Here is a 42,251-nt window from a genome sequence, read left to right as displayed (position 1 = left end):
TTCAGCCCGAACCAAGTTTTGGATATGGTGATGATCGCGTCCCGATTTTGATCGGGAAGGTCGTAGGTTCGAATCCTGCCACCCCGACGAAAGCCACTGATCAGTTTCAGTGGCTTTTCTGTTTTCAACCCAAACCAAGTTTTGGATATGGTGATGATCGCGTCCCGATTTTGATCGGGAAGGTCGTAGGTTCGAATCCTGCCACCCCGACGAAACCTGTTTCAAGGGAAATCAAAAGCCTGTAAATCTACTGATTTATAGGCTTTTCTGTTTTTTAGCCTTTAGTTCATATCAATGAATATCAAAAAAAATGTGCGTTATTCGGTGACCTAATTTAATGCTTAAATTTCACGCACAGAAAGTAACTTATACTTCTGTAAATCAGATTTTTGTATTAAAGTAATTAAACCAAATTAGACGCGATTTGATGCGATTTCGTTGTGCGTTATTCGGTGACCTTTTTAAAGTGATGTAAAAACCTTTAAAACAGTTCATTTATTATGAAAACAACTAACACGTTTGGAATCAGGTTTTTCTTAAAAAACAACTCTACAGACGATTTAGAGATCCCTCTTTACGTAAGGATCACTGTAGACGGAACCCGGGTGGACATCTCATTAAAGAGAAAAATAAATGTCTACGATTGGAACCCTGTCCTAGGATCGGCTAAAGGATCCAAAGAATCCTCTAAATCCTTAAACCATTATTTGAAAGAATTAGAAGCCCGGATTATCCAGATTTATCAGGAGTTTCAACTCAAAAAAGTAACTATTACCGCAGATGCTATCAAGCATGAGCTTTTGGGGACCCAAACAAAAGAACATACCGTTTCCATGCTCTTTGAATACCACAATGAGAAGTACAGAAATGTTTTAGCATGGGGGACGCTCAAAAACTACTTCACAACCCAAAAGTATGTAATGGCCTTTTCAAAGGCTCAGTATGGCATAGAAGATTATTTCCTGCAGGACATCAATTACCGCTTTTTAAATGAGTTCGAATTATATCTGGTGAACTATGAGCCTCAGGACCATCATAAGCCGCTTGGAAATAACGGCATCATGAAGCACCTGGAAAGGTTTAGAAAAGTAATCAACTTAGCCTTGCGCATGGAATGGATGGTAAAGGATCCCTTTGCAAAATTCAGTTTCCGATACCAAAAAGTAGAAAGAACCTGCCTCAATCCTACTGAACTCAGTAGAATAGATGAAAAGCAATTTGATATCCAGCGGTTACAATACATCAGGGATCTGTTTGTTTTCAGCTGTTACACTGGGCTGAGCTATATAGATACCATGAAGCTGATGCATGATGATATAGTATTAGGCATGGATGGAGAATATTGGATATCCATAAGCAGACAAAAATCACAACAAAAGTCCAAGGTCCCTCTATTGCCTCAGGCCTTGGATATCATCAGACTTTACCAGGACAGGGAAAGACCCTATTCCAAAGGGAAAATTTTCCCGTTGATATCAAACCAAAAGGTGAATGCCTATCTCAAGGAAATCGCAATCATCTGTAAAGTCAAAAAAAACCTGACGTTCCATTTGGCCAGGCACACCTTTGCCACTACTGTTACTCTTTTAAACGGTGTCCCGATTGAAACTGTAAGTAAAATGCTAGGGCATGCGAGTATCAAAACTACACAGATCTATGCTAAAGTAGTTGAGAAAAAAGTCAGTGATGATATGAAAAAACTTAGAAGGAAGCTCGGCAAATCTAAATGATCCATTCACCACCTTCGGGTGGTGATGTGACTTTATGTAGGGTATTAGCACGATTTTGTGACTTATTCACCAAAATCAAAGGTAAATGGCAGCAGAAATCATCACATTAAATGACTTGGAGAGGTTCGGTACTGAATTGAAAGCAGATATAAAAAAAATGCTTTCAAGCCTGAACGGGCAACCGACCAAGAAATGGCTTAAATCCCATGAAGTGAGAAAATTATTGGATATTTCACCTGGAACGCTTCAGCACCTTAGGGTAAACGGCACTATGCCATTCACCAAGATTGGAGGAGTGATCTACTACGACCATGAGGATATAGTCAGACTATTTGAAAAAAATAAGCGAGTGAACAGCTTTCCAGATGATGGAATATAAGAGAAATGATCTAAACCAGAAGCCAAACTTGGGATTTGGAATTGATGTCCCTCCTCTCCTCGTTCATGTTAAAATTATTTTTGACCAACAAGATCTTCAAGAGAGTGATGCCATTGAGTTCTTTAATCTTTTTCAAACGAGAGGCTGGAAAACCAAGACTGGTGCTCCTGTTAAAAACTGGAAACATGTGTTGGATCAGTGGATTTGGGAACTTAAAAAAGGTATTTAATAAAATTAGCTCCACTTAAACCACAAAAATAGAAATATGAAAATCGGAAAAGCATATGGATTTTAGGGTAGTCAACCTTCAAATTATCACATCGAAGACCAAAGTCGGAACTATATTAGGTCGAGTAAATAAGGGAGCTCCCTTTTAAAAGCCCCCTTCATTTGCAAAGGAATAGTATCAGTCTTCAGTTAAGATCAAATGGTCTAAAACTAGTAAATCCATAGCCCTACCTATTTTAACTAGTTTAGCTGTCAATCGTTTATCTTGCCTAGAGGGCATAAGGTTTCCTCACAGATGGCGGGAGGCTTCCTTTAGCGTTGTAGCAAAAACCAGTTTGGCATTGACCATTGTACCGGTAGTTCGAATCTCTTATTTCACTTGAAATGAGACAATTATAAATTAAACTTACGAAAACGCTATATAAAATTACTGTGAGTTCTAAATCAATAAACCCGGCAATCACGCCGGGTTTATATAAATAATTCAATGTAAATTTCTTGGTCAAACCTTAGCTCCTCTTGATTTGCTTTTAACCTGCTCTTTCTTTTTTACTTCCATTTTCACCTCCCTTTGAGCTACACTTAAATCACCAAGCTTCACACGTTTCCCCTGCTCATTATAAACATTCAGCGTCTTATATTTTGGATTTGCCTCCAGCTGAAACTTTCCCTCATTCCCCTCAATTTCTACCTGATGCCTGTTGCCCTTCTTTAGGCTATAATACAAAAGGTCAAGCTGTTCTGTTGCCTCAACACCCTTAACCTGTAGCTTATCAACAGATTTCTCCAAATCAAAACCATATTGCTGATGGTACTGGTTTAATTTATGTTGACCTTTCTCATCCATGAATGACATATCAAGTTGCATCCAGGCATTGTATCGCTCCCCTTCTTTGTTGAAAAGGCTTTTATATACCGCTCTCCCTTCCAGTAAATTTAAAGCTTCCTTAGCCGTGATCCCTTGATTTTGGAAAAACCGCTGGGACAGCTCTTTACCATCCGATGTACTAAGTCTTGCATCAAAACCATTGTAATAGTACTTACCTTCGTCTGACTTTCTGAAGTGAAGCCCATATTCCAGTTTTTTATCGCCCAAATCCTTTAGCAGGTTAATTTCAATATCTGTTTTACCAGCTTTCATCTGTTTTTCGAGCTCCGAATTCCCGGATTCCCCAAATCCTGAATACTTCATCCTATCCTGTAATTCCTGTATATTATCTTTTAATGTCATGGTATTATTGGTTTAAGTGAAAATCATCAAGAGTTCCTGCTTTCAGCAAATTTCTGCCTGAGACAGAAAATACAGGGTTCCTGTCTCCGTTCTGTTCAAAAACCCTTATTGTAAATTCTTTCGTATCCGATATTGTAAATCTTGGAAAAGCAGCTACTGCATAGGAAATGGAATTTCCAGCAACATTCTTAAATCCGGAGAAAGCAACAGGCTTCATTACTATTTCTCTTTTTGCAGTCCTTTTTGCAGTATTTTTATCTTGTACGGTGTACTCCAATTTAGCAGGCTGATAATTTATCCCACTTCTGTTCTCTACTGCAAACTGTAAAAACAACAGCCCTTCTTTCTCTACTATAGCACCCAACCCAATGCGTATTTTACCTTGTTTAGTGCCCCATCTTTCTACAGAAACACTGGATGAGAGCAGGCTTTCCAATAGTGAATGCATTGCAGATGGCATCATTTCAATGCCATCCAGTCGAACTTCAGCATAGTTTATATTTTCCTGTTTACCTATATCGATTGGTCGTACATCGGGATATTCAGTATAGCTGACAGAAAACGGATATAATTTTCCCCGCTTGGTAATCACGTACATGCTTGTAGTCATAAAGTTTCTTTGGCCTGCCTTCAGTTTAAGCACATTGGGTGAGGATTTGTCTTTTTGTGCCAATACCGCCGGACTCCCAAAATCAGCGCTGCTCACTTCATCGGGGAAAACAAGAACTGTGGTCATATCCCATCCAATGTGAAGTGGGTACGTTTCCACATTTGTCTCACTGACATGTTGGGCATAGCAGAAATTCGAAAACGCGAACGCCATCAAGAGAATATATATTTTCATGGTTTATATGGTTATTAAGTAATTAATGATTGGTTCTGTCGGCCAAAAGGAGCGGGTGCCCCGCCTTAACCTTTACTTTGATAAGCTTAGCCTTCTTGGAGAATATTCCTTTTACAGCTTCCATACCTGCCATGGAAGCCTGAGCTTCCCAAGAATTTGACATGTTCATCATATTCATTGACTGGATTCCATTACCTGCACCCTTCTTGACAGCTTCCCGTGTGATCGCATTGGGTATTCTGATACCAGGAAGTGCATCCAGATCGATTGCCTCCAGATTAACAGGAATAATAAGATTTCCTTTACGGATAGACTTAACCTGGATGTTGAGCCGTTCACCATCTAAAGAGCAGATTCCTGTAAGCGCAGTTCCTATTGGAAGCTGCTGTCCTTTAATATAGATTGGCTGGGCTAGCTCCAAGTCAATGGAAGCCCCATCTACAACCTCCTGATCAATGGTGATTTTGGCGGAAATTGCAGGCATGATTTCCGAAAAAGCCGTAGTCCTGTCTTCTTCGAGTGTATAAAACCCATTGTTTACCCTATGTAAGGAACCAGGGGATCCAGTGGTCTTGCCCCCATTTTCCAGCTCAAAGGGAACTGTACTAACCTCAAAAATTCTGGGATCTCGAACCGCCCTTATTTCATTCATTCGTTCCTGAACACGCTGCGGATGCTGTACATCAAGCAACTTTTCCAGCATTGCATCAATCTGTTTCAATTCTGGATCTTCCATTTCAGGATTTATAACTGAAGCCATCATAGCCTCTAACCTTTCCAAATCAGGATCATCAGTTGGATCAGTGGCCACCGGATCAATCGCCTGTGCTTTATTAGTAGGAAAATAGTGAGCAGGTTCGGAATCGGTAATGAGTTTTTCCAGATCAGAGAGTTTATCTCTCACTGAATTCTCTGCTTCTTCCAAAGAACTATTCTCAACCTTAACTGTAGATAAAAACAAGTCTTCAGAACCAGATTTTTCACTAGTCTGAAATTCGGCAAAAGGATCCATTCTACGCTGTTCCTTTAGCTTTAACGCTTTTCTTTCCGCCTGCTCGTAAGATTCCAGCTTATCCAATTCAACAGCTTCTATCCTTGCTTCCGGTAGGGATAGGTTCAGTCCTTTTTGCAATCCATATTCTATAGGTGAAGAACCCTTTCCTCCTCCCAAAGCCCAAAATGCCAAACATAGAAATGGTAGGGTGAGTAATGGAAGCACCAGTAGAAATTTGCGTTCTCTTTTTTGTTTTTCATTCAAAGGATTCATCAAGTAGTTCATTTAGTGGTATATAATTTATTGAATCATAATAAATTAAAGGAAACTCTAAATCAGGGGGTATACTAGAAAATGATACAACACTATTGGTTTCCCAATGCAGCAAACCACAGTAAATCATAGTGGAAAGAAGCACAAAGAGCACTACCACTTGCTTCTTGTCCTTTACAGGTAGGCGGTTAAACTTTACCGAGAAGCTGTCCATCCAAGAGGACGCCTTCTGCCAAACAGGAGTGCGGAAATGAATATGAACACCCATTATCCTCATCTTTTGGCAACTTCGATATCCTTGTTTGATATCGTTTCCCAATTCTCAATCAAAAACCCATGTGGGTTTTGGTCTGTACGGTCTATGTGCCTGAGTCTGCCGTTCGTAATAAGTTGTCTGGTCACTACTGAGGTAGGACGTATTATCTTCTGGGTTCCGTAGTATTGGAAGGTAAAGGGGTAGGTATCCAGAAAAACCTGAATACTGTCCATCATCAAGGTCTGGTTGATATTTGCGGAAACCAATTCGTTGTAATACCCTTTTTCACGTAGATTATCATAGACTTTTTTCGCAGAGGCATCAGCTAGATACAGACTCTTTGCAACCTGTTCCCTGATAAAGTGTTCATCTGGACTCAGCGTAAAGAAATAGTGATGGAACATCTTTACATGATCCCGGGTCTCCACGGGTATATTTTCCTTTTTTGTTTCCGAAAAAGCCTCCAAGACTTTGCCTTCAGCGAGTATATATATTCTTTCCTGTGCCTCCTGTGTAATATGAAAGGCTTTAATTCCGAAAAAAGCCGCAAAGCTCAATGATCCCAATACGGCGGCAAAGGAGAGGTATTTCACATGGTGAAAAGCGGTATCAATATTTTTTAGATTCTCGAACATCAGATTTTATTTTATCAGGTATTTAACTGCATGAGCTCCTGCAGCCCCGCCTGAAATGGCTGCACTGCTGGTTTTATTCAAAAGGCTGTCCCTCCCGCCCGGCTGTACTATAAATGAGGCTACATTAGGCACTGTGAGATAACCGATAATGGCAATCACCATAAAAACCAGGTATCCTATAGAGGAGACAAAATCCCCATCCAGCACAAGCATGTTAAGCTGGATTTTAGCGATGATAGCACCAAAGATATTTGCTACCGGAAGCCACATAGAAACATTGATATATCTCGCAAACCAGGCGGCCAGCGTATGCTGAAATCCATCAAAGACAGACAGACCAAAAACAAGCGGGCCTAAGATTGAAAGCACAACCAACTGAAATGTCCGGATGGTATTGATACAAAGCGCCGCCGCAAAAAATAAAACCTGAAGAAGCAATGAGATCATTTTATTCATTACCGCTTTGAGGTTGGACACAAAAAGCTCGTTGGTCATCCTCTCCCAGATACCCACCTCTTTAATGTTTTCCGGATGGTGTTGGGCCCCACTTTCATTCAGGTAATTCAGGTAAGGTTCCGGTTCCTCCGTTTCCATTTCTTCAAGGTGTCTGGAAATGGCGATATTGCTTCCCTCCACCATTTCAGAGGTTGCCCTGACTATAGGGGACATGGCTCCGTTGATCACGGCCAACACCTGGGGAAACAACATGATGGCAATGCCTATTGCAAAAGGGCGGAGCAGAGGATACATATCGATGGGTTCCGCTCTGGCTATATGCCCCCAAACCCTGTATCCAATGTACCAGATGGCCGCAAACCCGGCCAAGGCACGTGCTACCGTGATTAGATTGCTTGCCAATGGAATCATTTCATCATATAGTCTGGCCAACACCTGGTGCAAGCCATCAACACTTCCTGAAACCGTCTGGGCTTGAACTGAAGTCAAATCCAACAACAACAAACTGATAACCATAATAAATACTCGATTATGCATAGAAGATTATGTATGGTCTAATACTTAAATACCTAATAACAACCTCAGGGCATCTCCCAATTTTAGAGAACATAATTCAGGGATTTATCCCGACTAATGTCCCTATGGTCTCCTGTTCTTTCTTCATCCGTACCCTCCGATTATAAACAGCAGAGATTTCACTGTTAAATTCCCGAACACTAACAAGGACACCTGACATCTCAAGGTGAAGGCGGTCTATCGCCTCCAGCCGTTCAAAATCCGACATGCGTAATTCTCCCGCAGTAAGGATCATTGCCAGTTCATCCAGATTTTGTAGGGATGTTTTAAAAAGTCCGGCATAGACATCCCCCAAATAAGCCAGTTCAGCTGGAGTGAAGACAATATCTTTTTTCACCTCTTTATAAGTGGATTGATATTCATTTATAATCCACTGTTGGACCCGGATAATTTCAGCAACCCGATAATATTTCCTCACCTCAGGACTCACACTTAACAATCCGTTTAAAAATGCCTCATGAAGCTTGAAATTGCCCTCGGTTATATCCTTTACGCTATTGTACCCATTGTTCAGAATCACATATCCCTCATACATGTTCTGTAAAATTTTCTTCATTTGGGTCAGTTTTTCGTAATTCAATATAAGTTGTGTCGCTTCGTGTGCCTGGGATTTCCCGCTTAAGGGGCACATCAGACATACCAAGGTTAACCCAGTCAATATGAATTGTCTATAGTGTCTAATCATTATATAGCGCTTTGATTTGATTCCTTTCGAGATCATCTTTGCTCCTGTGTAGATTAAGCTGTCGGATCTGCCCATTGTATAGTTTAAGAGCAGAGTAGAGTCTGGTAATTTCCTTGTCCAACTTTGCTATCAACTCCATTCTCTCGCCGTCTTCCATATCATAAGTAAGGGAAGTAAGCAAGTCATCCAGTTCGCGGACCATATACCCAGATTCTGTTAGACAGGTTTGGTTGAATCCAAGTATGTGTGAGGTATCCGATGTCCCCCATTTCCCGTTACTCTTCAGATAAGTCCCCATCCAATCCACCTCCTTTTGAATCTGACCGTAGATCCAAACTATATGCTTCCCAGTAGGGTCATTAGCCACCACCGGATGAACCTTGGTAAGGGAGGCAAAATAATCCCGGTGCAAGGTAAACTCTCCATCTTGTGCCAAGTCGACCAGATTCCATCCTACCCTGGCGATCTCATATCCTTTTTTAGCCACTTCCAGATAACCTTTAAGAGCTACAATCTGGTTGACTTTATAGGCAGTCTGTAGTTGCTTCTGCTTAGTCCATTCCTGCAGCGTCTGCCCTTCCGTCATTGTACCTAAAAGCATCAGCAGAATGGCCGTGCAGGATACCCGCATGAAGATATAGTCAATCCACCCCATAATTTTCCTTTATGATGTTCATAGACTTCATAGTTCGGGAATGCATGATTTTATAATTCTGTGCGTTCACCCTTCTCAGCTCCTCCAGGTTTTTCCGGATGTTATCCTCAGTAAGATGGATGGTGGCAAGCCTGTCCGCATCATTCATCTGGGAGGTAAATGAGGTCATGATACCCATGAGGTGGTTAAGGTGTTCCAAAGAGGCGTTCAATATGCGTTGGTACACTTTTCCAATAAGCTCTTTCTCTTCTGACCGCAAAACCGAAGAGCTATTTGCCAGGCTCCAAGCTTGTTGGTATTCCTTTACAAGCTGTTTTTGCATGTCAGCGATTTCCTTTACCCTGTTGATTTGGGAAATCAGGCTCTTGACTTTCCATAGTTCCTGGAATAATCCCTCATACTGTTCCCGCTGCTTATCACTCCAGTCATAAATCTCCTGAAGCTTAAGTTTGCTGAGCTTATTTTCAAGAACTTTCTGGGCATTCTGAAGCCAAATTGTCTGGTTTTGCAAGCGTTGCACTTTCAGGTCAATTGCCTGAATTGCCTTTTTCACAGCGGCTTTTACGACTTCCATAATCAAGGTGATAGGAACGGCAGAAGTGGTCTGGGTTGGCAAAACCGTCAACCCGATTGCCAATGGAAATATCATAGATAAAATTTTGATTTTTAACTTCATAAGATTAAAGTGTTAATGTTCTGCAGCAAGTAATTCTATAGCCTTTTTCCTGGAACCATACTTGATGGTATATTCCTCGACCTTCATTTTTTCCCGTTCCTCGGTTGTATATGTAAGGTATTCCTCCTTGCTCACCTCAACTCTAAAGACCTTCTGATAGATACTGATGTACACTTCCTTGTAATTTCTGCCGGGTTCCTTGGCCTTGTTCATGGAAAGGATGATTGCTTTTTCCTGGTCAGTCAATCCCAGAAGTTCCTGTATGTCATTGAACTTGTTCTGATACTTGCTCTGATCCAGCAAGATCTTTATATCAGCATTGTTGATTATTGCATTTTTGATTATAGGACTGGAGATAATATCCTCTACATCCTGGGTTACGACCATAGCTTCACCGAAGAACTTCCTTACCGTTTTAAATAGGTACTTGATGTACTCTGCCATCCCTTCTTTGGCAATAGCCTTCCAGGCTTCCTCAATAAGGATGATCTTTCTGATACCCTTTAGTTTTCTCATTTTGGAGATGAAGATCTCCATGATCATCAGGGTCACCACAGGGAACAGAATAGGATGGTCCTTGATATTGTCCAGTTCAAAGACAATGAACCGCTGATGCAGCAAATCCAGATTATCCCGTGCATTTAACAAATAGTCAAACTCCCCTCCCCGGTAATAAGGACGTAGCACAAACATGAAATTTTCCACATCGAAATCCCGGGCATTTACCCCATCATTTTTCAATGTTTCCCTGAATTCCTTTCCCACATACCTATAGAAAGTATCAAAGCATGGAAATATCTCCGGCTCTCTATCCAACAACTCAAAATATCCTGAAAGTGCATTGGATAATGCCACATATTCGGATCTCCGAAAAGATTCATCATCTTTCTTCCATAGTGCATGAAGAAGCGTCTTAAGACTTTCTTTCTTCTCCGTATCCGGACGTTTCCTTCCCTCGATGTAAAAAGGATTGAAACAGATGGGATTTTCCTCTTCATAGGCGAAGTAATAGCCCTTCATCAACTCACAAAGCCCCCGGTAGGAATGCCCTACATCTACCAGAACCACATGGGCACCCTGCTCATAATAGGTTCTCATCATATGGTTGGTAAGAAAGGACTTTCCTGATCCGGAAGGCCCCAACACAAACTTGTTCCTGTTGGTGATCAGCCCCTGTTTCATGGGCTCATCAGAAATATCCACATGAATAGGATATCCCGTGATCCTGTCTCCAAACCTTATTCCTACCGGACTGCGGGAAGTGAGGTAATGGGTTTCTGAATTAAAGAAGCAAGTGGCCTGTGCGATAAAAGTGTCAAACGTCTCATTGACTGGAAATGAAGCCTGATTGCCAGGCAGACCAGCCCAGAAAATCTGGGCAGCCCCAACCGTTTCCAACCTGGGTACCACATTCATCTTCGCAAGAGCTCCGGCTGTTAAGTTGCGGAGTTTTCCTACCTCTTGCCTATCATCCGTCCACACCATCACATTGAAGTGTGCTTTGACCGCTTTTCTTCCCGTTGAGATAGCCTCATTAAGAAACTCTGCAGTAGCATCCCTTGAAATGGCATTCTCACGGGAATAATTTGACAGTGATTCCAATCGGAGTCTTTTGGCTTCCAGTTCTTTGAGCCTTTTTCTATGGTCCTCTATGAAAAGAAACTGGTTGTATATATGGTTGCAAGGCAACAGGCATCCGACTGATGTAGCGAATCCTATAGGAAATGTTGTCTTATCCGTGCCGTAGGGCTCATAGGTGCGGTATGGGCTCACAGACGAAGGCAAATCTTCAACATCTCCCATAGAAAACAGCTGGACAAATTTTTCACCTATTCTCCATTCAGGTTTGAACTGGATATCCTGAAGGACTTCAGGATTACCCAGCGTAAGGTATTCTTCAATCAATCCAGTTTTCTTGGATGTTCCGGCAATTTGCCTCCCGGTCAGCCGGTTCAAAGTAATACCCGCATCAGCCAAAATCTGGTTGAGCTGTCCTACTGTATTAAGGAATTCTTCTGTTCTGTTACTTTCAAACGATTCAAGAGGAAGCAGGGATTTCCGCAACAGGTTTGACATAGACGAGTTCCCAAGCTTACTTCCTTTTGGACGTTTGGTGATTGATAAAGTACAGCGATGTGCCAGATGTGGTCTTTCCGCAAAGAATCGCTCGCTGGAAAGTGAATGAAAGGAATGTTCGGCCCCCTCGAATTTTCCAAAGTAAGAATCATCAACAAACCAGTCCTGTTTATGCAACACAGTATTTCCCTCCAAAAGACCTATAGCTTTGTTCCAGGCATGCTGAACTGCCTCATATCCTGCAGGACTTTGTGAGAATATTTCTGGCAATCCCACTTCAAAGACTACTGTCATATCTCCCGGACGGGACAGAATCATGTCGTGCTCAAGTTTATATAAGGGAAACATTTTTTGCAGATCCATAGTTACTGAGCCATTAATCCTGTAAAACAATTCCGGCTACGTATTACCAGGTTTTCTGGAACCTGTTTTCTGGCCATTTTTTTCATCAGCCCATGTTCCCCATAAGTCGCACTCAAATGAAAAACTGTAAAGAAGACAGCGCCTGCGAGCACCGTAGCAATGGCCAGACAAGCATACATAGAAAGGCCTGCTACATAACACAGTGCAAAGACTATCAAAGTCATACCCACACCTGCAGCCAAATATCCGATATACTGTCCCTTTAGCCCTTTAATCTCAATCGGCTTATTTATCCCTTTATTTACCTCGTATTGAATCATGTTCAGTTTCAAATGACACACTGTTTTGTATTCATTAAAGATTATGAGTCCGGAATTACCTATTGGCATATTTTCATCCGAAATGACTTTCTCTTATCCGCTTTCTGTTTTCCGCTACAAACTCCAACAACCCGGAATTTTCTAAGGGAGTAATTTGTGCAGAGGGCACAGGGTCGAAAGGATGCATCTTAAGAAAATACTCGTCACCCAATCCGTAATTTCTTGCTAAGCCTACAGGATCCAGCCCCATTTCATCTGGAATTTTCACCAGAACCACATGGTCAGGTACAGCGACCAAATCCGGGGAGGAGTGCAGAATGCACATATTCTTCACATCAAAGAAAAACAGGTAATGTCTCCCATCTGGGCCTGTTACCATCTCATCCAGATTGAGCTTTTTCCAAGGAAAATCCACATTCCTTAATTCATTTAGCCGGACATCCACCGTAAAGCAATGCCCGGCGACATCAATTACTGGGAGAACTCCCTTCTTTCTCAGTTCGAGTTGATCCATATCCCCTGCTTGATCAGACTCCGAAGAAACTCTGAAGTACGGTAGCCACCACAACCAAAAACACACAGGAACCGAACCATGCAGCTGCCACTTTACCGGTATCCGGTTCACCATTGTTCCATTTGTTGAATACTTTTACCGCTCCTACCAGCCCTACTATTGCCCCTATCGCGTACATTAGATTTGTACCTGCCTGAAAGTACCCCCTTACCTGCTGGGAGGCCTCGGTAATTCCCGCAACCCCATCTTGGGCAGATGCAATTCCTGCTATCAGGAATAAATAAGCCGTACCGATACATCTTGTGGTTTTCTTCATAGTAGTATAGTTATGTTCGTGTTGAAATTGCGGTATGAGGAAGGTCTAGCAGTTCCTGAATGTCTTCTTCAGATATAGCTAGCGCATGCACCTGAGCTGAAAGGAGAATATGCCTAGCTAGCAAAGAACGGACAGCTAATCCCTCATCCCCCTTAAGAATCTGCAGCTTGATCCTGAGCTTGCCAAGAAGCTCTTCACTTGTGCTGCATATAGGAATGACATCTGTGTCTATCTCGTCGATCAGCTTGGCCAATTTTTCCATCAGTAACCCATCATGCTTACTAGTTCCCTTAGAAAGCGTAGTCGCACTGTTCTCTTGAATCTTATTCAATATTCCCGAAAACTCTGGACGGAAATAGCGAATAAGTACATAGCAGTAGTAAAAAACCAATACTGTTGCCAGACCTTGTAGAAATTCGCCCCAGGAGATTGCATCCATCATATCTGCTTGATTTTGAGCATGCAAACTGGGGCGGAATTTCAAAAATCTTCCACACTGAATACCGAAGGGGGAGAAAAAAATTCAGATATCTCCCCTACTGTTTAGATCTGTATTATCCATCCAGCGCTCCAGCTTGTCTTTAAGACGGTCCAGGAAAGTTGTTCGGCTGTTCTTCCGGATACGTATTTCCTGAAAAGTGCGGTAAAACTGGGATAGGTCCTGATGGAAGGCGTTTTCCAGATGGGTTGCAATATCCCTGATAGATGCATTTCCGTTATTTATGGCACCCGAGGCCTTCAAAGCATAAGCAAGCTCCACTAATGCGGCTTTTGTCGCAGTCCACCGGATAGAATGGTTAATGCCGTTCACTCCTTTGTTACTTAGCTTTCCCAGTTCTTTTTGCAGATACCCATGAAGTTCCTGATAAGCCCGAAACCTAGCAAAGACCTTACCTACAGGCAATGAATTAGGATCCCCGTGAGGCAAGGGTCGGGAAAAAAAGATAAAATCTTTCAGACCCTGACGGGCAAAGAGTTGTTGATCCAAATCCGATCGATCCAAACACCAGTATTCATACAATGATTGATATCGTCTCCTGTACATCATTATAGGAACATACTGGCTTTCTAAGTATTTTATCCGGTTCTTTTTCCCTTCTGGCAATGAAGAGATTAAATAATACAGCTCACCAAAGTAGATCAGTTCGGCTTCAAACCCAGGTCTTATTTTCTTGAAAAACTCTATTTCAGATTCTTGAGTATCAAAAACGTCGGAAGCCTTCACTTTGCTGCAATAATCAGAAGCAATAAGATAGGCCTGTTCAGTTCTTACTAGTGGGTTGGAAGAAGTTGATCCTATAGCTGCAATTTCCTCCTTCATCTTTAAAAAAAGATGACTAAATTGTTCATTGTAATCCATAATATGAGAGGTTAGTGGGAAATAAATCCCGGTTAAAAACTGCCCGCGAGTTAAATATTTCCTTAAGCCTGGGTACCAAATAGGCCGGCCACAAACATAGGATCACTAGGGGAAAAACTTTAAAAAAGACTCAATTGAAAAAATGAATCAGGTGATTATAGGAATGAAATGCCACTAAACACGCTTGAAAAATAATGCCTTATTCAGGGTTTACTACTATAAAACCGCTGTTAAAAGTGCCATTTAACTATATTTAGAGCACCTATAACCCAATCCTTTCAAAAATTAACGAAGAGTTTATTATCTTATCTACCTAGGATCTCAGTTTAAGCAAGGATCAGCAATTTTCCTGATTCCAATAATGGAGGAAGGGAAACAAACATTTTTGTTTTGGTGAAAAGGAAGCTCCCGGTACGATATAACGATCAGGTGATGCGCATACTTTTATGTGTAATCGCTGCATTCCTTGTGGCTATGTACGGCACCGGGGCGCGCTTTTTGGATTCACTCTCCAACAATTCATTTTTCGTAAAGTTGTTGGCGGCCTTCTTAATGGCCTTTCTTTTCATTGAATTTATCCATTGGGTGACAGTTCAGCTTGACAAAAAATATGACTGGAAAGATAGCCCACTCCTTCGTCTCACCTTACAGTTTACACTTGGAGTGCTCCTACCTGGGGTAGTAGATTACTTTTTCCTGTCTCTTTATCAATGGTACTTTGGTCTAACCACATCCTCCGCAAATCCCGGACTAAACAACTCTATACCGGCCATGGCGCTGCCAGTGTTCCTTTTCAATATCTATTACCTGTTCTATTACCAAATCCTAAGAAACCGAGAAGGCAATACATACACCAAAACCGAGATGGAAATCCTGCTTGTACAACAGGGAACCAAAACTATTCCCATGGAACTGCAAAATATACGTTTCATTTACCACCAAGACAGAATGAACTATCTGGTGACATCCAACCAAACCACCTATTTCATCAATGAAACCCTGGATGAACTGGAGCAGAAATTACCACCCCGTGATTTCTTCAGGATAAACAGGAAAATGATTATCCAGTACCGCTCCTGTCAGGACTTTCGGTCAAACGGGCATGGGAAACTGTTCGTGCATCTTTCCCCCTCATTCCATGAAGAAGTGACAGTTAGCCAGAGTAGAGCAGGAAAATTCAAAGAATGGATCAGACGGTGAGACAAATAAAATCAACCAACTCTTCTTATCCATGCTTATTTTTTTTTGATTGTTACCCCTTAAAATCAACACCTTATATCATTGGGGAAATAATATTTATCAATATTTTGCTTCCTGATATGTTTGCATTATTAGGCATTGGTTTGGTGGTTATTGGTATGCTGTTGCATAGCACTAAAAGCTAAATAGTAACTCTACTTATGAAAACATTTTTTGATCATGTCCTTCGAAACCCCATTTCCTTTTACTGCTAAATAAAACGGATATATAATTTAAGCCATCATTTAAACCCTACTTCTCCAAGAATGTACACCACCGTATTTGTTTAGCTGAAACAATTTTTAAATGTAAAGGAATATACGTCAATTTCACCCGAATCCCCTCCATCTACACCAAAAACACCCAATCAATCGCAAAATCAGGTAGGATTGAATAAAAATTTCAATCCATTATGTCATTTCTATACCGGCTTCCGCTTTTCCAGTTTGACCATGATAATCCGTCACGCATAGCACTACATTGGGACAGCATTCTCCAGGCCATCAAACTTTCCTCAACTGCCTTTTATAATGAATTGGAAGGAAAAGTCTATAAAGACCTGGATCATAGACAAAGAATCAAACTCAGAAAATACCTGTTGAGAGGCCGCTTCCGCCCTACCCCATTCGGTAGATTTGCAGGGGTGGGTACTGGAACCTGGGAAAAGGAAATATTGATAAATTTCCCTATTCAGACATCCGAAGTTAATGGAAAGAGCCCTCATGGATTTGAAAAGCAGCTTGAATCAAACCCAGATCGGTTCCTGTCAAATTACCACCTGGTTCCAGGGATCTACAAAAGACATAAATACTATCATGCCTTGGTTTTTGACACTATTAGCCGTAGTTGGAAAGGATGCAAGCTTCCGGTCAACCCCCTATTTGAGGCCTTGATCAAAACAACTTCCAAAGAGGGGATAAACTTCAATAAGTTTCAGCAGTTGCTTAGCACACAGCTAGCCACACCCCCTACAGCGCAGGCAAAGCTACTGTGGGAACAGGTCCTTGATTCCGGTTTTTTAGCGCCGGAATACTTATTTGACAATAAGCAGTCAGGGGTGGACATGGTAGTGAAAAACAGATTAAAGTTACCTGAGGGCATCAGGGAACAATTGATGGAATTCATCAATTCAGCTGGAAGTATTTTTTCTAAGGAGGAAAGCTCTTACATCAGGGATTTCAAGAACTTTTTCACAACTCAATTTGATGACCGATACGTCTGCCTCAGCGATCTCTTGAGTCATACCGAGTTTCTAGCCGGGCAGTTTCTTCAACCGGAAAAAGCAGGTATGGATGAGGATATTACCCCAACTATTCTGGGAAATCATGAGCGGAAATCCATAGACTTGAAGAAGTTCTTTGCCAAAAAAGAACTGCAGCAGGAGATCCATGATGTACAGATTCTCTTTCGCCTAGATGCTCTGGGAAATCCAATCATAGAAAATATGGTCTGTAACCGACCCTTTGTCTATACCGGGAGATTCAACAGGGATCCGAACATCAAAGACCTATCTCAGCAGATCAAAAAGAGTGTATATACCGATGCTGAGACCCTCTATGCAAATGTCCAGCTTTTGGAAGCAGCACCTATCCAGCATATCTGTAATGTGGAGAATGTCTTTGACTATGAAATCACACCATTTAAATCCAAGACCCCAAAACAGCTGGGTTTTGATGAGCTCTACCTTGGAATCTGGGAAAACCGTATCCAACTGATTCATAAATATACCGGCAAGCAAGTAATCCCGGTCATCATGCATCCCCTGAATGGTGAGCAGATCACCCATCCTATCCTACGGTTACTTTGGGAAATAGCCCACCATGACAGGTATAGATTTTTACCTTATAAGCACAACATCCTTTCCCAATCCCCTTATTGCCCACAATTGAAGTGGGGTCAACTATGCCTTCAGAGTAGAAAATGGAAGCTGAACAGAGATACATTAGCCACACCGAAAGAACTCCGACAGAAATTAGAAGATCTGGAGATTCCCTTCCATATACTGGCTGGGCATACTGACAGGGAACTTTTGCTAAACCCCAACAATCCGGATGATTTAAAAATACTTTGGCAGGAACTTCAACGTGACCAAACCCTTACCCTGAGCGACCCGAATTGGTTTCCAGCAGGCCTGTTCCGTGCAGCAGACAGTACAGCTGCCTATCCCCAGTTTGTGTTCCAACACTCCCGACCACAGCTTGTCAAGAGATCAAAATTGTCATTCAATCCCATTACCCATACCCATAAAAACTGTCTTTGCTTCACCCTCACTATAAACCCTACTGAAATCCCGGAAGTTTTAGAGCGCCTGCTCCATCAGATGGAAGAGCCTCAGGTCAGCTCCCTGACACCCGTCTGGTATTATCTTCTCTATGGAAAAAACGGAGCCACAGAAATCCGCTTACGCCTTCTGGATATAGCCCCGATTGATAAAAGGACACTTCTAGCCTCATTCTCTGAATTCTTTTTACAAGAAGACCTGAACTGGAAAACAGCTTCCTATTTTCCGGAAACAGCCAAATACGGAAATTCAGGATTAGAAACCTCACACCTGCTTTTTCATCTAGAATCTATATTTCTGGCAACCAAATTCCAAGGAATTTTATATCTGAACTATCCACCCAAGTATAAAGAAGACCTTGTTGTCCACTTATGGAGGATCATTTTTTTCCAATCCCCCTACCTTTCCCGAGTATTCTCCCATCTCAAAGAAGATGTGAAAAGTATGCCTTGGGATGAGGTAAAGACATTTAAATCCTGCTTTGAATACGCATCCACTTTTGAAACCCTAGGTTTTGAATCAGAAAAGTACCTTGAACTCATTAGCTCCCATGAATATTTTCACAGCAAGGAAGATTCAGCAATCCACCTAATGTCCAACCACCTACACATGATGATCAACAGATTCTTTCCATTGGAAACCCAGGATTATGAGCGGAGGATCCGCTATAGGCTTTATAGGGAAATAGGGAAACAAGTCTATGCATTTCAACAGCCTATTCAAACGCTAGGTAACCGAATACTCAGAAAAAGTCCCTTTTAATTAATCCTTCTGTTGTCAAAAATCCGTCTCACCTCATCCTTGTAGGTTCTGCTCATAGTGATCATATCCCCAGAGACGAGCTCACATTCCTCAGGATGTAGTTTTCTTATCTTGAGGATATTTACCGCAAATGATTGGTGTACCCTGACCATATACCTGGAGCGGAGCTTTCCCATACTTTCCATGAAGGAATAGTGCATTGTAAATTCACTTCCGTCATCCAGTTTTACAATGGATATTTTATTCTGCTGTTCCATGTATAAGATTTGTGAGGGATTAAACACCTGATGCCTGTAGCCGAGTTTATCGCTTATCACCCGAATGTTTCCTTCCAACTCTTTTCTAACCCAGTAGAGTGTATCCATTTTCTTCTTTGCCTTTTCCAGTGCCTCAGTCAATTCAATGGTTTCAGGTGGTTTCACCAAAAAATCAAGTGCTTCCACTTTGTACCCCTGCGAAGCATACCTGGAATGTCCGGAACAGATAATCACCGGAATTCCTGAATCGATCAATTTTCTGGATATTTCAAGTCCCCCCAGTTCAGGCATCAAAATATCGGTAATCAGGATGTCCGCCTTTCCCTCCTGTAGGTATCCCAATCCCATCACCGGATCTACTGTTGAAAATCCCACCTCAAAGTCGGGTAGCATGGATATTTCTTGGATCAGAATATCCAAGATATGTTCTTCATCGTCAATCAGACCTACTTTGTATCGTTTTTCCATAATGTATTCTTAGTAGTAAGGAATAATTCGACTCATCTGATTCTACCCTGTAATGGAATCCATCCCCGAATTCATGTCCCAACACACGGAAAACAGAGGAGGAACCAAATCCTGACCGGGGCTTTATCCCCCTGTTTTGGACTTTGTTGGTGATGTTGACTTTGAACACCCAACCCGCTGTTAAATCCTCCTGAACAAGCAGGAATTCAATTTTGCAGGGATGGTTCGTATCTGTGTAATCTCCATGGAAAAACACGTTCTCAACCAAGGTAAGTAGACACATCTTGGGCATAGGAAGCTTGTCGGCTATAGAAGGCACATCTATAGCTGCATGTAAAGAAAGCTGTGGAAATCTCATGCTCTGGATTTGAAGGTATTTTCCCACTGCTTTTACTTCTTCATTCAGGAAATTAGGTTCACCTAATTCCTTGAAACTATACCTGAGTAAGGAAGTCAAATGGGAAAATTCTCTCGCCAAGTCCGGCGACAGTTTGATAATTTTAGACTGGTAGATACTCAAAGAATTCAAGACAAAATGGGAACTGAGTTGCATAGACCGGTGCATTACCTTCAACTTTTCATGATTGATTTCCACGGCATACTTACTCTTCCCTAGTTCAAGATTATTATAATAGGCCCAGACCACCGAGGTTAAAATTAAAAAATGAAATAAGCGGGTGAATTCAATGACAAGGAAACTTTTGGATAGTGAAAGTGTACCCAGGAAAACATTATGTACCAGCAGTTTCACAGCTACTAAACTGGAAAATAGTAGCAGAAAGTAAAACACCGCACGAATCCTTCTTTTATGGTTAATAAACTCAGGGAGTACCAGTTTAAAATATAAGGAACAAATCAGGTATCCCGCTATAAAATGGTATTGGGCCATCAACCATCCGTCAACCTCACCGAATTCTATAAAGGTGGCAACCAGATCAACGAATGCATACAAAAGAAATATCAGGAAAAGTAAATAGAGGGGGTATAGGGTAGGCTTGAACAGCATGTCAATTACACCTAAAACCCTGCCCTTTACACCTAACTGGTCAGGGATCATCTTAGAATTACTAGTTTCCATGGTTCAAAAAAATTATACGTTATGACCAACAAACAAACTTTGGAGGAATGTCAAAAGGCACTCTCATCCATCAGGAAAATCAGTTATCAGGAAAAAAGCAACAACAAAGGAAAGGCTACAAGAAGCTTCTTCAGGGAGTGCCGTACCACCATAACCCGTGCTTAATCGGAGCGTCCGAACTGATGTGGTTTAGAAAGACTTCAGATGAAGTCCGCAAGCTGTACCGGATATTTTAAGGTAATTACCATTAAAAAATCCCCGGTTCTAAGAGACCTGCCACTGTGCAGGTCTTTTTTTTTGATCCTACACCATGAAGAAGCTATACCTACACTGCATTATACTTTTAAGGAAGAAAATATAAAACCCAGTAGATAATCATTTGAAGAATTTATTGCTCACAATTCTCTGCCTATACAGCTTGATTCCAGCAGGGGTAGTAAACTACTTCAAATAGATCCACACAACCATTCACAAAAAGCTCCACCTTTAAATAGAATGGTTGGTTCAAATAAGTAAATAAACTTTAGATCAAACTAATATAATCATTATGACTAATGACACAATACTTTTTTAGCAAATTCTTGATTCTAGCAGCAGCTTAATCCACTTATCATTAATCAGTTAGGATTATCCCAAAAAAAAAAAAACCCGCTTCAATGGCTAACTACCCAAAGAAATTCTTCCAAGACCAACTCATTAGGAATAAACCCATCAGTTGGTTGCAAGTTTCACCCAAAACCCTGCCATGTTCGCCACTTACTTGCTTTATGGTTCTATTTCTCCTGACATTTATCACAGTTCAACAAAACAACAACATGCTCCTTAACTGTTGTTTTTCAATTATTTAAAAACCTTAACAAATAACTAGAGCACAATATTAACAGCAATTCGCATGAATTATCCCAACAGTAATGGACAAGCTATCAAAATTACCTTCAGCCCTTTTAATCCTGCTATGGATCTATACAGGACTGGACAAACTCCTAAGGTTTGGGGCAAGCAGGGATGCCTTTCACAACCAGACCTTTCCTGGGGAACTGGCGGAAGTGCTGGCCTACGCAGTCCCAACTGTAGAGTTGCTGATCGCCGGGCTCCTACTCTTTTCTGTCAGCAGATGGTGGGGATATCTCTCAAGTATTCTCCTCCTCACCGTCTTTACCACTTATGTGGGCCTGATCTGGGTAGGAGCATTTCCGAGGGTGCCGTGCAACTGCGCAGGAATTCTCAACAGTTTGGGTTGGGCGGAGCATTTCGTGTTAAATATGATTTGTATTGGAATAGCTATTTGGGGATTACGATTTGAAGAGTTGATTCGATTGAAAGATTTGAAGATTGAAAAATTGGAAGATTAGTGGAGTTGTTGGATGATAGAAGACCGAAGACGGGAGAAAAGTCCGATGATTGATGATTGATGACGGGTGTCAGATGATAGGTTAAATGTTAATAGTTAAAGGTTAACCTGTAGTGAGGAGAGAATTTAGATTGAATAATCTCCCAAAGTCCTGCAGAAACAGAGCAATGCCGTAGGCCTGCCTGACCGGTAGGCAGGCATGTCAGATTTTATTGCACAGGGTTTTAACCCGGTGAAAAAAAGATAAAAAAGCCATTGCCCCGGACATGAGATACAGTGATAAGAAGAAAGCTTGTCCCGAGGAGGTCTGCAGCGTTTGTAAATTATCGGATTAGAAATCCTACGGGTTGGGGTTGGGATTACAAATCACGATCAGCACAATCGCTGTTCACCAGATCTAGACAAAAAAGTCCAAGGCAGATGCCCCGGACTCTTTAGCTGTTAAGTTTCAAAAAATATGAAATCACAATTTTCTCTTACTCAAATATAATCCATTCCTAGAATCTATCCATTTACCATAGTAAATCAACATAATAAAGGGCGACGGAGGTGGAGCCGCCGCCCACAGCCCAAAGATCTAAAGCACGGGCTGTAAAAAATAGCATGAACAAATTCCCTTAAGACCATTGGTCTTGGGAAATCAAACCTAATTACCGCACCGTCCATCTCTAATGACTGGGAGTAGAGATGCCAGTCAACACTCGGCGGTGCAGGGAGCGGAACCGGCTCCCAAACCGGGGCAACCTGGACGGTTCACCCGCTGAGCCGGAGTCTTTGGGCGGATTCCTCACGAAGGAAAAAGTCCACGGAAGGGACTCCGCATCAGTGGGACTGAGTACCGAATAAGTTAACCCGGGAGGCAACTCCCACAACCAACACGACTATGAAATCACTTAAAAACCTGCTCCCAGCACTAGGATTAGTGTTCGGGGCAACCCTGGCCATGGCCATGAATTTTGCCAATGATCCCACCGAGCGATATGCTGAAGATCCTGCCCCAGGGCCAGAGATCTGGTACAATTTGGCTGGCGTAACCCCAGGTCCTGAAACCTATGTCTGTGATGAATTGAAAAACGAGGATTGTTCTTTCGAAATGCCAGATAAAAACAGTACTCCAGTAGAAGAAGGTGAATTCATCATTACCGGTGAACTTGACTCATTTGTAAAATAATTTCCGAATTAAAGAATCCGGAAATCAAGGCATTCCCCTGAAAGGAATGCCTTTTTTTACTGATCATCTTTGGTTTTGCGGCATCGGGTTCAGGTTTATCTCCGCAGGAGGAATCATGAATGTGTACCGTGGATCATCCGGCTCCAATAGTGCCCCCCCCTCGTTGAATTCACGCCTTAATGTGACCGCAAGTTCAGGATATTTGTTATGTCGCTTTAAATCCCACCAACGTATTCCTCTGTAGAGCAATTCTTTCCTCCTTTCCTCCACTATTTTCTTGAGTAAATTTACATCATACAATCCTTCAACAGCATTGTATCCAGACTCCATTCTGTGCTCCAATAAATAGTTTAATTTTTCCAATGCGTCAGTATCCATGCCTAACCTGTTTGCACTCTCTGCATAATTGAGAATAACTTCATCCGTGGCAATGCCGCCAAAGTTGTAGAAATCCCCCGTATAGTTGCCCCGGAAATTATAAACGCCCTCCTCTCTACCTTCTATTAAAAAATAGGTCAGCCTTAAATCACTGCTGTCATAAAGACTTACCAAATCGGGATTAACCATGTTCTCCGCATTGGTGGTAAATGTGGAACTAAGTTGCCGCTGGTAAAAAATGACTTCAGGATTGAAAATTTCAAATGAATAAGGCAAATCTGAATCTAGGCTCTTATAATCCATCAATGTATCGTCAATTTGCAAAGCCTTTTTTGAGTATTCGTAAGCCTGTTCATAATTATGCATGGTCAGATAGACCCTGCCTAACATGGCAAATGCTGCCCATTTTGATGGACGGGTTGCAATGGTAGGTTTATCATTCAGTACCCGTGAGGAATATTCCAGATCGCTGATAATCTGATTAAAAGATTCCACCATGGTAGATCGGCCTACTTTAATATTCACATCTGAGGTCAACCGGATAGGTATGCCCAACTGGTCGTCCATTACAGGATCAAAAGGCTCAGCAAAATGCAGCAGTACTTCAAAATGTCCCATAGCCCTGTAAAACATGGCAGATGCCTCAAGTTCCAGTTTGCGCTGTTCTTCAACCTGATTTTGAGTCTCATACCCGTTCAATCCATCCAATACCACATTGGCATAAGATATTTTATTATAAGGGGATGACCAGTTCGCATCTGAATCGTCCGCCATATAAAGTTCTTTTTCCCAGAAATACGTAGCCGTCAAATTAAAGGAAAGTCTCTGGATGAGTCCTTCTCCAAAAACAAGGTCATCGGAGCTTATCATTCCTATTATTGGGAAAGAGTTCATTCCGCGCTGCTCAGCATCCAGTAAAGCCTGGAAGTCATCCAATGAGGCAGGGACCACCAAGGCCTGATTAGGTTTGGCATCTAGAAATTCGGAGCATGATTGGGCAATGAACCCAAAAAGCACAAGCAGGACTTTTATATAATGAGTTTTCATAGTATTTAGTTTTAAATGGTAAACCCATGGATATTTTCCCAGCAGGAAGATTAAAGCAATGACCCGCTTAAAATCCAATATATCCCTAGGCGTAAGGTTAAACATTAGAATGAGGCGCGGAAGCCTATGGCTGATGAGAACAAGGCAGGGCTTAAAAGGTAATCAGGGTCTTCTACCTTATCACTCGCTTTCCATAGAATACCAAGGTTGTTGAGGTAGCAGTAGGCTTCAAATGTCCTGAAAAGTGCCGTACGGGTATTTTTAGGAGCTAACTTGTAGGACAATCTAACATCCTGCAACCGAATGTGATCACCCTTTTCCACCGTTGCACTACTGCTGAGGTAGAAATGTGTTTTGAAGGCATCCACTTTTGCCGGATCTGAAGGGACCTGTGTGGTAAGCTCGTCTCCGGGCTGTTGCCAGCGCCTTTCATAATCGGCATGGCCAAACCCTCCCCTATTGATCTGGTCAAAATCCACAGAAGGACGTCGGAAATAATAACCCAGCCTGTACGAAATATTTGCGGACAGGCTCCATCCTTTGTAGCTTATTGTATTGCGTATAGCCCCAAATTTGGTAGGACGTCCACTGCCATGAAACTGTATGTTATCCGGTGTGGCCTCACTGTAAATTGTCGCATAATCCGTGCTGGCTACCCCTTCTACTATGCCCATAGGAGCCCCGTCCGAAGGCTGTAGCCCGGCAAACGGAAAACTGAAAATAGAGAACAATGGCTTTCCCAAGGCAGGAGTCGGCGATGATGGGGAATAATCAATCAGCTGTGTGGCGGTTGGTTCATTTTCAATCTCGGTCACCTCCTCTTTCAACAAACTTAAAAACAAAGAAGTCTCCCATCTCAGTGATCCTTTGGTATTGACAGAATTCAGTACGATATCCCAGCCTTTGGTATGCGTGGCGGCATAATTCAATGTTGCGCTACTGAACCCAGAAGAGGGGAACAAAGGGATCTGCCCCAACAGATCAAGCCCCTGCTTGTCATAGTATTCCACCGAACCCGACAGACGGGATCCCAAAAGTTCAAAATCCACCCCCGCATTGGTTATTTTGATACGCTCCCACCTCAATTCCGGATTTGGAGGGGTACGTATTCCCAGATATGGAAGATAAGTCAACAGGTTTTGAGCCCCTGCATAGCTGTTAGCGGTAGTTAGTGCAGTCGCATTTGGATTGGTATTTCCATTGTATCCATAACTCAATCTAAGTTTGAGAAAGTCTATAAAGCCTCCCTTTAGATAGCTTTCCTCAGAAAGTATCCATCCCGTACCAACGGACCAGAGTGGTACACTTTTTTGATTTGTATTGACTCCGAAGAGATTGGAGGCATCTTTTCTGGCACTGGCATTCAGCAGGTATCTGCCTTGGTAGCTATACCCCAGATTTCCAAAATAGGATACAAACCGGGTCGTGATTCCACCAAAGCTCTCAGTGAATGGAACATTTTCCATTCTCCCAGTAGCAATATTTGTCCTTCTTGTCAGATAATCAACAGGGAGGGAGGTTCCGTTTTCGGCATTATACCCGTAAGATCTCATCCCATAGCTTTCACTCTCCTGATCCTTAAATTCCCCTCCCACAAAAGCATTGATGCGATGGTTCTCCCAAGTCCTACCATAACTTAGTTGTCCTCTTAGGTTATGGCTGTATGCCTGTGTATTGTTTTGGTTCAGTATCCCACCCATGGGCACATGATGGATCAGCTGGTTGTCTTCGCCGATCTCTGTCAATGAATTGATGAGATTCCTTGCTAAGTAAGATTCCACCGGATTGTAATTATCCGAAGTCCTACGGTTGGTCCAGTACTGATAATTGACCGATAAATCCAGTCCTTCAAGGATACTATAGTCAGTCTGAAGGAAAAGCCTCAGGTCTTTGGAACGGGTCGTTGTCGGTGTAAGTCCTATTTCATCCAGGGGAACATAATTCCAGTCCAATGCGAGCTGGTCTGCCATCTGTTGTTTGAACCTGATGCTGTAATCACTGTAAACAGAGAGGTGATCGCCGTTTTCATCAGCAAGCCGGTCATATGGATTAAGACTGGAAGTTGACGGAACAGCGGAATTGGATCCTGACTGAACGTAAAATCCCCCTACTCCGAATTGCAACCTCTCCTTCCATATTTTCCAGTTCTGCCTTGTCGAAAGCGTAATCCTCGAATTGTCCACAGTGACTTCTGATCCCCGGTTCTTATCCCAACCAGCACTGACCTGATAGTTATACGCTGCTGAGCCACCTGAAATATTCAAGGAATATTGCTGGTTGACCGCCGGACGTGTCAGGTATTCCTTCCTATCCCTCCGTAGGTCGGAATTTCTGAGCGTCCCGACAATCCCTTCCAGCTCCCCGCTTGAAATCAACCCCTGCTCATGGGCATAAAAAGCTTCTGCCAGTGGGTTGACTACAGGATTACGGATATTGTTAAGCTGGCTGTTATAGTAGCCTTGTTCATAAAGGTCTGTCTGCTTATCTACCAAGGACCCAATAGTCATGGTAGGATAATAGAACAGATCCGGTTCCTGTATGTAGGTTACATTTGAATTAAACTCCACCCTCATAGGCTTATCAAATGCACCCTTTTTGGTAGTTATCACGATGACCCCGTTTCCTGCCCTAGCTCCCCAGATAGAAGCAGCCGCCGCATCCTTGAGAACGGTAATGCTCTCCACGTCATTGGGATTGATGCTGGAAAGTGGTCCATCGTAAGCCAGGTTGTCCACTACTATTAGCGGCTCACTGGATGAGATCAAGGTAGCAGTTCCCCTGATGGAGATGCTCTCTCCACTTGCCAGATTGGGCCTGTCCCTGTTAAAAACCAGTCCAGGTGTTACATCCTCCAACCGGTCTATGATATTGGTGGACACCCTGCGTTCAATGAGTTCCTTGTTGATTCCCACAAATGATCCGGTGGTACGTTCCAAAGGGAGCTCCTGGAAGCCCGTTGATACGATGGTCACCCCTTCTAAATCAATGTCCTTTTCCTGCAATGCCACCTCCAGATAGGATTGTCCAGCAGAAACCACATAGTCCAGTGATTCATATCCGATAAAGCTAAAAACCAACAGCACATCACCCTCTGGTACAGAAAGGCGAAACTTCCCCTCCTCATTGGAAACTGTGCCGTTAGAGGTTCCCTTCACCATAATTGTGACCCCCGGAAGAGCCGACTTATCTTCTGAGGCGGTGATCCGCCCTTCCATTATCCTCATTTCTGTCTGGGAAAATGAGACTAAACTACTGAGTATTAGAATTAAGAATAAACTGAAAGTCTTCATAGGTTTGGTACAGAAAAAGGTGAATGGGAAATTTCTTCTTGGTACAGTTTTAGGAAGTTGTCGTGAAAGGACTGATAATCCGTCCCTAGCTCGCGTATATCAAAAGAGACAATTCTACCCTGCTCATCAAGGAGCATGGTTTTGGGATAGCCATAGATCTCATAGTAGCTGATCCACCTTTGCTTATCCTTTCCGGAAAGATTGAGGTTCAGAATAGTGGAGTCAGAGTATTGATCAATGTGTGATTTCCAGAATTCCTTATCCCTGTCCACAGAAACAGCGACCAACTCATAGCCCAGCTCTTTGGTTTGCCCATAGAGCGGAAAAAGGTATTCCTTAAAGTAAGTGGCACTGTGCGCACAGGAGCTAAAGTAGAAATAGAGAAGGGTGGGTTTTCCCAGCAGGTCCCCACGGGTATAGTTGTTTCCCTGAAGATCGGATAACCTTATCGGCAGAATAGAATCGCCCGGTACATGGGATTTTTCAAGGCTCACAATTCTTTCTCTCCATGGGGATACTGAAGTCACTTCCAAAAACCTCTGTATTTTTTCTTCCTGTCCGGAAAGCGCTGAAAGGTAATTGGACAGATATCCGGCACGGAGGCGGTCTGCTACTTCACCGGTATGGTCCCGCGATACGATCTCCAGAAAGGATTCCTCTTCCCAGAGGGATTTAAGAATGGAGATTTCAAGGGACATCATGAGGTAAGAATCAGAAATCAACCGGGTATGCTGCAGGTATTCTTCAGCTTCAGCTTTTTCGACAAAAACCTGCATTCTATTTCTGAAATCCAGCCTCTCATCTTCGCTGAATTGTCTTTCCACCTGGGGATGATAAAACTTACGATAGGTAGAAAACCCGCCGGCATAGAAGTCACTGTAGATTTTAGCCTCCAACAGATCAAATTCCTCATTACTGAGCTGATCGGAAAACCCGTTAAGTACCGTAATCTGGGCTTGTAAAGCCTCCTCTGGATGCCCTAGCGTATTCATTAAATATTCCAAGCTTTCAGTTCCCGGCTCAAATATGAGCAATTCGGCACCATAAGCACCCTTATACTTCGCTATTTTGGCTTGGTTATCAGGATCTTGCAGCATCCTGCTGTCTGCCTGAGCCACCAACTGCCTCGGAGATGCAAAGGCACGGCGTTTCTGCTCCCGTTTTATCATATATTGGGCTTCATAAAAGGCTGCATCGCTTCCGGCAAACAGAACTTCCATCAATCTCAGGTTTAGGCTAAGCATCAGGCTATCCCCGGGATGGACCAGGTAGTTTTCGAGAATCGGCCAGCCATCAATGGACAGCGTGAAATAACCCGTGCGTTTACCCAAGGACAGTTCAGCAAGAAATTTCATAGTCCTCTTATTCATGACCCCATCAAAGAATTCTCCCCTCTGTGGATCTATGGTTGATTCCTTTCTCATAAAAGAGGATTTGGGATCCAGATAGTAGGGAGTAACAGTCAGCCTGATCGGCCCCAGCGAATCAGGATTGATGATCTCCCCATAGATAAGTGCCTCCCCCACCGAAGCAGAAGAGCTTTCGCTCTCCTGCCCTTGGGTGCCGAAGTGATCAACCAAACTACTATTCTCCGGCAAAGTATCGGGACGGGCATTCCCGCCCCGATGGGTGTCTCCGTGTTCAGGGGAGACTTGGGGCACAGACCTATGAAGAAAATCCGCCCCGGGTGAATCAGCAACTTGTGCCAGTAGTGTGCTTGTGGGAAGACATAGCAGTCCCACTAAGCAGATGAGTATGTGTTTTTTCATGTGCTTTTTGTTTTAAGCTGGCGGTTCGACGGGCTCACCGACCGAAGACCGAAGACGGAAGACCGAAGAAAGTGGTCAGTAGGCAGTAGCAGTCTTTAGGTCATTTCGACGAGGTACGAGGAGAAATCTCAGTCGCAGTAGGCAGTCTCAGTGTTCAGAAGGGAAGTGCGAGAGCTGAAAGCTGAAAGCACTATCACGAACGCTTGAATCTTGCCTCCTACCTTCGGCAGGCAAGCTTGACTCTAGCTTCTTGCTTCTTGGCTCTACTCTCTAGCTACTTGATACCTGCTACTTGCTACTCCAAACCAGACATATCAATCCCACCTCAGTCTATCCGACCAACCAGCATTAATTAATAATAAGATGTAATCTGTCAGCTCTACCGGCTATTCTGAGCTTGCTGACGTGAGTGTGTAGTAACCGATCTGCTCAGGGATGTGCACCTCCCCTTTCACGGTCTTAAAAATGAATCCTCAGATCGGATTCTTAGGTTTTCTTCTGAATAGTAAATCAAACAGAGTAATTGAAAAAACAAAATCTAATATTCCCCAATTTTCTAAAAGGGCATACTCGCATTTTGCAAAATCAATTTCCGTTGATACTTTTTTCATTATTCATCCAATTTGCGCCAATACTCAGAAAAAAATAAATTATTCAGGTTGATTTTTAACCAAAAAAGGTTGACATTTATTCAAAAATAAATTTTATGAATAAGCATAGAGGAAGAACAGTGGCGAAATGCCGAAACTTTAAGGGAATTAAGCAAGATTCTTTAGCTCAGGATCTTAATGTTTCTCAATCTGAAATGTCAAGGATAGAGAATCTGGAAGATATTGATGACAACCTGTTTGCTCAAATCGCCGAAGCACTTGGTGTATCACCAGAGTTCTTGGACAATTTTGATGAAAATTCAGCCTTGTATCATATTTCAAATAATATTGATAATACTACAATAACAGAAAATTCAAACGGGATCAGCCAAGTCTTTAATCCACTAGATAAAGTAATAGAACTTTATGAAAGACTACTGGCGAGTGAACGAGAAAAAATCGAGCTATTCAAAAAAAATAAACCTGAACAATAATGGAAAATGTATCTGAAAAACTGTCGTTTCATAAGGGGAGAAAAGTTGAAAGAGTAAGAAAACTTAGAGGTCTTAGCCAATCTGAATTAGGTGATAGACTTGGAGGTATAACGAAGCAAGCTGTCTCTAAACTTGAACAATCCGAAAATATATCCGATGAAAAATTGCAACAAATAGCGAACGCTTTGGAGGTCACTCTCGAAGGTCTCAAGGGGCTTAGTGAAGAAAAAGTACTTTATAACACAATTAATTTTTACGAAAACAGCAACGTGAATGCGTCAAGTATCAATGCCAATGTTGAGAACATAAATAATCCGTTAAAAGAAACCATCGAAGTTTTTGAAAAACAGCTCGAAAAGCTAAGAGAAGAATTTATTAAAATAATTAGGGAAAAATAGAAATAGCCTCACTTCTTCAAGCTATACATAAGAAATTAAAGTTAATCATCTTGAAAAAATTGAGACTGTAATCTAAACTCTGTCTAAAACTTTGAATTTTAGTTAAAGTTTATAAGATAGAGCAGTATGAAAGAACAAGAATCAGCATTCAAGAAAAAAGTATTAGAGCAGTTTTTATCAGGGGAGAACCTTTTCGGGAAGAACGGGGCACTTTCACCAATTCTGAAGGAATTTTTGGAAGAGTCACTTCAGGCAGAGATGGATGAGCATCTGCGTGATGAAGACAAAGGGTGGTCCTCGGGCAATAAGCGCAACGGAAAAGGTACCAAAACAGTGAAGAGCAACGTTGGCGAAGTGACCATTGACACCCCGGAGGACCGTCACAGCAGCTTTGAACCCAAGATTATCGAAAAGCGCCAGCGGATATTGGCAGACAATCTGGAAGATCAGATCATCGCCCTTTATGGCATGGGCAGCAGCCTTCGTGACATCTCCTCACATATCAGGGAAATGTACGACACCGAGGTCTCTACCCAGGTAATCAGTGATATTACCGACCGTATCATCCCCAGGGTAAAGGAATGGCAGAACCGTCCGTTGGAGGAGGTTTACTGCATCGTATGGCTTGATGCCATGCACTTCAAGGTACGGGAAGAAGGCAAGGTGAAGCATAAGGCACTGTACAATGTGCTTGGGATCAACAAATCCGGGAGAAAGGAAATCCTGGGAATGTACCTGTCTGAAAGCGAAGGGGCCAACTTCTGGCTACAGGTGCTCAGTGACCTACAGCACCGTGGTGTCCGTGATATTCTGATTGCCTGTACAGATAACCTTGTAGGCTTTCCGGAGGCGATCCATTCGGTTTTCCCCAAAACAGAGGTCCAGCTCTGTATCGTCCACCAGATCCGCAACAGCCTGAAATATGTGGCCAGTAAGGATCAGAAGGAGTTCGCCCGTGACCTCAGGCTGGTGTATGGGGCAGACACCAAAGATCTGGCAGAATCAGCCCTTCTGGATCTGGAAGAGAAATGGGGGAAGAAATATCCGGTGGTACTCCGGTCATGGAACAGCAACTGGGAAAGGCTAAGCGCTTATTTTGCATACACCAAGGGCATCCGAAAGATGATCTATACCACCAATGCCGTGGAAGGGTATCACAGGCAGGTGAGAAAGGTCACCAAGACCAAAGGGGCATTTACCAGTGATATGGCACTGTTGAAGCTCGTGTACCTTGCTACCCGGCGGATCGAGAAAAAATGGAGCTCCCCTTTGCACAACTGGGGCTTGACAGTCCAGCAGCTGGCCATTAAATTTGAGGGGAGGCTGAAGCTGGACATCAATACAAATTAATTAATTAGTTCCCTTCCCTTGGGGTACCCCAAGGGAAGGGAAGGACAGAGTTTAGCTAACACTCCCAAAAAATTCCACCCGGACAGGAATCTTATTTTTCCCATATGATCCACAGCAAAAAAATATTCAAGTTTTCTTCTTAAATTGTTAATGCAAACTGTTTTACTGACATGAGAAAATTTCTTTTAGCTCTAATCTTCTTATTCTCCACATTCACACTCCTCTTTGCCCAAGAACGATATGGACCGTATAAGATTCATAAGTTCGTGGATGGAGACACTTTTTGGGTGAAGATGGGTGCCGGGAAAAACGAGAAAATCCGATTGATCGGAGTGGATACACCTGAAGTGAAATGGGAAGGACTGACGGAAGAGCAGCCGGGAGGCAAGGAAGCCTCTGAATATGTGAAGAACATGCTAAAGGGTAAGAAGGTGCTGCTTGAATATGACGTGCAGAAGTACGATCGATATGGCAGGACTTTAGCCTACGTGTATCTGGAAGACAGTACTTTCTTGAATGCGCATCTGCTGGAAATGGGGCTGGCAAGGTTGGCTACGTTTCCGCCGAATGTGAGGTATGTTGAGTTTTTTAGGGAGGTGCAGGGAAATAGTATCGAATAGTGAATGTTATGGAGAAAATCGGTCTATGAAGATTTTTACCAATAAAATTCTGTTCCTTTTTGCGTTTGCAGTACTTTGCACAGCATGTAAGGAATCTCATGAACCTAGCAGTCCAATAGACCCACAACTTGCATTAAGAGATAGTTTAATTGCCATCTATGGTTCCCTAATTGATGTCCAGGATCTGGATTATTTAGGATTATATGAGTATGGAGCCACAAAACATACTTATCTCTATGGAGGTACTAATGGGGAGTTCTGGTTGGGTATTTTTGAATCTCCAGATAAAAAAATAACAGAATATACAATAGACCTGGATCCGGATTCTCTTATCTCAGAAGCAATCTATAATCCTATTCTACACTCCCATATGGTTTGGGACTTTGAATTCTTCGAAATTTACGGTTTTTCCAATACGACCCTAAATGAGGATGCTATCAGCTCTAAAAGCCTTTTAAGGATTAGCCATGATAATTGGGAGCTTAAATCCACAACTGAATATATCCCTAGAAATGCATTTCCCTTTCTCGATTATGTAAGACCCTGGAAAGGTGGTTTTTTATTAGAGTATAACGGGGAGATTAATGACTATGGAGTATCCTATACTCAATTTATAAGCAGCGATTTTTCAGAAAGCATTCGTTGGGAATGCAGAGCGCCCTACTCTCCACCGCTGGGAGTACTTTATTTTGAAGTAGATTTCTTTTTAGCCGTATGGGAAAATTCAGTGGATGGCTTTGATTACTCAATCTGCCAATCCTGGGCCAAAAACATTTTAGACTTTTATGGCGTAACCACCTGTCCTGGATGTAGTACTTCTATAAAGCTATTAAACCAAATCGGTGAGTATATCACCATTGAGGTGAAACTTAATGAAGAAGTGAGAAAAGCAATCCTGGTGTACCGAACTGGGGAAGTAGTGAGCAATGAGGTGATAGAAAGTTAAGCTTTTCTTATGCATTTATAAAGAAGCTGCAAAAGGGAAAAAAGGTGTTTCTTGAATATGATGTTCAGAAATATGACCGATATGGAAGAACGCTGGCATGCGTATATCTGGAAGACCGTACTTTCTTGAATGCGCATCTGCTGGAAATGGGGCTGGCTAGGTTGGCGACCTATCCTCCGAATGCGAGGTATGTGGAGGGTATTACGAAGATTCCATATAAATCCAAAGAGATTGGATATAATGGTCAGCCTTTCAACATTAAATAATGAATTAAAAAAAAAAAAAAATTAACAAAAGTATTTATTGCTATTCATATAATATTGCTATTTAAAAGATTCAAATAACTCAAAAAATTAATCACTAAAAACTAATGTTTCCAAACAAATTATCACTAGCAGTGCAAAAATAATAAATAAAAAAATATGAAATATAGAAGAAAAATTAACAATTGAATATCCTAGAATCAAAGCATTAAACAACCAGATAGTATAGAAAAAACACCTTAATCTAATTTTAATCTGCTCAGACCTTTTTTCTATCCAATCCTTTGATTCTTTAAAATAACTCAGTTCATCTTGATAAGTAATAAAAAATCTATTAGAAGTTAAAAAACTATAATCTTTCTCAACTAAGTATGCAATCCTATTTAAATCATAAAAATACATTCTTATAAAAGATGTAAAAAATGCACCCAGAACAAATATAGATAAAATAATAATAATTACTGCAGCTAAATCTTCCTTTAATCTAAATATTGCAAATGCAGCACCGGCTAAAGAAATTGGTAATGAAATAACTTGATTAGTTAAGCGAGACAGTATAGTATTCTGTTCTTCAAAGTACTTATTCTTATAATCTTCGTATTCATCTCTAATTTTTGATATTGAAAGCTCATTTAGATAAACATCGAAATTAAGTCTAGATTCAAATAGAATTTTGTGAAAATTAATAAAAACATCTATAAAGGAAGAATCACTATTCTTTGACACATAGTCAATTATTGATTTTTTTAGGAATACCTTGAAATTCTTGCCATTATTTTCAAGTTCTATTTTAAACTTCTCAAAATCTACTAGTTCGTATCGTAAAGGTTCATTCAAATTTAGCTCACCCTTATCTTGAAACTTTAATTTAAATACACGATTTAATCCATTAGAAATTAATACAATCTCTCTTTTAGATATGTCAATATAGTCAATTAAATCACCATGCTTATTATACTCAGTAGTGAAACAATCCAAAAATTGGAAGTATAATTTCAATTGTTCAATATCTTTCTTTGAAAGTCCTGAAGAAAACACCGACACCAAGCCATCAACTAATTGAAACAGTAACTTCCCGCCTTCAATAACATATAAATCACTTTTAAAATCTCTATAACCAACTTTTTCAGAGTATTCCTTACGAGAGAAATAAACTTGAAATGGGAGATCACTTTTAGATAATAAAAATTGATTATTTGATTCCTCTAATTCTAGGCCCTCAAAGTTAGGTTTAAGAACAAATGTAATAGTCTCATTATCAAAATCATAGCTAAAACTATCTGTATTAAGCAGCTGATTAATTAATTCTTCATATATTCTCATCTGAATCCAGTAAATTTAATTTATCAAATTTGCTTCGCAATTGTTTTGATTCGATAATAATCTTATCATCATCTTCAATACTAATATGACCCGAATTGATATCCCCAACGGAAAATGAAACTTTAATTTTTCCATAAGACACTTCGTATTTTCGTAAAAATTTTATACTGCTAGAAGCTTTAAATTCGTTGCTGATATTAAAATTATAATCTTCTACTATATCGATTAAATATTCATCATTTTCCCAAAACCTCATACCAATATCAGTAAGTCTAATCACACCTCCATTTCCTTCTATGTATTTTAGCATATCCTCACGAAAAGAATCAATGTTATAGATTTTTCTGGTTTCAGGATCTATAGGTAAATCTACTTTTTTAATTAACTCTAAAAAAGAATTTGTATCTGAAATACTTTTTTCAACAAGCTTAGAGCCAATCCACGTTTCTGAAAAGTAGTCAGAAACAGTACCTTTCCGAGGCTGAGTTAAATGTAAATAACGATCTTCCCCCTTAACAACACCATCTATCAATATTCTACAAGCCATTGCAAGTTTCTCGATATTAATAACCATTGTTGTATTAACAGTATACCTACCTTTAACTCCTTTATTAAAAATAACCCCCTCCGAATCTCTTACTATAAAAACACCTATATAGGTTTTATTATTTACTTTATATACTGAATAAACAAAATAACCGCCAGTTGCAAAGGGAATATTTTGAATGATTTTAACCATCTCTGTCAAGGAATTCTTAGTGAAAGAAAAGAATACTTTATCAGACTGATTGTCAATATAATTTTTCAACTCGTCTTGAAAAACGAAAGAGTACTTATCCTCAAACTCTGTTCTAACCACCCTTTCATCCTTAGTAAACCCCTTGTCAAGTTTAGTAATTAAATCGATGATATTATCATTGACATCATTCAAAGAAGTGGAAAATTGGCCAAATCCTTCATTTACATTCTTTTCTTTTTCAATTTCATGAATAACAAACTTCTTAACATTTACCATATTTTTTTTTAGTTTAGGAGAGAGACTGTTTATGTCCTTTAGAGGTTATTTATTCTTCATACTTTCGAAGTTTATTAATTAATCACAACTCTTTCTATCAATTATTCGCAATATATGTTTTGATTCTCCCGCTTCTGCATAGAAAGGTTTATATTCTAAGCAGGCGGGTGCTGCCAGATCTAATGCCTGGCCAGTTTTGGAATAGCGGCACGGTTTGACCGAAATGACTGGCATGGTCAGACCGAAATATCCACTGGGCTACAGCAAGTAGGAAGAAGACTGATAGTACCTTTTTCATCCAGATTAAAATGGGTGACCGATTTGTTTCCGGATTTAAGCCCGGATGGGTGTGATAAAAGTTGGTGAGGCTACCTTCTCCCATTCATCCCGATATCGTTTTGCTCATACGGGACAAGCTCTCCTTGAAGAGGAGGCGCTTGGCAGCGGTAACTGATAGCTTTCAGTAACTAAAAGACTTCTGCAATAAAAAGAATAATATGATACCAGCACATACCCTGTACAGGGTATTTTTTGTAGGAATGAAAAGAAATTGTGAGAATTTGCTGTGTTTTTCAGTCCGTCAGAGGAATTATCTGCACCTGTCTGTGCCTTTTTTCGGACGAATATAGAAAGCAGGTTGTAGGCTTCAGATCTGTGATGCGAGTGATTGGATTGATTTCTTTTCCCTATCCGTGATTGAATATAGATTGTTTCATCTGAATTATCAGATCAGGTTTTTTGGTTATCGAAATTTTTCGCTAAAGAGTTAAAACCATTGATCAGAGGGGTCATACTCCAGAATATCCAACAGACGATCTTCTCGTCCATCATGAAGCTATCCGGCACATAAAAGTAACTATGGATGATATAGGTGAGTCTATGATTATCCAGCATTCCTTTAATCAGTATGTTCATGGAATCAACGCCGAGCGCTTTGATGGCCAACCCTGAATTCTGATCTAGCTTGAATATGACGTGCAGAAGTACGATCGATATGGCAGGACTCTGGCATACGTGTATCTGGAAGACAGTACTTTCTTGAATGCACATCTGCTGGAAATGGGGCTGGCAAGGTTAGCGACTTATCCACCTAATGTTAGATATGTTGAGGATTTTACGAAGGTTCAAGAAAAAGCCAGAGTGAATGGAAAAGGGCTGTGGAATGATTGAGACTTATCCGCATACTCTTCTTCCCATAGAACAGCTCTGCTTAGTTCTTTCTTTTCCAGTTCTTTTAGATAATACCCAAGATTGTCTTTAAATTATTCATACCTGGAACCTTTATAAGAAGGGTTTCCGGGATGAAAAAGCTAATATAACTCAGGCTCGTCAAGGATTAGAAATGTCTCGTAGGTATAGTTTCTGACACTAATTGCTAATGTGTATAGCTTTAAGCGTTGGTATTTTCAAGCAATTTAGTTAATTCTTTCTTTTTTCCTTCTATGTAAAGAACTACGTCTTTGATAACCAATTTATGTATGGCAGAAATAATTGTCTCCATACTTTTATAGTCAGGCTTGTTGTCTTTTACTGGTAACGAAATATTTAATGCGTCAGCGTCCTTTGTATAAAAATTTCTACCGTAGTTAAATTGTCCGTTGTATGATGATTTGTGGATTGAAGCAGTTACAAAAACGGATGCATTTTTTGGAATTTTGTTCGCATGAATAACCGCAATATGGTCATCACCACCATATTTAAAGTTTCTATATTTGGCTGAACCAAACATATCAATAGTTGTAGTATTAGCAGGAAAAATTTCGACTTTATTTCCAATGTATGCAGAGAACCCTTCATCTGTTTCGCCCGCTGTAATAAAAGGTAAATCTCCTGGCAATCTATCAGCACTCTTCAAGCGTTTACCACGTGTTGATTTTCCAAAAAGTTTTTCAAGGTTGAATATATTCCACTTGAGATTGTCAAAATTTTCTAACGCTTGCGTTTCTTCTTTAGTTAATTCGTAATCAGTTATATTGCTAGATAATAAGACTGATTCTGTATTCGCAGCTTTATCTGTGTTTAACAGTTTTCCTAAAATTTGATTTTTGAGAAGAGAACTCAATTCCCAAGAAATATAATTACTTATTGTCCTTCTGAAATCTTCCAAATTAGGTTTACTGTCGATTGGGGCAGACTGATTCCAATCCGCTCCATTATTTGGGTCAATATTTCCTTCGTAGTATTCCCTTTCTGTAAAAATGTTAAGCTTACTTTTTCCAAAACGAACTATGTCAACAACTTCTTGATAACGCTCTTTTGCTTGGTCAGTATCTTTTAAGTTGTTACTTGCTTTTCTTCTATTGGCACGTGTGTATCCATCATTTGTAAAGTCAATGAACTTTACTATATCATCTTTATGATGTTTTTCATTAACCTTGAAAACATAAATGTTGGTGTTCACACTGGATTTGCCAATGAAAATGTCGACTGGCATTTTGATACTTGCCAAAAGCGTGTGTTTGGATAAAATTCTTTTATTATATGCAACGGCTTTTCCTGAACCTGATGAGTTTTGAATAATGATTGCAGCGTAGCCTTTGTTCATCATATCTAAGGCTTTTTCGACAAAGTTCATTCCGTTACCTGGAGCAGAATAGGGCGGATTTAATATAAAAGCATCCGCAGGGAATTTTTTATCTGTTCTTCCAAAACCATATTTACCGTCAAAATCTTTTATTGAATCTGTATTTAAAATGTTAGAACTTCCGTCACCCATCAAAATCATATTGAGGATTGCCAACATATAAACACTAGAAAGCAACTCTAAACCAAGTAATTGTTCGGCTTTTATTTGAACTTCCTTTTCTGCGAGTTCGTCTGGCGATTTGATAGTGTTTTTAGCATCAATTAGCATTTCGTTCATTGCCGCAACTAACAAACCTGCTGAACCTGTGGCAAAATCCCACACGTAGGAATCTTTGTTCACTCTTGCCAATTTGACTAATAAGGAAGCAACATAAGAAGGCGTAAGTACAACGTCATTTAACTTATCTTGCGAAAAGCCCAACCAACCGTACATTTCATTAAATAGTTTACCTGTGAAATCGGTAGTCAATCCAATTTTGTAGTAAATACCTAAATCATCTACAATTTTGGCAAACACTCTTTTAAGTTGGCTTTCCCCGTCTTGAACTTTGTTGATGTTCTCAGTTAAAAGAGTGTTAGAAAGGGTTCTGACAATGAGGTTTCTCTTTTCGTCTGGTAGTTCTTTATGACTTAAAAATGATTCTATTTTTTTAATCATTAAATCACCATCTCTATATCCTTTCTCAGTTGATGATTTTAAGTCAGATTTTTCAAGCGGTGTAACTTTTCCTGGAATACCAAGCGTTGCAATAATTGATGCAGCAACCAGATAAACACGGTCATTTTCTCCTAAGCCTTTTTCGTTCTGGTAAATGTCGTTGTTGAGTTTTACAAGGCTTTGGTCAATTTCTCTTTCTCGTTGCTCTTTTAGCTTTTCTAGTTCTTCCTGTGAAAGTTGAAGCGTTTTTATTGACTCAATAAATGCGTCAAAATTCTTAGATGCTAAAAATGAAAAGTCAGTGTAGTCGCCAATTTTCTGACCTGCTCCTAAATTGCTTTTTGAAACATAGTAAACGCCTATTTCGTGATGAATTTTGCCTGTTTCATCTTTGTGACCTGTCATTCCGATAGCAACAATATCAGTGTAGCTTGTATGATGAAGCAAGGCATTTGCGTAATGAACAGCACCGTTTACAGCAAAAGAGTTGATGTTTTTAAAGTGAGATTCATTTTTAGAAGTTCTGTTTTCAACTTGTCCGTCTTTGTCAAGTTTTACGAGTTTGTCTTTATAGCCTTTATACTCAATAAGAACAGGGAAGAAGTCCAAATTTTTGTCTTGAAGTAATATTTTGGCATCTGGTCGATTTGCACCTGCTCCACCATTCTTGGTGTAGTAATCAAAAAGGGCTTTATCAATTTCTGCATTAACTGATTCCTGTTCTAATTTGTAAGGCAGTTTATACTTTTTTAGCCATCCGTTCGCTAAATCTGCAATATTCGGCTCTATTGATTGTGCCATTATTTTTGTCTTTCTGTTAATAAATCTTTGATTTCAACTTTAGGATTTCCGCAAGCTGTACAAGTCTTCAAAACTCGGTTGTCTCACGTTACGAGCATATTCGTTAATCGTGTTGTAGCTTTTCCCTGTTTGTTTGGCTGAGCCAAGTCTGCGAAATTCCTTTGTCCTTTAATTCGATTCATTTATAACCTAAGTTTTATTTATTCGGTGTCGAAGATAGTAAAAGTTCACTATATCATAGTGTAAATGTTCATTGTCTTGTCGCCGATTGGGAAAGACCTTCACCGAGCGTTGGCTTTTTCAGTATGACGCACAATCGGATCATGCGATGGAATTTCCGCCCTCAACTTCCCACAGAACCGTGCGTGAGACTCTCACCTCACGCGGCTCTTCAGGTTAATAAATTACTTTGTACTAAAAGTACTTAAGGTTGAACCAATTTCCAGTGTTCAAATAAGCCGGACTTCAGAGTAATGCGATTTCAAGGCCAATCCTCCAAGCCACCGTTTGAGGATCTAGCTATTAATTCATCAATGGTATTCCCATCCATATCAGAGCATTCGACTTACTTTTAAGGTCGATTCAAGTCACAGTCGGGTCAGGCGGGGGAATTTCGCCCCTGCCTTCCCACAGAACCGTGCGTGAAAGTCTCCCTTCACACGGCTCTTCTTGTCCAGTCCCTTATGGCTTTCCACAATTTGTATCCTCACGCCTTTCGGCCTGATCGGGACTTTGTATTCCTTGTACTGATCCTCCCATCGCTGGTTGTCTTTCACTAGGAACACCGGACAAGCTAAACCCTTCGCTCCACTCCCATTACAGGAGCTTCAATACTACTACGGTTTAGTCCGCCACCATTGCCTCATTGATACCTGATGTTTGCGTCCCTGTGAAGGTTAACAAAACGGCAATGACTTCTCTTGTTCCATAAACTACCCTACATGATGTTCCTGCCCACTTTACCCCGGATGCCGTGTAATCAGTAATCAAGTCGTCCATTACACTTGTTTCACAGCCTAAACGTGAGAGACTGCTTTCGACATCACAATTTGCGCTTTCGAGGCTTAATAGTAGGTTCAATTTATTCAGCTCCATCATGCTCACCTTCGGGAATCTTTGTCCCCGTTTTTAACATCATCGTTCACCACAAAGAATGTTTCCATCAATGCAGCATGATGCGGTTTGCCAACTACTCTTGACAGTCGTAGGCGGAAGGCCAACTCATTGCACTTGCGAACAATGTCTTCCATGTAAGTTTACAGCATTCATCACGATTCCCCTATAAGGAAAGGTAAGATTCAAGACACACCACGGTCTAGTGTATGAGCAGTAGCGGATTAAAAACCACTAACTTTTCGGTTAAACACTTACCTTTATTAATATTCATTTCGTTTCAATTTAGCACCAAACCCGCTATTGCTTATAGTTCCCATGATATAATCTGGTTCGTTTTAAGGACAGAACCAAAAAGAATATATCATGGACACCGAAGTTTCTCCTAAGTTATTCATTGGTATTGATGTGCACAAGCGCCAGTGGAGCGTTTGCA

43 protein-coding genes are annotated in these 42,251 nt (G+C 41.0%); 16 read left to right on the top strand and 27 right to left on the bottom strand.

All coding sequences use genetic code 11. The annotated features are described in order from the left end of the window. The 4 genes from LZF95_RS23255 to LZF95_RS23240 all read left to right on the top strand — a co-directional run. On the top strand, positions 1 to 245 hold a 245-nt coding region (locus tag LZF95_RS23255; protein ID WP_233757723.1), incomplete at its 5' end, for a hypothetical protein. A gap of 255 nt (positions 246 to 500) precedes the next feature. Beyond that, on the top strand, positions 501 to 1,730 hold the full coding sequence (locus LZF95_RS23250) for a site-specific integrase (protein ID WP_192085491.1): 1,230 nt from the start codon (positions 501 to 503) through the stop codon (positions 1,728 to 1,730). A gap of 85 nt (positions 1,731 to 1,815) precedes the next feature. Next, on the top strand, positions 1,816 to 2,109 hold the full coding sequence (locus tag LZF95_RS23245; protein ID WP_192085492.1) for a helix-turn-helix domain-containing protein: 294 nt from the start codon (positions 1,816 to 1,818) through the stop codon (positions 2,107 to 2,109). Then, a complete protein-coding gene (locus LZF95_RS23240; protein WP_233757721.1) occupies positions 2,096 to 2,338 on the top strand; it encodes a hypothetical protein in 243 nt (80 codons plus the stop codon). The genes LZF95_RS23245 and LZF95_RS23240 overlap by 14 nt, the downstream gene beginning before the upstream one ends. Positions 2,339 to 2,515: 177 nt before the next feature. On the opposite strand, the gene LZF95_RS23235 is transcribed toward LZF95_RS23240, so the two are convergent. The 15 genes from LZF95_RS23235 to LZF95_RS23165 form a co-directional block, all read right to left on the bottom strand. Beyond that, positions 2,516 to 2,617 (bottom strand): JAB domain-containing protein, encoded by a 102-nt coding sequence (locus LZF95_RS23235; RefSeq protein WP_192085494.1) that lies wholly within the window; start codon positions 2,615 to 2,617, stop codon positions 2,516 to 2,518. 222 nt (positions 2,618 to 2,839) lie between these two features. Then, complete coding sequence (locus LZF95_RS23230) at positions 2,840 to 3,568, bottom strand: hypothetical protein (protein WP_192085495.1); 729 nt, start codon at positions 3,566 to 3,568, stop codon at positions 2,840 to 2,842. Between the two features lie 4 nt (positions 3,569 to 3,572). Continuing rightward, positions 3,573 to 4,412: a DUF4138 domain-containing protein gene (locus LZF95_RS23225; RefSeq protein ID WP_192085496.1), complete on the bottom strand. Its 840-nt coding sequence runs from the start codon at positions 4,410 to 4,412 to the stop codon at positions 3,573 to 3,575. A gap of 22 nt (positions 4,413 to 4,434) precedes the next feature. Further along, the gene (gene traM / locus LZF95_RS23220; protein ID WP_192085497.1) at positions 4,435 to 5,691 is read right to left on the bottom strand and encodes a conjugative transposon protein TraM; all 1,257 of its coding nucleotides are present in this window, start codon (positions 5,689 to 5,691) and stop codon (positions 4,435 to 4,437) included. 261 nt (positions 5,692 to 5,952) lie between these two features. After that, positions 5,953 to 6,570 carry a conjugative transposon protein TraK gene (traK, locus tag LZF95_RS23215; RefSeq protein ID WP_192085498.1) on the bottom strand — a complete coding sequence of 206 codons (618 nt, stop codon included), beginning with the start codon at positions 6,568 to 6,570 and terminating at the stop codon, positions 5,953 to 5,955. 6 nt (positions 6,571 to 6,576) lie between these two features. Next, positions 6,577 to 7,563 carry a conjugative transposon protein TraJ gene (gene traJ, locus LZF95_RS23210; RefSeq protein WP_225586737.1) on the bottom strand — a complete coding sequence of 329 codons (987 nt, stop codon included), beginning with the start codon at positions 7,561 to 7,563 and terminating at the stop codon, positions 6,577 to 6,579. Between the two features lie 76 nt (positions 7,564 to 7,639). Then, positions 7,640 to 8,158 carry a TerB family tellurite resistance protein gene (locus LZF95_RS23205; protein WP_225586739.1) on the bottom strand — a complete coding sequence of 173 codons (519 nt, stop codon included), beginning with the start codon at positions 8,156 to 8,158 and terminating at the stop codon, positions 7,640 to 7,642. A gap of 121 nt (positions 8,159 to 8,279) precedes the next feature. Next, positions 8,280 to 8,942: a hypothetical protein gene (locus tag LZF95_RS23200; RefSeq protein WP_192085499.1), complete on the bottom strand. Its 663-nt coding sequence runs from the start codon at positions 8,940 to 8,942 to the stop codon at positions 8,280 to 8,282. Continuing rightward, complete coding sequence (locus LZF95_RS23195; RefSeq protein ID WP_192085500.1) at positions 8,929 to 9,618, bottom strand: conjugal transfer protein TraI; 690 nt, start codon at positions 9,616 to 9,618, stop codon at positions 8,929 to 8,931. The genes LZF95_RS23200 and LZF95_RS23195 overlap by 14 nt, the downstream gene beginning before the upstream one ends. 12 nt (positions 9,619 to 9,630) lie before the next feature. Continuing rightward, positions 9,631 to 12,057 (bottom strand): TraG family conjugative transposon ATPase, encoded by a 2,427-nt coding sequence (locus tag LZF95_RS23190; RefSeq protein ID WP_192085501.1) that lies wholly within the window; start codon positions 12,055 to 12,057, stop codon positions 9,631 to 9,633. Positions 12,058 to 12,059: 2 nt separating this feature from the next. Beyond that, complete coding sequence (locus LZF95_RS23185; protein WP_225586740.1) at positions 12,060 to 12,389, bottom strand: DUF4133 domain-containing protein; 330 nt, start codon at positions 12,387 to 12,389, stop codon at positions 12,060 to 12,062. A gap of 61 nt (positions 12,390 to 12,450) precedes the next feature. Continuing rightward, positions 12,451 to 12,891 (bottom strand): hypothetical protein, encoded by a 441-nt coding sequence (locus tag LZF95_RS23180; protein ID WP_192085502.1) that lies wholly within the window; start codon positions 12,889 to 12,891, stop codon positions 12,451 to 12,453. Between the two features lie 13 nt (positions 12,892 to 12,904). Further along, on the bottom strand, positions 12,905 to 13,207 hold the full coding sequence (locus LZF95_RS23175; protein ID WP_192085503.1) for a DUF4134 domain-containing protein: 303 nt from the start codon (positions 13,205 to 13,207) through the stop codon (positions 12,905 to 12,907). 10 nt (positions 13,208 to 13,217) lie between these two features. Continuing rightward, a complete protein-coding gene (locus LZF95_RS23170; RefSeq protein WP_192085504.1) occupies positions 13,218 to 13,649 on the bottom strand; it encodes a hypothetical protein in 432 nt (143 codons plus the stop codon). A gap of 81 nt (positions 13,650 to 13,730) precedes the next feature. Beyond that, positions 13,731 to 14,567 carry an RteC domain-containing protein gene (locus LZF95_RS23165; protein ID WP_233757719.1) on the bottom strand — a complete coding sequence of 279 codons (837 nt, stop codon included), beginning with the start codon at positions 14,565 to 14,567 and terminating at the stop codon, positions 13,731 to 13,733. 393 nt (positions 14,568 to 14,960) lie between these two features. Between LZF95_RS23165 and LZF95_RS27705 the strand changes: the two genes are divergently transcribed. Then, entirely contained in the window at positions 14,961 to 15,767 is an 807-nt protein-coding gene (locus LZF95_RS27705; protein WP_192085506.1) for a LytTR family DNA-binding domain-containing protein, read from the top strand. Between the two features lie 451 nt (positions 15,768 to 16,218). Continuing rightward, positions 16,219 to 18,849, top strand: coding sequence for a lantibiotic dehydratase (locus LZF95_RS23155; RefSeq protein ID WP_192085507.1), 2,631 nt, complete (start codon positions 16,219 to 16,221; stop codon positions 18,847 to 18,849). Here the strand turns inward: LZF95_RS23155 and LZF95_RS23150 are convergent. After that, a complete protein-coding gene (locus tag LZF95_RS23150; protein ID WP_192085508.1) occupies positions 18,846 to 19,574 on the bottom strand; it encodes a LytTR family DNA-binding domain-containing protein in 729 nt (242 codons plus the stop codon). The two genes, LZF95_RS23155 and LZF95_RS23150, sit on opposite strands and share 4 nt — an antisense overlap. Next, positions 19,543 to 20,652, bottom strand: coding sequence for a histidine kinase (locus LZF95_RS23145; RefSeq protein ID WP_192085509.1), 1,110 nt, complete (start codon positions 20,650 to 20,652; stop codon positions 19,543 to 19,545). The genes LZF95_RS23150 and LZF95_RS23145 overlap by 32 nt, the downstream gene beginning before the upstream one ends. Positions 20,653 to 20,673: 21 nt before the next feature. On the opposite strand from LZF95_RS23145, the gene LZF95_RS23140 reads away from it, so the two are divergent. From LZF95_RS23140 to LZF95_RS23130, 3 genes are all read left to right on the top strand, one after another. Further along, the gene (locus tag LZF95_RS23140; RefSeq protein ID WP_192085510.1) at positions 20,674 to 20,817 is read left to right on the top strand and encodes a hypothetical protein; all 144 of its coding nucleotides are present in this window, start codon (positions 20,674 to 20,676) and stop codon (positions 20,815 to 20,817) included. A 746-nt stretch (positions 20,818 to 21,563) separates the two neighbouring features. Next, positions 21,564 to 22,004, top strand: coding sequence for a MauE/DoxX family redox-associated membrane protein (locus LZF95_RS23135; protein ID WP_192085511.1), 441 nt, complete (start codon positions 21,564 to 21,566; stop codon positions 22,002 to 22,004). A gap of 882 nt (positions 22,005 to 22,886) precedes the next feature. Beyond that, positions 22,887 to 23,174, top strand: a complete 288-nt coding sequence (locus LZF95_RS23130; protein WP_192085512.1) for a DUF6520 family protein — start codon at positions 22,887 to 22,889, stop codon at positions 23,172 to 23,174. Positions 23,175 to 23,237: 63 nt separating this feature from the next. Here the strand turns inward: LZF95_RS23130 and LZF95_RS23125 are convergent, their stop codons facing one another. The 3 genes from LZF95_RS23125 to LZF95_RS23115 all read right to left on the bottom strand — a co-directional run bounded on the left by LZF95_RS23125 (position 23,238) and on the right by LZF95_RS23115 (position 29,658). Continuing rightward, a complete protein-coding gene (locus LZF95_RS23125) occupies positions 23,238 to 24,599 on the bottom strand; it encodes a RagB/SusD family nutrient uptake outer membrane protein (RefSeq protein WP_192085513.1) in 1,362 nt (453 codons plus the stop codon). Positions 24,600 to 24,703: 104 nt separating this feature from the next. Continuing rightward, a complete protein-coding gene (locus LZF95_RS23120; RefSeq protein ID WP_192085514.1) occupies positions 24,704 to 27,889 on the bottom strand; it encodes a SusC/RagA family TonB-linked outer membrane protein in 3,186 nt (1,061 codons plus the stop codon). Next, a complete protein-coding gene (locus tag LZF95_RS23115; RefSeq protein ID WP_192085515.1) occupies positions 27,886 to 29,658 on the bottom strand; it encodes a TlpA disulfide reductase family protein in 1,773 nt (590 codons plus the stop codon). The genes LZF95_RS23120 and LZF95_RS23115 overlap by 4 nt, the downstream gene beginning before the upstream one ends. 706 nt (positions 29,659 to 30,364) lie before the next feature. On the opposite strand from LZF95_RS23115, the gene LZF95_RS23110 reads away from it, so the two are divergent. From LZF95_RS23110 to LZF95_RS23085, 6 genes are all read left to right on the top strand, one after another. Further along, entirely contained in the window at positions 30,365 to 30,742 is a 378-nt protein-coding gene (locus LZF95_RS23110) for a helix-turn-helix domain-containing protein (RefSeq protein WP_192085516.1), read from the top strand. Further along, positions 30,742 to 31,140, top strand: a complete 399-nt coding sequence (locus tag LZF95_RS23105) for a helix-turn-helix domain-containing protein (RefSeq protein ID WP_192085517.1) — start codon at positions 30,742 to 30,744, stop codon at positions 31,138 to 31,140. The genes LZF95_RS23110 and LZF95_RS23105 overlap by 1 nt, the downstream gene beginning before the upstream one ends. A gap of 126 nt (positions 31,141 to 31,266) precedes the next feature. Beyond that, positions 31,267 to 32,490, top strand: a complete 1,224-nt coding sequence (locus LZF95_RS23100; RefSeq protein WP_192085518.1) for an IS256 family transposase — start codon at positions 31,267 to 31,269, stop codon at positions 32,488 to 32,490. 170 nt (positions 32,491 to 32,660) lie between these two features. Further along, positions 32,661 to 33,110: a thermonuclease family protein gene (locus tag LZF95_RS23095; protein ID WP_192085519.1), complete on the top strand. Its 450-nt coding sequence runs from the start codon at positions 32,661 to 32,663 to the stop codon at positions 33,108 to 33,110. 25 nt (positions 33,111 to 33,135) lie between these two features. Then, positions 33,136 to 34,056 (top strand): hypothetical protein, encoded by a 921-nt coding sequence (locus tag LZF95_RS23090; RefSeq protein ID WP_192085520.1) that lies wholly within the window; start codon positions 33,136 to 33,138, stop codon positions 34,054 to 34,056. Between the two features lie 17 nt (positions 34,057 to 34,073). After that, positions 34,074 to 34,322 (top strand): thermonuclease family protein, encoded by a 249-nt coding sequence (locus tag LZF95_RS23085; RefSeq protein WP_192351547.1) that lies wholly within the window; start codon positions 34,074 to 34,076, stop codon positions 34,320 to 34,322. 87 nt (positions 34,323 to 34,409) lie between these two features. On the opposite strand, the gene LZF95_RS23080 is transcribed toward LZF95_RS23085, so the two are convergent. The 3 genes from LZF95_RS23080 to LZF95_RS23070 all read right to left on the bottom strand — a co-directional run bounded on the left by LZF95_RS23080 (position 34,410) and on the right by LZF95_RS23070 (position 37,572). Then, the gene (locus LZF95_RS23080; protein ID WP_192085521.1) at positions 34,410 to 35,642 is read right to left on the bottom strand and encodes a hypothetical protein; all 1,233 of its coding nucleotides are present in this window, start codon (positions 35,640 to 35,642) and stop codon (positions 34,410 to 34,412) included. Continuing rightward, entirely contained in the window at positions 35,629 to 36,657 is a 1,029-nt protein-coding gene (locus LZF95_RS23075) for a nucleoid-associated protein (RefSeq protein ID WP_233757714.1), read from the bottom strand. Before LZF95_RS23075 ends, LZF95_RS23080 begins: the two co-directional genes overlap by 14 nt. Positions 36,658 to 37,386: 729 nt before the next feature. Next, positions 37,387 to 37,572: a hypothetical protein gene (locus tag LZF95_RS23070; protein WP_233757713.1), complete on the bottom strand. Its 186-nt coding sequence runs from the start codon at positions 37,570 to 37,572 to the stop codon at positions 37,387 to 37,389. Positions 37,573 to 37,632: 60 nt separating this feature from the next. Here LZF95_RS23070 and LZF95_RS23065 point away from each other — a divergent pair, with 60 nt between their 5' ends. Then, positions 37,633 to 37,827, top strand: coding sequence for a thermonuclease family protein (locus LZF95_RS23065; RefSeq protein WP_192085523.1), 195 nt, complete (start codon positions 37,633 to 37,635; stop codon positions 37,825 to 37,827). Positions 37,828 to 38,047: 220 nt separating this feature from the next. On the opposite strand, the gene LZF95_RS23060 is transcribed toward LZF95_RS23065, so the two are convergent. The 4 genes from LZF95_RS23060 to LZF95_RS23045 all read right to left on the bottom strand — a co-directional run bounded on the left by LZF95_RS23060 (position 38,048) and on the right by LZF95_RS23045 (position 41,952). Next, the gene (locus tag LZF95_RS23060) at positions 38,048 to 40,702 is read right to left on the bottom strand and encodes an N-6 DNA methylase (RefSeq protein WP_233757711.1); all 2,655 of its coding nucleotides are present in this window, start codon (positions 40,700 to 40,702) and stop codon (positions 38,048 to 38,050) included. Positions 40,703 to 41,289: 587 nt separating this feature from the next. Further along, positions 41,290 to 41,478 carry a hypothetical protein gene (locus LZF95_RS23055; RefSeq protein ID WP_192085525.1) on the bottom strand — a complete coding sequence of 63 codons (189 nt, stop codon included), beginning with the start codon at positions 41,476 to 41,478 and terminating at the stop codon, positions 41,290 to 41,292. 67 nt (positions 41,479 to 41,545) lie between these two features. Next, positions 41,546 to 41,701 carry a hypothetical protein gene (locus LZF95_RS23050; RefSeq protein ID WP_192085526.1) on the bottom strand — a complete coding sequence of 52 codons (156 nt, stop codon included), beginning with the start codon at positions 41,699 to 41,701 and terminating at the stop codon, positions 41,546 to 41,548. A gap of 101 nt (positions 41,702 to 41,802) precedes the next feature. Further along, positions 41,803 to 41,952 (bottom strand): hypothetical protein, encoded by a 150-nt coding sequence (locus tag LZF95_RS23045; protein WP_192085527.1) that lies wholly within the window; start codon positions 41,950 to 41,952, stop codon positions 41,803 to 41,805. Positions 41,953 to 42,251: the final 299 nt, after the last annotated feature.

It is taken from the genome of Algoriphagus sp. AGSA1 (assembly GCF_021390545.1).
In the GTDB taxonomy this organism is placed as follows: domain Bacteria; phylum Bacteroidota; class Bacteroidia; order Cytophagales; family Cyclobacteriaceae; genus Algoriphagus.
Note: the sequence above shows the minus strand (reverse complement) of the source record. Positions and strands in the feature narration are given on the sequence as shown.

Bases quoted from the DNA above. Each gene is read 5' to 3' on its own strand.
- LZF95_RS23145 (WP_192085509.1), bottom strand. From the start codon at position 20,652: ATGGAAACTAGTAATTCTAAGATGATCCCTGACCAGTTAGGTGTAAAG.
- LZF95_RS23130 (WP_192085512.1), top strand. From the start codon at position 22,887: ATGAAATCACTTAAAAACCTGCTCCCAGCACTAGGATTAGTGTTCGGG.
- LZF95_RS23180 (WP_192085502.1), bottom strand. From the start codon at position 12,891: ATGGATCAACTCGAACTGAGAAAGAAGGGAGTTCTCCCAGTAATTGAT.
- LZF95_RS23245 (WP_192085492.1), top strand. From the start codon at position 1,816: ATGGCAGCAGAAATCATCACATTAAATGACTTGGAGAGGTTCGGTACT.
- LZF95_RS23205 (WP_225586739.1), bottom strand. From the start codon at position 8,158: ATGAAGAAAATTTTACAGAACATGTATGAGGGATATGTGATTCTGAAC.
- traK (WP_192085498.1), bottom strand. From the start codon at position 6,570: ATGTTCGAGAATCTAAAAAATATTGATACCGCTTTTCACCATGTGAAA.
- LZF95_RS23060 (WP_233757711.1), bottom strand. From the start codon at position 40,702: ATGGCACAATCAATAGAGCCGAATATTGCAGATTTAGCGAACGGATGG.
- LZF95_RS23175 (WP_192085503.1), bottom strand. From the start codon at position 13,207: ATGAAGAAAACCACAAGATGTATCGGTACGGCTTATTTATTCCTGATA.
- LZF95_RS23095 (WP_192085519.1), top strand. From the start codon at position 32,661: ATGAGAAAATTTCTTTTAGCTCTAATCTTCTTATTCTCCACATTCACA.
- LZF95_RS23235 (WP_192085494.1), bottom strand. From the start codon at position 2,617: ATGCCCTCTAGGCAAGATAAACGATTGACAGCTAAACTAGTTAAAATA.
- LZF95_RS23050 (WP_192085526.1), bottom strand. From the start codon at position 41,701: ATGGACGACTTGATTACTGATTACACGGCATCCGGGGTAAAGTGGGCA.
- LZF95_RS23105 (WP_192085517.1), top strand. From the start codon at position 30,742: ATGGAAAATGTATCTGAAAAACTGTCGTTTCATAAGGGGAGAAAAGTT.
- LZF95_RS23120 (WP_192085514.1), bottom strand. From the start codon at position 27,889: ATGAAGACTTTCAGTTTATTCTTAATTCTAATACTCAGTAGTTTAGTC.
- LZF95_RS23170 (WP_192085504.1), bottom strand. From the start codon at position 13,649: ATGATGGATGCAATCTCCTGGGGCGAATTTCTACAAGGTCTGGCAACA.
- LZF95_RS23250 (WP_192085491.1), top strand. From the start codon at position 501: ATGAAAACAACTAACACGTTTGGAATCAGGTTTTTCTTAAAAAACAAC.
- LZF95_RS23230 (WP_192085495.1), bottom strand. From the start codon at position 3,568: ATGACATTAAAAGATAATATACAGGAATTACAGGATAGGATGAAGTAT.
- LZF95_RS23125 (WP_192085513.1), bottom strand. From the start codon at position 24,599: ATGAAAACTCATTATATAAAAGTCCTGCTTGTGCTTTTTGGGTTCATT.
- LZF95_RS23140 (WP_192085510.1), top strand. From the start codon at position 20,674: ATGACCAACAAACAAACTTTGGAGGAATGTCAAAAGGCACTCTCATCC.
- LZF95_RS23200 (WP_192085499.1), bottom strand. From the start codon at position 8,942: ATGGGGTGGATTGACTATATCTTCATGCGGGTATCCTGCACGGCCATT.
- LZF95_RS23080 (WP_192085521.1), bottom strand. From the start codon at position 35,642: ATGAGAATATATGAAGAATTAATTAATCAGCTGCTTAATACAGATAGT.
- LZF95_RS23155 (WP_192085507.1), top strand. From the start codon at position 16,219: ATGTCATTTCTATACCGGCTTCCGCTTTTCCAGTTTGACCATGATAAT.
- LZF95_RS23115 (WP_192085515.1), bottom strand. From the start codon at position 29,658: ATGAAAAAACACATACTCATCTGCTTAGTGGGACTGCTATGTCTTCCC.
- LZF95_RS23100 (WP_192085518.1), top strand. From the start codon at position 31,267: ATGAAAGAACAAGAATCAGCATTCAAGAAAAAAGTATTAGAGCAGTTT.
- LZF95_RS23190 (WP_192085501.1), bottom strand. From the start codon at position 12,057: ATGGATCTGCAAAAAATGTTTCCCTTATATAAACTTGAGCACGACATG.
- LZF95_RS23070 (WP_233757713.1), bottom strand. From the start codon at position 37,572: ATGAACATACTGATTAAAGGAATGCTGGATAATCATAGACTCACCTAT.
- LZF95_RS23090 (WP_192085520.1), top strand. From the start codon at position 33,136: ATGAAGATTTTTACCAATAAAATTCTGTTCCTTTTTGCGTTTGCAGTA.
- traJ (WP_225586737.1), bottom strand. From the start codon at position 7,563: ATGCATAATCGAGTATTTATTATGGTTATCAGTTTGTTGTTGTTGGAT.
- LZF95_RS23165 (WP_233757719.1), bottom strand. From the start codon at position 14,567: ATGGATTACAATGAACAATTTAGTCATCTTTTTTTAAAGATGAAGGAG.
- LZF95_RS23150 (WP_192085508.1), bottom strand. From the start codon at position 19,574: ATGGAAAAACGATACAAAGTAGGTCTGATTGACGATGAAGAACATATC.
- LZF95_RS23110 (WP_192085516.1), top strand. From the start codon at position 30,365: ATGAATAAGCATAGAGGAAGAACAGTGGCGAAATGCCGAAACTTTAAG.
- LZF95_RS23075 (WP_233757714.1), bottom strand. From the start codon at position 36,657: ATGGTAAATGTTAAGAAGTTTGTTATTCATGAAATTGAAAAAGAAAAG.
- LZF95_RS23135 (WP_192085511.1), top strand. From the start codon at position 21,564: ATGGACAAGCTATCAAAATTACCTTCAGCCCTTTTAATCCTGCTATGG.
- LZF95_RS23045 (WP_192085527.1), bottom strand. From the start codon at position 41,952: ATGGAAGACATTGTTCGCAAGTGCAATGAGTTGGCCTTCCGCCTACGA.
- traM (WP_192085497.1), bottom strand. From the start codon at position 5,691: ATGAACTACTTGATGAATCCTTTGAATGAAAAACAAAAAAGAGAACGC.
- LZF95_RS23225 (WP_192085496.1), bottom strand. From the start codon at position 4,412: ATGAAAATATATATTCTCTTGATGGCGTTCGCGTTTTCGAATTTCTGC.
- LZF95_RS23240 (WP_233757721.1), top strand. From the start codon at position 2,096: ATGATGGAATATAAGAGAAATGATCTAAACCAGAAGCCAAACTTGGGA.
- LZF95_RS23195 (WP_192085500.1), bottom strand. From the start codon at position 9,618: ATGAAGTTAAAAATCAAAATTTTATCTATGATATTTCCATTGGCAATC.